Annotated in this window: 48 protein-coding genes and 4 tRNA genes (1 of these 52 running past the window's edge); 17 read left to right on the top strand and 35 right to left on the bottom strand. The window is 58.6% G+C overall.

Translation table 11 applies throughout. The features are described from left to right. The 9 genes from ACYVIS_RS20030 to ACYVIS_RS19990 form a co-directional block, all read right to left on the bottom strand. Positions 1-580, bottom strand: the 5' portion of a protein-coding gene (locus ACYVIS_RS20030; RefSeq protein ID WP_232744456.1) for an NADH-quinone oxidoreductase subunit C. 32 nt of this gene lie to the left of the window's left edge; 580 of the gene's 612 nt are visible here — the first part of the coding sequence; it begins with the start codon at positions 578-580; the stop codon falls past the left edge of the window. 48 nt (positions 581-628) lie between these two features. Next, a complete protein-coding gene (locus tag ACYVIS_RS20025; RefSeq protein WP_132584364.1) occupies positions 629-1,105 on the bottom strand; it encodes a NuoB/complex I 20 kDa subunit family protein in 477 nt (158 codons plus the stop codon). Between the two features lie 68 nt (positions 1,106-1,173). After that, a complete protein-coding gene (locus ACYVIS_RS20020; RefSeq protein WP_232744457.1) occupies positions 1,174-1,533 on the bottom strand; it encodes an NADH-quinone oxidoreductase subunit A in 360 nt (119 codons plus the stop codon). 316 nt (positions 1,534-1,849) lie between these two features. Then, positions 1,850-2,989, bottom strand: a complete 1,140-nt coding sequence (locus ACYVIS_RS20015) for a porin (protein ID WP_460874873.1) — start codon at positions 2,987-2,989, stop codon at positions 1,850-1,852. A gap of 443 nt (positions 2,990-3,432) precedes the next feature. Further along, on the bottom strand, positions 3,433-5,025 hold the full coding sequence (locus ACYVIS_RS20010) for a serine hydrolase (protein ID WP_232744459.1): 1,593 nt from the start codon (positions 5,023-5,025) through the stop codon (positions 3,433-3,435). Positions 5,026-5,377: 352 nt separating this feature from the next. After that, a tRNA-Leu gene (locus ACYVIS_RS20005) sits at positions 5,378-5,462 on the bottom strand. 154 nt (positions 5,463-5,616) lie between these two features. Further along, a complete protein-coding gene (gene secG, locus ACYVIS_RS20000) occupies positions 5,617-6,117 on the bottom strand; it encodes a preprotein translocase subunit SecG (protein WP_232744460.1) in 501 nt (166 codons plus the stop codon). Positions 6,118-6,134: 17 nt separating this feature from the next. Continuing rightward, positions 6,135-6,887 (bottom strand): triose-phosphate isomerase, encoded by a 753-nt coding sequence (gene tpiA / locus ACYVIS_RS19995; protein ID WP_232744461.1) that lies wholly within the window; start codon positions 6,885-6,887, stop codon positions 6,135-6,137. Between the two features lie 197 nt (positions 6,888-7,084). Beyond that, positions 7,085-8,062, bottom strand: coding sequence for an NAD(P)H-quinone oxidoreductase (locus ACYVIS_RS19990; protein WP_232744462.1), 978 nt, complete (start codon positions 8,060-8,062; stop codon positions 7,085-7,087). Positions 8,063-8,296: 234 nt separating this feature from the next. Between ACYVIS_RS19990 and ACYVIS_RS19985 the strand changes: the two genes are divergently transcribed. Further along, positions 8,297-8,386 (top strand) — tRNA-Ser (locus ACYVIS_RS19985). A gap of 13 nt (positions 8,387-8,399) precedes the next feature. Here the strand turns inward: ACYVIS_RS19985 and ACYVIS_RS19980 are convergent. After that, positions 8,400-9,302: a GNAT family N-acetyltransferase gene (locus tag ACYVIS_RS19980; protein ID WP_232744463.1), complete on the bottom strand. Its 903-nt coding sequence runs from the start codon at positions 9,300-9,302 to the stop codon at positions 8,400-8,402. 387 nt (positions 9,303-9,689) lie between these two features. Here ACYVIS_RS19980 and ACYVIS_RS19975 point away from each other — a divergent pair, with 387 nt between their 5' ends. Then, positions 9,690-10,592, top strand: a complete 903-nt coding sequence (locus ACYVIS_RS19975; protein ID WP_232744464.1) for a PCC domain-containing protein — start codon at positions 9,690-9,692, stop codon at positions 10,590-10,592. A 182-nt stretch (positions 10,593-10,774) separates the two neighbouring features. Further along, positions 10,775-10,860, top strand: a tRNA-Leu gene (locus tag ACYVIS_RS19970). A gap of 143 nt (positions 10,861-11,003) precedes the next feature. Here the strand turns inward: ACYVIS_RS19970 and pnp are convergent. Continuing rightward, positions 11,004-13,157 carry a polyribonucleotide nucleotidyltransferase gene (gene pnp, locus ACYVIS_RS19965; RefSeq protein WP_460874872.1) on the bottom strand — a complete coding sequence of 718 codons (2,154 nt, stop codon included), beginning with the start codon at positions 13,155-13,157 and terminating at the stop codon, positions 11,004-11,006. A gap of 91 nt (positions 13,158-13,248) precedes the next feature. Further along, positions 13,249-13,518 (bottom strand): 30S ribosomal protein S15, encoded by a 270-nt coding sequence (rpsO, locus tag ACYVIS_RS19960; RefSeq protein ID WP_232744466.1) that lies wholly within the window; start codon positions 13,516-13,518, stop codon positions 13,249-13,251. Between the two features lie 373 nt (positions 13,519-13,891). Here rpsO and ACYVIS_RS19955 point away from each other — a divergent pair, with 373 nt between their 5' ends. After that, positions 13,892-14,431 (top strand): hypothetical protein, encoded by a 540-nt coding sequence (locus ACYVIS_RS19955; RefSeq protein WP_460874871.1) that lies wholly within the window; start codon positions 13,892-13,894, stop codon positions 14,429-14,431. A gap of 108 nt (positions 14,432-14,539) precedes the next feature. Here ACYVIS_RS19955 and pssA read toward each other — a convergent pair whose 3' ends face one another. The 5 genes from pssA to ACYVIS_RS19930 form a co-directional block, all read right to left on the bottom strand. Beyond that, entirely contained in the window at positions 14,540-15,346 is an 807-nt protein-coding gene (gene pssA, locus ACYVIS_RS19950) for a CDP-diacylglycerol--serine O-phosphatidyltransferase (protein WP_460874870.1), read from the bottom strand. Beyond that, positions 15,339-16,013 (bottom strand): phosphatidylserine decarboxylase, encoded by a 675-nt coding sequence (locus tag ACYVIS_RS19945; protein WP_460874869.1) that lies wholly within the window; start codon positions 16,011-16,013, stop codon positions 15,339-15,341. Before ACYVIS_RS19945 ends, pssA begins: the two co-directional genes overlap by 8 nt. 179 nt (positions 16,014-16,192) lie before the next feature. Continuing rightward, positions 16,193-17,209, bottom strand: a complete 1,017-nt coding sequence (gene ilvC / locus ACYVIS_RS19940) for a ketol-acid reductoisomerase (RefSeq protein WP_460874868.1) — start codon at positions 17,207-17,209, stop codon at positions 16,193-16,195. A 164-nt stretch (positions 17,210-17,373) separates the two neighbouring features. After that, the gene (gene ilvN / locus ACYVIS_RS19935) at positions 17,374-17,865 is read right to left on the bottom strand and encodes an acetolactate synthase small subunit (protein ID WP_232744470.1); all 492 of its coding nucleotides are present in this window, start codon (positions 17,863-17,865) and stop codon (positions 17,374-17,376) included. A 12-nt stretch (positions 17,866-17,877) separates the two neighbouring features. Continuing rightward, positions 17,878-19,599 (bottom strand): acetolactate synthase 3 catalytic subunit, encoded by a 1,722-nt coding sequence (locus ACYVIS_RS19930; RefSeq protein WP_232744471.1) that lies wholly within the window; start codon positions 19,597-19,599, stop codon positions 17,878-17,880. A gap of 478 nt (positions 19,600-20,077) precedes the next feature. Between ACYVIS_RS19930 and ACYVIS_RS19925 the strand changes: the two genes are divergently transcribed. Further along, the gene (locus ACYVIS_RS19925) at positions 20,078-22,294 is read left to right on the top strand and encodes an FUSC family protein (RefSeq protein WP_232744472.1); all 2,217 of its coding nucleotides are present in this window, start codon (positions 20,078-20,080) and stop codon (positions 22,292-22,294) included. A 42-nt stretch (positions 22,295-22,336) separates the two neighbouring features. Here the strand turns inward: ACYVIS_RS19925 and yaaA are convergent, their stop codons facing one another. Then, positions 22,337-23,131, bottom strand: a complete 795-nt coding sequence (gene yaaA / locus ACYVIS_RS19920; RefSeq protein WP_232744640.1) for a peroxide stress protein YaaA — start codon at positions 23,129-23,131, stop codon at positions 22,337-22,339. 189 nt (positions 23,132-23,320) lie between these two features. After that, the gene (locus ACYVIS_RS19915; RefSeq protein WP_232744473.1) at positions 23,321-24,103 is read right to left on the bottom strand and encodes a 3-hydroxybutyrate dehydrogenase; all 783 of its coding nucleotides are present in this window, start codon (positions 24,101-24,103) and stop codon (positions 23,321-23,323) included. A gap of 151 nt (positions 24,104-24,254) precedes the next feature. On the opposite strand from ACYVIS_RS19915, the gene ACYVIS_RS19910 reads away from it, so the two are divergent. The 4 genes from ACYVIS_RS19910 (at position 24,255) to ACYVIS_RS19895 (ending at position 29,396) form a co-directional block, all read left to right on the top strand. Beyond that, positions 24,255-24,344, top strand: a tRNA-Ser gene (locus tag ACYVIS_RS19910). Between the two features lie 440 nt (positions 24,345-24,784). After that, the gene (locus ACYVIS_RS19905) at positions 24,785-26,413 is read left to right on the top strand and encodes a ShlB/FhaC/HecB family hemolysin secretion/activation protein (protein ID WP_460874867.1); all 1,629 of its coding nucleotides are present in this window, start codon (positions 24,785-24,787) and stop codon (positions 26,411-26,413) included. A 62-nt stretch (positions 26,414-26,475) separates the two neighbouring features. Next, the gene (locus ACYVIS_RS19900) at positions 26,476-28,749 is read left to right on the top strand and encodes a two-partner secretion domain-containing protein (protein ID WP_232744475.1); all 2,274 of its coding nucleotides are present in this window, start codon (positions 26,476-26,478) and stop codon (positions 28,747-28,749) included. An 8-nt stretch (positions 28,750-28,757) separates the two neighbouring features. Next, the gene (locus ACYVIS_RS19895; protein WP_232744476.1) at positions 28,758-29,396 is read left to right on the top strand and encodes a hypothetical protein; all 639 of its coding nucleotides are present in this window, start codon (positions 28,758-28,760) and stop codon (positions 29,394-29,396) included. Between the two features lie 53 nt (positions 29,397-29,449). Here the strand turns inward: ACYVIS_RS19895 and ACYVIS_RS19890 are convergent, their stop codons facing one another. The 3 genes from ACYVIS_RS19890 to ACYVIS_RS19880 are packed head-to-tail and all read right to left on the bottom strand — an operon-like array spanning position 29,450 to position 33,432. After that, complete coding sequence (locus tag ACYVIS_RS19890; RefSeq protein WP_232744477.1) at positions 29,450-30,751, bottom strand: ABC transporter ATP-binding protein; 1,302 nt, start codon at positions 30,749-30,751, stop codon at positions 29,450-29,452. A gap of 52 nt (positions 30,752-30,803) precedes the next feature. Then, positions 30,804-32,558 (bottom strand): ABC transporter permease, encoded by a 1,755-nt coding sequence (locus tag ACYVIS_RS19885; protein WP_232744478.1) that lies wholly within the window; start codon positions 32,556-32,558, stop codon positions 30,804-30,806. Between the two features lie 31 nt (positions 32,559-32,589). Further along, the gene (locus ACYVIS_RS19880; protein ID WP_460874866.1) at positions 32,590-33,432 is read right to left on the bottom strand and encodes an undecaprenyl-diphosphate phosphatase; all 843 of its coding nucleotides are present in this window, start codon (positions 33,430-33,432) and stop codon (positions 32,590-32,592) included. A gap of 265 nt (positions 33,433-33,697) precedes the next feature. Between ACYVIS_RS19880 and ACYVIS_RS19875 the strand changes: the two genes are divergently transcribed. After that, a complete protein-coding gene (locus ACYVIS_RS19875) occupies positions 33,698-34,021 on the top strand; it encodes a virulence factor (protein ID WP_232744480.1) in 324 nt (107 codons plus the stop codon). 89 nt (positions 34,022-34,110) lie between these two features. On the opposite strand, the gene serS is transcribed toward ACYVIS_RS19875, so the two are convergent. The 4 genes from serS to ACYVIS_RS19855 all read right to left on the bottom strand — a co-directional run bounded on the left by serS (position 34,111) and on the right by ACYVIS_RS19855 (position 39,952). Further along, positions 34,111-35,466 (bottom strand): serine--tRNA ligase, encoded by a 1,356-nt coding sequence (gene serS, locus ACYVIS_RS19870; RefSeq protein WP_460874865.1) that lies wholly within the window; start codon positions 35,464-35,466, stop codon positions 34,111-34,113. Positions 35,467-35,592: 126 nt separating this feature from the next. Continuing rightward, positions 35,593-36,948, bottom strand: coding sequence for a replication-associated recombination protein A (locus ACYVIS_RS19865; RefSeq protein ID WP_232744482.1), 1,356 nt, complete (start codon positions 36,946-36,948; stop codon positions 35,593-35,595). 33 nt (positions 36,949-36,981) lie between these two features. Next, positions 36,982-37,605, bottom strand: coding sequence for an outer membrane lipoprotein chaperone LolA (gene lolA, locus ACYVIS_RS19860; protein ID WP_232744483.1), 624 nt, complete (start codon positions 37,603-37,605; stop codon positions 36,982-36,984). Beyond that, positions 37,595-39,952 (bottom strand): DNA translocase FtsK, encoded by a 2,358-nt coding sequence (locus tag ACYVIS_RS19855; protein WP_232744484.1) that lies wholly within the window; start codon positions 39,950-39,952, stop codon positions 37,595-37,597. The genes lolA and ACYVIS_RS19855 overlap by 11 nt, the downstream gene beginning before the upstream one ends. Before the next feature lie 44 nt (positions 39,953-39,996). On the opposite strand from ACYVIS_RS19855, the gene trxB reads away from it, so the two are divergent. Then, the gene (trxB, locus tag ACYVIS_RS19850) at positions 39,997-40,956 is read left to right on the top strand and encodes a thioredoxin-disulfide reductase (protein ID WP_232744485.1); all 960 of its coding nucleotides are present in this window, start codon (positions 39,997-39,999) and stop codon (positions 40,954-40,956) included. Continuing rightward, positions 40,943-41,644, top strand: coding sequence for a Smr/MutS family protein (locus tag ACYVIS_RS19845; protein WP_460874864.1), 702 nt, complete (start codon positions 40,943-40,945; stop codon positions 41,642-41,644). The genes trxB and ACYVIS_RS19845 overlap by 14 nt, the downstream gene beginning before the upstream one ends. A gap of 236 nt (positions 41,645-41,880) precedes the next feature. Here the strand turns inward: ACYVIS_RS19845 and ACYVIS_RS19840 are convergent, their stop codons facing one another. The 7 genes from ACYVIS_RS19840 to icd form a co-directional block, all read right to left on the bottom strand. Continuing rightward, a complete protein-coding gene (locus ACYVIS_RS19840) occupies positions 41,881-43,566 on the bottom strand; it encodes an AMP-binding protein (protein WP_232744487.1) in 1,686 nt (561 codons plus the stop codon). 19 nt (positions 43,567-43,585) lie between these two features. Further along, positions 43,586-44,302 (bottom strand): ABC transporter ATP-binding protein, encoded by a 717-nt coding sequence (locus tag ACYVIS_RS19835; RefSeq protein WP_232744488.1) that lies wholly within the window; start codon positions 44,300-44,302, stop codon positions 43,586-43,588. Continuing rightward, entirely contained in the window at positions 44,292-45,044 is a 753-nt protein-coding gene (locus ACYVIS_RS19830) for an ABC transporter ATP-binding protein (RefSeq protein WP_232744489.1), read from the bottom strand. The genes ACYVIS_RS19835 and ACYVIS_RS19830 overlap by 11 nt, the downstream gene beginning before the upstream one ends. Next, positions 45,034-45,957, bottom strand: coding sequence for a branched-chain amino acid ABC transporter permease (locus ACYVIS_RS19825; RefSeq protein ID WP_232744490.1), 924 nt, complete (start codon positions 45,955-45,957; stop codon positions 45,034-45,036). Before ACYVIS_RS19825 ends, ACYVIS_RS19830 begins: the two co-directional genes overlap by 11 nt. Further along, complete coding sequence (locus tag ACYVIS_RS19820; RefSeq protein ID WP_232744491.1) at positions 45,950-46,825, bottom strand: branched-chain amino acid ABC transporter permease; 876 nt, start codon at positions 46,823-46,825, stop codon at positions 45,950-45,952. Before ACYVIS_RS19820 ends, ACYVIS_RS19825 begins: the two co-directional genes overlap by 8 nt. 109 nt (positions 46,826-46,934) lie before the next feature. After that, the gene (locus ACYVIS_RS19815; protein ID WP_232744492.1) at positions 46,935-48,194 is read right to left on the bottom strand and encodes an amino acid ABC transporter substrate-binding protein; all 1,260 of its coding nucleotides are present in this window, start codon (positions 48,192-48,194) and stop codon (positions 46,935-46,937) included. Positions 48,195-48,520: 326 nt separating this feature from the next. Then, the gene (icd, locus tag ACYVIS_RS19810; RefSeq protein ID WP_232744493.1) at positions 48,521-49,777 is read right to left on the bottom strand and encodes an NADP-dependent isocitrate dehydrogenase; all 1,257 of its coding nucleotides are present in this window, start codon (positions 49,775-49,777) and stop codon (positions 48,521-48,523) included. A gap of 449 nt (positions 49,778-50,226) precedes the next feature. On the opposite strand from icd, the gene ACYVIS_RS19805 reads away from it, so the two are divergent. After that, positions 50,227-50,655, top strand: coding sequence for a DUF1841 family protein (locus ACYVIS_RS19805; protein ID WP_232744494.1), 429 nt, complete (start codon positions 50,227-50,229; stop codon positions 50,653-50,655). A 133-nt stretch (positions 50,656-50,788) separates the two neighbouring features. Here the strand turns inward: ACYVIS_RS19805 and ACYVIS_RS19800 are convergent, their stop codons facing one another. Continuing rightward, the gene (locus ACYVIS_RS19800) at positions 50,789-51,151 is read right to left on the bottom strand and encodes a c-type cytochrome (RefSeq protein ID WP_232744495.1); all 363 of its coding nucleotides are present in this window, start codon (positions 51,149-51,151) and stop codon (positions 50,789-50,791) included. A 12-nt stretch (positions 51,152-51,163) separates the two neighbouring features. Then, positions 51,164-51,517 (bottom strand): c-type cytochrome, encoded by a 354-nt coding sequence (locus ACYVIS_RS19795; RefSeq protein WP_232744496.1) that lies wholly within the window; start codon positions 51,515-51,517, stop codon positions 51,164-51,166. 143 nt (positions 51,518-51,660) lie between these two features. Between ACYVIS_RS19795 and ACYVIS_RS19790 the strand changes: the two genes are divergently transcribed. Genes ACYVIS_RS19790 through ACYVIS_RS19775 form a run of 4 tightly spaced genes read left to right on the top strand, consistent with a single transcriptional unit; the run spans position 51,661 to position 57,142 of the window. Then, on the top strand, positions 51,661-52,533 hold the full coding sequence (locus tag ACYVIS_RS19790; protein ID WP_232744497.1) for an AAA family ATPase: 873 nt from the start codon (positions 51,661-51,663) through the stop codon (positions 52,531-52,533). A 25-nt stretch (positions 52,534-52,558) separates the two neighbouring features. After that, positions 52,559-53,179 (top strand): GNAT family N-acetyltransferase, encoded by a 621-nt coding sequence (locus ACYVIS_RS19785; protein WP_232744498.1) that lies wholly within the window; start codon positions 52,559-52,561, stop codon positions 53,177-53,179. Further along, positions 53,169-54,341: a vWA domain-containing protein gene (locus ACYVIS_RS19780; protein WP_232744499.1), complete on the top strand. Its 1,173-nt coding sequence runs from the start codon at positions 53,169-53,171 to the stop codon at positions 54,339-54,341. Before ACYVIS_RS19785 ends, ACYVIS_RS19780 begins: the two co-directional genes overlap by 11 nt. A gap of 50 nt (positions 54,342-54,391) precedes the next feature. Beyond that, entirely contained in the window at positions 54,392-57,142 is a 2,751-nt protein-coding gene (locus ACYVIS_RS19775; RefSeq protein ID WP_232744500.1) for a M16 family metallopeptidase, read from the top strand. Positions 57,143-57,671: the final 529 nt, after the last annotated feature.

Genomic DNA, 57,671 nt, shown 5'->3' with positions numbered 1-57,671 from the left:
CCACCCGCGGCGTGATTTCACGCGGCTCGATGGTGACGGGCTGATACACCACGCGCTGCTGTTCAGGGTCGTAGCGCATTTCAACCGTGCCGGACAGGGGGAAATCCTTGCGGAAAGGATGCCCGATAAAGCCGTAATCGGTCAGGATGCGGCGCAAATCAGGGTGCCCTTCGAACACAATACCGTACAAATCAAACGCTTCGCGCTCGTACCAGTTGAGACAGGGCCAAACCTCGACCAGCGAATCCAGCAGGGGAAATTCGTCGTTCGGCACCCAGGTGCGCACCCGCAGGCGCCAGTTGTGCTCAATGGACAGCAGGTGGATGGTGACGGCGAAGCGCTGCGGATGCCGGCCGGGATCGACAGCAAAAGTGGGTGCCCCCCATGCGGAATAATCGACCCCGCACAGGTCCATGCAGGTTTCGAAATGCAGCGCGGGTGCGTCACGCAAAGTCTTGCACGTGTCTACCCACTGATCGGCGGCGACTTCGAGCGTAAGCTCGTTCAAGGCGCCTTTAAGCGCAATGCCGTCGCCAAACTGGGCCAGCAAATGTGTTTTTAGCGTATCAAGCCGAGTCATAGTTACTTACTAGCTTATGAACGTGAATAAGAGGCTCGCCGAAGCAGCCTAGCGAGCAATCGTATTGGTCAGGCGGATTTTGTTCTGCATTTGCAGCAAGCCATAGACCAGCGCCTCGGCCGTGGGGGGACAGCCCGGCACGTAGACATCGACCGGAACGATACGGTCGCAGCCCCGCACCACCGAATACGAATAATGGTAATAGCCGCCGCCATTGGCGCACGAGCCCATGGACAGAACCCAGCGCGGCTCGGGCATTTGATCGTAGACCTTGCGCAGGGCCGGTGCCATTTTATTGCACAAGGTTCCCGCCACGATCATCAGGTCGGACTGGCGCGGGCTGGGACGAAAAATAATGCCGAACTGGTCCAGGTCGTAGCGCGCCGCGCCGGCGTGCATCATTTCGACCGCGCAACAGGCCAAGCCGAAGGTCATGGGCCATAAGGACCCTGTTTTGGCCCAGTTCAGGAATTTATCTGCGCTGGTGGTGATGAAACCTTCTTTGAGAATGCCGTCGATAGCCATGATTGTTGCCTAATTACTCGTAATCGGTGTGAGGTGCGGCACGCGGCGCCGCCGTCGAACGAAAGACCTTATTCCCAATCGAGGGCGCCTCGTTTCCACTCGTAGATGAAGCCCACCGTCAACACCGCAAGAAACACAATAACGGTCCAGAAACCCACCATGCCTACCGCACCGGAGGCGATCGCCCAGGGAAACAGGAACGCGATTTCCAGATCGAACAAAATGAATAAAATGGCCACCAGGTAATACCGCACATCGAACTTCATGCGCGAATCGCCAAATGCATCGAAACCGCACTCGTAGGGCGAGAGCTTTTGCGCGTCGGGGCGGTGCGGCCCAAGCAGGCGGCCGCCCGATAACAGCGCCATGCCCACCAAGGTTGCAAAGATAATAAACAGCAGTACAGGAAAATACTCTTGCAGATTCATGCAAAGCATCCAATGGCAATATGTAAACTTATAGATTGTAGCATTTTGAGTGTGTCATTCGGCTGAACAAACACGGCTTTGAAACAAATGCGGACATCGATGTTATTTTTTTGCCGCAGCGTCAAAAACGCACCCGCCCTGGCCCGATTGCCGCTACCGCCGCCACACAGGCGGGATCAGTTTTCGATAAAAACAGTACCCAGCAAAAAGCCACCCCGAAGGGTGGCTTTCATGCATGAACCGAAGCCCATGCCAGTTCTGTTGGCAGCCCGATGAGCTGGGCTGCCTCGGTGCATAGACAAGCTATGCCGGCCGATTAGAACTGGTGACGGATACCGACACCAAGAACGGTCGATTTCAGGTCGTCTGCAAATGCAACGTGCCTGGAGTACGAACCGATTGCATACAGGTTGGTGCGCTTGGACAGATTGTAGGTGTAACCCAAGCTGTATGTTTGCATTTTGCTCAGGCTGGTACCGTTCGCCGAGTCGGGAGCGTTGCGAGGATCAGCCATTTGCCAGGATGCCAACACGCGGCCGTTACCAACGGGAGCGCTCAAGCCAACCAAGTACGAATTAACTTTCAGGCCTTGTGCGGCGCCGAGAGTCGGGGTGGCGATGTTGCTGTCGTAGGTTGTGCCTTGGAACCAGCCGTTACGCGTTTGACCGAAAGCCAGGCTAGCCTTGACGATTTCAAAGTCGTAGCTGGCGCCCAAGTTCCACTCGGAAACATTCACGCTGCTGCCGCCGTTGGCGGCAACATTGCTGCCTACGTGCATGTTGTCATACGTAAGGGCAACGCCGATGGGGCCGTTGGCATAACGCAGACCAGTGGTCACGACACGTTTGTTGCTGTCGTTAGGATTAAGACCACCGGCACCAGTGGTGGTGTTCCAGTTTTGAGCACCGTCAGCATTGAACGAATAGCCTACGCCGAACTGGAAGCCAGAGAAGTTCGGGGTTTGGTACAAGACCATGTTGTCCAGACGCAGGGTGTTGGCCGAGCTGAACGACGTACCGACGTTGGCTTGACCGAAACCGTTGTTGAACGGATCAACAATACCAGCCAAGTACTTGGAGGCGATATTGGTTTGACGACCGAAATCCAATTGACCCCAGCTGTCGCCGGCCAGACCGATAGTAGCTTGACGACCGAACAAACGGCCACCTTGAGCGCTCTTACCAGTCGAGCTGTCGAAACCGCTTTCCAATTGGAACACAGCGCGCAGGCCGTCACCCAGGTCTTCGGAACCTTTCAGGCCCCAACGGCTGCCGGACTGAACGCCGTTGATCACGCCGAATTTGCTGGATTTGTAGTCAGCGCCGTCAACAGTGCCTTTGACTTGGTTGTAGCCGATACCTGTGTCGATGATCCCGTAAAGGGTAACCGACGTTTCTGCTTGAGCAACGCCAGCAAAGCCAGCGATTAGAGCAGCAGCGAGCAGAGTCTTTTTCATTTATGAAATCTCCGTAGATTTGAGTAACGAGAGCAGCGATCAATCTTATGTCCTGCCACTCTTTCTAACTCCGCGATGGGAAGTTGGTGCTATTGCATCAAAATTCGGGGCCGCTGGCTATTGTCCTGAGGGCAAAAGCTTAACTTTTCCTGATAATCGTTGGATTCACACAACAAACCCGCTTTTTGACCCTAAAAACATAAGGGTTTACCCTTGTTATTATGTGGCATCCCAGCCACATTTTTTCCCATATCAGCGGGATTTATTTCTATCTAGATTTATTCGAGCTTATCGAAATAAATATTTGTTTCCATTGAGGTTTCCATGGAAGTTTTTAAAGCCAAAAAAGCCGATTTGCCATAACTCGGATTTGCCGTAATGCGACTTACTGGAAGGCGATTTCCCAGGGGAGGCGCTTGCAGCCACCCTCCCCCATTAACGCCCTAGCGCCGCCAGGTGGCCATACCGTTCTGATTCAGATATTCAATGGTGAAACCACGGGCTTTGCCATCTTTCATCAAGAAACGTACGGACGAACGGGAACCTTCCGGCGCGTTTTCACTACGGGGAGCGACGGCGAAGGTATCCCCGTCCCAGTGCGCCATGACGATACGTTCGTGCCTGGGCCCCAGCGTCAGTACTAACTGTTGCTTGTCGATCTTGATGTCCGCCGCACCGAAATAGGCATTCTTATAATGGCCGGTATAGCTCTCCAGCGCCCCCGGAGCCTGAGCTTGGGCCGGGGGCCTCTTGCCGGCCAGATCGCCCACCGGATTGAAAAACGGACGCATCAGGCCGTTGTAGGCGGCATACCAGTCGCGCAGGGGCTCGCCGTATTGCACAATGTCCATGAATTGCATACCTATGCTTTCGGCTGCGCCGACCGGGCTGCCGTTGGTCAGTACCACAATACCGATGTCCGCCGAAGGGATGATCAGGTAGGACGTGGCCGCCCCCAGCAGGAAGGCGCCGGAATGGCTGAAGCTCGTGCGTCCGTTGGCGTTGATGCCGGTATTGAAGCCGTAGCCATAGAATCCGGGCCGGGCATCCAGGCTGTGCGCCGGCGCACTGAAAGAATGCGGGCTCATTGCGGCTCGCAGGGCGTCGGGCGTCGCAAGTTGCCGGCCGTCATGCTGCCCGTTGGCCAGCAGGAACTCGAGCCATTTCGCCAGATCCAGCACGGTGGAGGATACGCCGCCCGCCGGAGACTGTTCATCCGGATTGCGATCGAACAGCGGCTGGAACTTGCCGCCTTCCAGCGCATGCAACACCGCGCGATCGTCGCGTGCAAGGTAATCGGCGTGGCGCGAGCTGGTGGAGGTCATGCCCAGGGGTTTGAACAGCGCTTGCGCGGCCAGGTCTTCCCATTTTTTGCCGGCGGCCACCGCAACGGCTTCGGCGGCGATCGTCGTGCCAAAATTGGCATAGTGATAGGACGCGCGGAACGGATCGAGCGGCAAATGACTGAGCCGCTGGATGATCTGCGTGCGATCATAGCCAAGGTCCTCGAGCTCGTCACCGGCGGCGAAGGGCAGCCCGGTACGGTGCGCCATGAAGTCGCCTATCGTCGCGTGCTTGGCGACATAAGGGTCGCTAAGCTTGAAATCGGGCAGATAACGGGCGACGGGATCATCCCAGGCCACGACCCCTTTACTGACCTCGACGGCGATGACCGAAGCGGTGAGCGATTTGGAGACCGAGGCAATCTGGAACACCGTGCCGGGGTCGACAGGCGTGGGCTTGCCCAACTGGCGGACGCCAAATCCTTGCGCAAAGATAGTCTTGCCGCCGTGCACCACCGCCACTGCCGCACCCGGAACCCCGCTACGCTTCAGAATGCTTGCCACGATTTCAGGGAGCGCGGCAATCGCCTTGTCCAGGCCCTTGTCTGCCATTGCAACGACATCCTGCCCCGGCGTCTTGCCTACGTCGACCAGGGTTTGATGCGCCAGGACAGGTGCCGCCACGGTGAGGGCTACCGTCAGTGCCGACAGGCGCAACATCCTGGCTAGATCCTTGATGGCTGCGACATGCATTAGGAACCCCTTTATTTATAAAATGCGCAGGGGTGCGCGGCGCACCCCTGCTGGTTGATCTAAAAAGCCATAGCTTAGGGTCGGGAGCCCCGTCATTGAGTCGAAAGTATATGTGCAGATGGAATGCCGACGTTAGACCTGGCGTCTCGGAGTCTATTCCTGGAGTCTCAATCAGCGCAACGAGCAAAGGCCAAGACGAAGTGAGCCAGGCACGCGAAGTCAAACGTGCAAGAACGCACAAGACAAACGTCGCAAGGCCGCAGCGCAATAAAAAAACCCGCGCCTTCCTGTGAAGATGCGGGTTGATCGACTTACTAAAGCTACTTATTAGATAAGCTACTTATTAGATATTTGGTGCCGACGGCGAGACTCGAACTCGCACAGCTTTCGCCACTACCCCCTCAAGATAGCGTGTCTACCAATTTCACCACGTCGGCTAATTCTGCTTGCAGGGCGCGATTCCTGGCTTGCGCCCTGTGCAAAGAGCGGTATTCTAGCATGATTTCCGGCTACTTCCCGGACGCACCTGCCGGTGCTTTTCAAGCATGCTTACAAGGCATTGCGGGGCCGATCCCGCCCCTCTTGAGACCCTTACTTGGACTGACCCGCCGGCTTGTCCGAGGAGCTTGCCGGCTTTGCGCCCTCGGCCGCTGCCGGCACCGCCGAAGACGTGCTGGGAACAGTGGGTATGGCGCTGGCGCCCGGCACGGCAGGCGATGTGCCGCCCGCAGCGGGTTTCGCCGCTGGCACGCTGCTGCCCGGAACCGAAGGCACAGCCGAGCCCACAGGAGCCGCCGGAGCGGGAGCCTGCTTGAAGCCTTGCATTACGCCGCCCTCAAGAATCGACGAAGCGGGATGATGGGCAACATAAGCCAGGCCGGCCGTCGATGCAAAGAAGACAATCGCGGCCCATTTGGTAGTGCGCGACAGGAAGTTGGCCGCGCCGGTTGCCCCAAACAGGCTGCCAGCGGAGCCGCCGCCAAATGCGGAGCCCATGTCGGCGCCTTTGCCTTGCTGCAGCAAGACCAGCACGATAATAGCCAGCGACGTAATAACTTGAATCGCCAGAAGAGCGGGTGACAACCATTGCATTTAAAAAACTCCGAAGCCTATGCGGCCGCAATACGTAAAAATTCTTCCGCCACCAGTGACGCGCCGCCCACCAGGGCGCCATCGATATCACTCATGGCAAACAGGCTGGCGGCATTGGATGCCTTGACGCTGCCGCCGTACAAAATAGGGTTCTGCCCCGCCCCTGCCGCGACCAGGCTGGCACGTATGGCCGCATGCACTTCCTGGGCCTGCTCGGGCGTAGCGGTACGGCCGGTTCCTATTGCCCACACGGGTTCGTAAGCCAGTACGATTTTGGCAATGGCCTGGGCGCCCAGCGCCAGCACCGGTGCCAACTGGCGGGCAATGACTGCCTGCGTTTGCCCCGACTGATGCTCAGACAGAGTTTCACCTACGCACACCACGGGCGTCAGGCCGGCCTTGACCGCCGCAGACGCCTTGTCGGCAACCTGCTGATCGGTTTCGCCGTGCAGGGAACGGCGCTCGGAGTGCCCGGCCAGAACCCACCGGCATCCAAAATCGTTCAGCATGACGGCCGATACTTCACCGGTAAATGCACCCTGCGCCTGAGCGCTGAGGTCTTGCGCACCCCAGGAAACAGGGCTGCTTGCCAACGCCACGCTGGTTTGGGCCAAATACGGAAAGGGCACACATACGGCGATTTCGCCCTTGAGGGCAACAGAAGCAACGCCCGCCCGCAAATCGGCCAGCAAAGAGGCGTTTGCCGCCAGGTTGCCGTGCATTTTCCAGTTGCCTATTACAAGGCGCGCTCGAGAAGGTGCTGTAGCCATGTCGTCCAAATACGCGGACAGGCCCCAAGGCCAATCCAAAAAATCGGGTAAACCCGGCATTGTATCCTGCCGCGAACCCAATTGCCTAATCGTTCCATTTTAGCAAGCAGCGGCAGGCTTGGAAACAGCAGGCGCGATACCGTCGCAAAGGAGCGGCCCGGGCTGCCCGCCCCCTCCCCCACGAACGCCCGCGCCACCTATACCGTCAGGATGATCTTGCCGATCTGCTCCCCGGCTTCCATCATGGCGTGCGCATCGCACGCTTTTGCCAAAGGAAACGTGGCGTGCACAATAGGCTTGATTTTCCCGGCTTCCAGCAATGGCCAGACCCGCTGCCTCAAGGATTGCGCAATGGCCGCCTTGAAGGCGACCGGGCGCGGGCGCAGCGTAGAGCCTGTAACGGTCAGGCGCCGGCGCAACACCTGTCCGCAATCGATGGTGGCCTTGTTGCCGCCCAGCAGCGCAATAATCACAATGCGGCCGTCGTCGGCCAGGCAGCCCAGGTTGCGGTTGATGTAGTCGCCCGCCACCATATCCAGCACGACATCGACACCCTTGCCGCCAGTCGCCTTTTTGATTTCCTCGACATAATCCTGGGTACGGTAATTGATGCCCAGGACAGCGCCCAGAGCTTCAACGGCGCGTGCGCGCTGATCGCTGCCCACCGTAGCGTATACCTTATTACCCAGGGCAGTGGCCAATTGAATGGCCGTGGTGCCTATACCGCTGGCTCCGCCATGCACCAACAAGGTTTCGCCGGCCGACAATTGGCCGCGGTCGAAAACATTGCTCCAGACAGTGAAATACGTTTCGGGCAAGCCGGCCGCCTCGATGTCGCTCAATCCCGCGGGAACCGGCAGGCACTGGGCTGCGGGGGCCGTGCAATATTCCGCGTAGCCGCCTCCGGCAATCAGTGCGCACACCTTGTCGCCCAGCTTAAAGCCGCCTGCAGCGGCGTCGCCTCCGGTAATCTCGCCCACGATCTCCAGCCCAGGCAAATCGGACGCGCCCGGCGGCGGCGCATAATTGCCCTTGCGCTGGAACACGTCGGGACGGTTGACTCCGGCAGCGGCAACCTTGATCAGCACCTCACCGGCCTTGGGCTCGGGCACAGGGCGATCAACCAGGACCAAAACCTCGGGCCCCCCTGGATGCGAAATTTCCACGGCTTTCATGACAACTCCTTGTATGCTTGGCAAAAACGGCATTATCGCCTATGCGGCAATAACTTCAGTCCGCGGCCTGGGACTTGCCGGACGAACGATAAAAGCCGGCGATTTCCCATACTTTTTGCGACAAAAACGCCAATTCCGCCCACAAGCGGGTACGCATCGGCTAAACTCACGTCCTTCTGAAAGGTCGGCCTGGCACTCCCAAGCCTCAAGCGCCTTGCGGATGAACATCTCAATGGAAGCGTGCCAGAGCGGTTGAATGGACTGGTCTTGAAAACCAGCGACGGGGCAACCCGTCCGTGAGTTCGAATCTCACCGCTTCCGCCAAGAACATTTATGATCACATAAAGCCCGGATTGCGCGGCAGATATTGCGTCCAGGCGCCATAGCCAGGCGACGCCATCAGCAGCATCGGAACGGTGATGCGCATGCCGCAATCGACCGCAAGGCGCAGTGCGCTGTCGCATGTGCCCGGCACGAACGCCGATATTTTCTCCGAGGGCTTGTCGGCCGCTATTTTCAACGCCGTTGCGAAGGCGCTCGCAAGGACGTCAGCCCGCGTGACCGCGAGGGGCCCGACATGCCCGCTGGGACCAATGTAAGCGTAGCCAACGCACTCGCCGCCGGCGCAGAGCATGACACCTGTGGTCCCCGGGTCATTGAGCAGGTAGCGGTGATGCTTCTCGCGCGCGACGCCCACAGCGCGAACGTCGATCTCGGCAAGCCTTTGCATGTGCTGGTCTGTGTCGTCGATTGCCATGCTGCGCAATGGCAATCCCGGCAAACCGGCCTTCACCCGCTCACGCGCGGCGCCGAAAAAATAAACCGGCATCCTGGGGAAGAAGCCGTGCCGGATGTAGAGGCCCTGCGACACACGGTTGAAGGCAAAAGTAATCAATGCCTTGTGATCCGCTCTTGATTTCCGGGCGTGCTCCAAGCTCAGTTTCAATAGCTCGTTCCCGATGCCGCGACCCTGTTGGGAGGGATCGACGAATAGCTGAGCGAGAAACCAGACATTTCCGCACACCCAACTCCAGGCAAAACCGAGAATGTCGCCGCCGTCCTGCGCGATCCATAGGCCGCCGGGGTCGTCCTTGAGCGAGAACAGCTGAAAGTTGGGCGGGCTCGGAGTCGCCATCGAGCCAAAGCCATGACGCTCGGTAAGGTCGTTGATACTGGCAACAACCAGCGCCTCGGTCGTCGCCAAATCTTGCGCCTGGGCGGGCCTGTAGATGAGTGACATTGGGCAACTCCTTCAGAGGAACCTTTTAGACAGGTCATGGCGCCTTTTGGCGCCGCGCCGCCTGGTCTTTTATGTTATACCCCCACACCCCGTCTCGAAAAACAATCAGTTGCACCAAGAGTGTCGCGTGGACAAACCTCTTTTCCTATGGTCGCCCTGGCGAAAACCCCACCAAACGGCGCGCACCATCCCGGCCGATATTCAAGTTCCATAATATGGACAAAAACAAGGAGCATATTGACAAGAATACACCTTGCTCCCTAAACTGGTTCCAGCAACAATCAAGCGGGTTTAACCGCCAAAAGGTTCATATTATGAACCAACAATCAAACGGACGAGGCATGCAGCACGACACGATTTCAAGGCGGGTAGACCGGGATGCGGCGCATGCGTCATATTGAGCACCCAGGCCCGGTCGCGGCCGAGCGGCTGCAGTGCATAGACGGCAAGGTCGATATCGTGGAACTCGTACTCGGCGCGGGCCAGCCATTGATGGCCGCTGCCACGCAGGCCCTGTCCGCGCTCGGGGCAAGCAGCGCCGTGCTGACGCTTCATGACGGCGCCCTGGATCCTTTCGCCTATGTGCTGCCCGCCATGTCCGACTCGCCCGAACACGCGGTCTATTACAGCAAACGCTACGATGCGCCACCGGGTCAAACGCATATCCAGGCCGGCTGCATAACCTATGGCCTGCGCGATCACGCCCCATGGCTGCATTGCCATGCCCTCTGGAACGAGGCGGACGGGACACAGCGCTGCGGCCATATTCTGCCCGACGACGCTATTCTCTCGACCCCATTGCACGCCACGGCCGCACTGATACGCGGCGTGGATTTTGTCGTGGCGGCCGATGCCGAAACAAATTTTTCGCTGTTCCAGCCGCAGTTGCAGGCGCAGCCACAGGGCTTGCCGGCGCCCGAACCGGAGCTTATGCCCGGTTCGTCGGCAAACGGCGTAAGCGCATTCGTGCTGCGTGTCCGGCCAAACCAGGATTTCTGCACCGCTCTGGAAACCATATGTACGGAGCGCGGCATCCGGCGCGCCATTGTGCGCGGAGGCGTAGGCAGCCTGGTTGGAGCCGCATTCGACGATGGACGCACGGTTGCCCCCATTGCCACCGAAGTATTCATCCAGCGGGGCATAGTCGAACCTGGCGCCGACGGTGCGGCGCAAGCCACTGTCGATGTTGTGATGGTCGACTACACCGGAGCCACCACGCAAGGGCGCCTGCTCCGCGGCGCCAATGCGGTGCTCGTCACCTTCGAACTCGTCGTCGAACCGCTGCCGTAGGGGCAAGCCTTGTGCCCGCTCGTCCAGGCCAAGGCATAAACCTCGGGTGACAACAAGCCTCCCCCCTACGCAAGCGATACATGCCGCTGTAGCGGCCGTCCATCGCAAATCCCCCTGTTATTTGAAATAAAATTTCAAAACCCACAGCAGGAAACAGCAGTTCATGTAACAATCACGTCCGCGCACCCATGGCGGAATTGGTAGACGCAAGAGACTTAAAATCTCTCGATCATTGATCGTGCCGGTTCGATTCCGGCTGGGTGCACCATAAAAAAACGACATCCACGGATGTCGTTTTTCATATTACAAAGCACCGATTGCAGTCAGGCGGGGCCGAAGGCCGCCACCCACTGCAATAACCGCGGCGCCAGATAAGCAATACTGGCGCCACGGCGTATTGCGCCGGCGTAATCAGGCCGCGGTTTCAGGAGCAGCCACCGGACCTTGCGGGCCGCCTTGGGCTTCGATACCGCCAATAGCCTTCATGGACAGACGCAGCCTACCCTTGTCATCGGCTTCGATAACCTTGATACGCACGGTCTGGCCGACTTTCAGCACGTCATTGATATTGGCGATGCGATAGTTGGCGATTTCAGAGATATGCAGCAAGCCGTCGCGACCAGGCAGAACCTGGACAATCGCGCCGAAATCCAGCAGACGCAGCACAGGGCCTTCGTATTCCTGACCGACTTCGACATCGGCAGTCAGTTCCTTGATGCGGCGCTCGGCATCCCTGGCGCGATCGAGATCGGCGCTGGAAATGGTAATGGTGCCGTCGTCGCCGATATCGATTTGCGTGCCGGTTTCTTCGGTCAGCGCACGAATGGTCGCACCGCCCTTGCCGATTACGTCGCGGATTTTCTCGGGATTGATCTTGACCGTCAGCATGCGTGGAGCGAACTCCGACAGCTCGGTGCGCGAACCTTCGAGGGCAGCCTTCATCTTTTCAAGGATATGCAAACGGCCTTCGCGGGCCTGGGCCAGCGCGACCTGCATGATTTCCTTGGTAATACCCTGGATCTTGATATCCATTTGCAGGGCGGTAATGCCTTGCACGGTACCGGCCACTTTGAAGTCCATATCGCCCAGATGATCTTCATCGCCCAGGATATCGGTAAGCACGGCGAATTTGCCGCCGTCCTTGATCAGGCCCATGGCTACGCCGGCCACGTGATCCTTGACGGGAACACCGGCATCCATCATGGCAAGCGAACCGCCGCATACCGACGCCATGGAAGACGAACCATTGGACTCGGTAATTTCGGAAACCAGGCGGATCGTGTACTGGAAGTCGGGAGCGTCGGGCAACAGGGAGATCAGCGAACGCTTGGCCAGGCGGCCGTGGCCGATTTCACGGCGCTTGGGCACACCGAAACGGCCGGTTTCGCCCGTGGCAAACGGAGGCATGTTGTAGTGCATCATGAAACGGTCGCGGGATTCTCCCATGATCGAATCGATGATTTGCTCGTCTTGCTTGGTGCCCAAAGTGGCCACCACCAAAGCTTGTGTTTCACCGCGAGTGAACAAGGCGCTGCCGTGCGCACGAGGCAGCACGCCCAGACGAATGCTGATGGGACGCACGGTACGGGTATCGCGACCGTCGATACGGGCTTCGCCGTTCAGGATCTGGCCGCGCACGATTTTAGCTTCGAGGTCGAACAGGATATTGTCGACTTCAACGCTGTCGGGCTGGGCTTCGCCTTTGGCTGTGGCGTGTTCCAGCAGTTTGGCCTTGACGCTGGCGTATACATCGCGCAACTGGGTAGTGCGGCCTTGTTTGTCGCGCACCTGATAAGCGGCCTGCAGGCCGGCCTGGGCGGCGGCGCTTACGGCGGTAATCAGCGCTTCGTTCTTGGGCGCCGCTTGCCAGTCCCATTCGGGCTTGCCGGCTTCGCCGACCAGATCGTGGATGGCATTGATGACCGTCTGCATTTGTTCGTGGCCATATACGACCCCGCCCAACATGATTTCTTCGGACAATTGTCGTGCTTCGGATTCGACCATGAGCACAGCGGCTTCGGTACCGGCCACCACCAGATTCATCTGCGACTCTTTCAATTGCGAAGTCGTGGGATTGGTGATGTACTGATTGTCGATGTAGCCCACCCGTGCTGCGCCAATGGGGCCATTGAAGGGGATGCCGGAAATTGCCAGCGCGGCCGACGCGCCGATCATGGCGGCGATGTCGGGGTCGATTTCGGGGTTGACCGACAAAGTATGAATGATGACCTGAACGTCGTTGTAGAACCCTTCGGGAAACAGAGGGCGCAAAGGCCGGTCGATCAGGCGTGAAGTGAGGGTCTCTTTTTCGGAAGGCTTGCCTTCGCGTTTGAAAAACCCACCCGGAATGCGGCCGGCGGCATAGGTTTTTTCAATGTAATCGACGGTCAGGGGGAAAAAATCCTGGCCAGACTTGGCTTTTTTTGCCGCAACAACCGTCGCCAGCACGACCGTATCTTCAATGGAAACCAGCACAGCGCCCCCAGCCTGGCGAGCAATCTCGCCTGTTTCAAGCACGACGGTGTGCTGGCCGTACTGAAACGATTTCGTCACTTTATTAAACATTACGGAATATCCTTACAATAAAAAAACCGTGGCCACCGCGAATTGTCATCGCAGCGCCCACGGTTGCATCATGGGGAGCCAGCCCCGAGTATCACTTACGCAGACCGAGCTTTTCGATCAGCGAACGATACGACTCAGGACTGCGGCCTTTGAGGTAATCGAGCAATTTGCGACGGCGGCTGACCATGCGCAGCAGACCACGACGCGAGTGGTGGTCTTTCATGTGAGCCTTGAAGTGGCCAGTCAATTCATTGATGCGGGCCGTAAGCAGCGCCACTTGTACTTCGGGGGAACCCGTATCGCCTTGGGCACGTTGGTATTGTGCAACGATATCGGTTTTTTTGATGTCAGCAACAGACATTATCAAGCCTCTTTAACGAGCGACAGAGCCGAGGTGCCCTGACGTGATGTTTATGAAAATAGGATTGGGCTTCGGCGAAATCCACGGTAACGAAGATACCGCTCCACCGGAAAGCTGTCGCATTATAGCGGATTGGCAAGATGTTTGCGGGGTACGGGGCATCCATGGGCAGTACGGCGTGCCAGGGGCGGCCCCTGAGGAGCGGAATCGCCAAGGAACCCTGGCACTCATCCCGCTGTCTTAGCTCCAGAGACTTTTGAGCTACAGTAATGACTTTCTTCGGCCAAATGTCCTGTCTGGGCTTTTCCGCACCAGCCAGGTTTTCAGCATTGGCTTGGCCTTATGCGCATACATCGCTACTCAGGAGCTCTTCATGGTCTCGAATATTCGTCATGCCACACCGGGCCGCTGGTTGCGTGCCGGCCTGGCTGTTGCCACGCTGGGCGTGCTGGCCGCCTGCTCCAGTATGAGCGACCTCCCCGCCGGCACTCCGCTGGCCCAGATCCAGGCCAAATACGGGCGGCCCAACTTTTCCTGCCCCGAACCCGACGGCGGCCAGCATCTTGTCTGGTCCCAGCAACCCTTTGGGCAGTATGCCTGGGGCGTGCACGTCAATAGCGCGGGCCAGACCGATCAGGTCCAGTCCTTGCTGACCGATGAGCACTTCCAGCTTCTGGGCAAAGGCACCTGGACCCAGCAGCAAGTTCTTTGTGAATTCGGGCCACCCGCGTTAAAAGACAGGGTAGGCCTGCCCTCGTCCGACCAGTTGATCTGGAGCTATCGATACCGCCAGGCCAAATCGTGGAATTCGCTGATGTATGTGTATTTCGGCCACGATGGTTCGCACGTCACACGCTTCCATCCCGGGCCCGACCCCATGTTTGACGACAACGACCGGTCGTCGTTCCGATAAGCACCGAGCGGTAAAGCGAGCGGGATGTATCGCTTGCATACAGGCGGCCCCTGCGGCCGCCTGTGAGGTGCGGCACGGCAGGCTCAGGAGCGCGCGCCCTGCCCTGTTCTACAAGTCGTGCTTGGCCTCGTCGCCCGCCAAACCTTCCGTGTTGAAATGGCGCGATCGGTTTCTTAATTTGCGTGCCCGGCGCCAGCGCCAGAACATGGTTGCCCAGCCGGATAGGCCGTAGATGACGAAAAGCCCGAACAGTACAACAGGGGGATCGCTGGATACGAACACGAATACGGCGACCAGCACCAGAATGACCCAAAAGGGCACGCTGCGCCCCAGCGCGAAGGTTTTCCCGCTGTAGAACGGCGCATTCGATACCATGGCAACGCCGGCGTAAACCGTGAACGCAAAGGCCAGCCACGCGATGGTGCCGTCTCGCAGCAGAAATTTATTATCGACAGCCAGCCAGACAAAGCCGGCCACCAGCGCCGCGGCGGCCGGGCTGGGCAGCCCCTGGAAGAAACGCTTGTCGATCACAGCAATATTTGTATTGAAACGCGCCAGGCGCAACGCGGCACCCACGACATAGATAAACGCCGCCAGCCAACCCCAGCGGCCCAGGTCGTGCAAGGTCCATTCATACATGACCAGGGCGGGCGCAATGCCGAACGAGGCCATGTCCGACAAGGAATCGTATTGCTCGCCAAAAGCCGATTGCGTGTTGGTCAGGCGTGCCACGCGGCCATCCATGCCGTCGAACACCATGGCCGCGAAAATTGCGATGGCGGCGATTTCGAACCGGCCGTTCATGGCCTGGACCACAGCATAGAATCCGGCGAAAAGATTCGCGGTGGTAAACGCGTTGGGCAGCAGGTAGATACTGCGCCTGCGCGTATGTTCGTCGAGAGGGAAATTAGGCATGCGCTTGCTCGCTGGCGGCCGCAGGCAGTTCAGCCAGCACCGTGCTGGTGGCCTGCACCTTGTCGCCTATGGATACCCGCGGGCGCGAACCCAGGGGCAAATAGACATCGACACGCGAGCCGAAACGGATAAAACCGTAGCGTTGCCCGCGATAGAGCTGATCGCCCGGCTTGATGTAGCAAAGTATGCGCTTGGCGATCAGGCCGGCGACCTGTACCGCGGTGACGACATGGCCCTGGCTGGTGCGCAGCACCGTAGCGTTGCGCTCGTTTTGCAGCGATGCCTTGTCGAGCGCGGCATTGAAAAATTGCCCGGCGAAATAATCGACCGACAACACTTCGCCATTGACCGGGGCGCGATTCGAATGAACATTGAACACGTTCATGAACACGCTGATCTTCAGCGCGTCGCGTTGGGCGTAGGGATCTTTGACCTCTTCGACGGAAACAATACGGCCGTCGGCCGGGGACAGCACATAGAGCTCGCCGTCGGGCGCGACACGCGCCGGGTCGCGGAAAAACTGCAGGACAAACAGCGAGATCAGCCACAAGGGCAGCGAGGCCCAGGGCGACCAGAAGGTGACAAGCAGGGAAACAAGCACGACGGCTGCCAGAAAGGGCCAGCCTTCGCGTGCAATGACAGGATGCGGATAAGAAGGTTTATTCATCGTAAGACGAAGAATAACCGAAATGGATCAAGTTTTGCGTAGTCGCGTGCGCTTATGACAAATGCAGGCAGCCACAATGAATCAGGGCGGACACAAGGCCCGCCCCTCACTACAACTACCGCCTCCGCCCCTGGCGGGCGGCCACTGGGGCCGCCCGCGCCGGTCAATTCAAAAGGCGTTTAGTTCTTGGTTTGATCTACCAGCTTGTTCGCCGCGATCCAGGGCATCATGGCGCGCAATTTGCCGCCCACTTGCTCGATTTGCGATTCGGCGTTGATGCGACGGCGCGAAATCAGGGCAGGTGCGCCAGCAGCATTTTCCAGAATGAAATTCTTGGCGTAGGCGCCGGTCTGGATATCGGTCAGGCATTGACGCATGGCCTTTTTGGTTTCTTCCGTAACGATCTTGGGGCCGGTTTCATATTCGCCATACTCGGCATTGTTGGAAATGGAGTAGTTCATATTGGCGATACCGCCTTCGTAGATCAGGTCGACGATCAGCTTGAGCTCGTGCAGACACTCAAAATAAGCCATTTCCGGCGCGTAGCCGGCTTCGACCAGGGTCTCGAAGCCCGCTTTGATCAGCTCGACCGTACCGCCGCACAGCACGGCCTGTTCACCGAACAGATCGGTTTCGGTTTCTTCGCGGAAGTTGGTTTCGATCACGCCGGCACGGCCGCTGCCGATAGCGCAGGCATACGACAGGGCGACATCGCGGGCGGCGCCCGATTTATCCTGATGCACGGCGACCAGCGACGGTACGCCGCCACCCTGGCGATACGTGCCGCGCACGGTGTGGCCCGGCGCTTTGGGGGCAATCATGATGACGTCGATATCATTGCGCGGCACGACCTGGCCGTAATGCACATTGAAGCCGTGGGCGAAAGCCAGAGCGGCGCCGGCCTTGATATTGGCGGCAACGTGATTGCGATAGACTTCGGCGATATTTTCGTCGGGCAACAGCATCATCACCAGATCGGCCCCTTTGACTGCCTGATCCACTTCCTGCACAGCCAGGCCTGCGTTCTCGGCCTTGCTCCAGGAGGCTCCGCCCTTGCGCAGGCCCACCACCACCTTCACGCCCGACTCATGCAGGTTCAGGGCGTGCGCATGCCCTTGGGAACCGTAGCCGATAATAGCGACTTTCTTGCCTTTGATGAGGGAAAGGTCACAATCTTTGTCGTAAAAAACTTTCATTTATAAAACTCCAGGATTTAAGAAAATAGTATTGCTTCAGATTCGGGAAATCGTTGCTGCTTAATGGATTTTGGTGCATCCGGCCCGATTCCGGGCGTCGGCGGTAATGCGGCAATTCAATAGGACGCGGGCTCAAGCGCGATGCGCGTCAGCCCGCCCCTTCTTTACAGTTTAAGGACGCGTTCTCCTCGGCCTATGCCCGATACTCCGGTGCGAACGGTTTCAAGAATCGCGCTGCGGTCCAGCGCTCCGATAAAGGCTTCGATTTTTTCTTGCACACCGGTCAACTCGATGGTGTAGACCTTATCGGTAACGTCGATGATGCGCCCGCGGAAGATATCCGCCATGCGTTTCATTTCTTCGCGCTCTTTGCCTACAGCCCGCACCTTGATCAGCATGAGCTCGCGCTCGATGTGCGGCCCTTCCGACAAATCTACCACCTTGACGACATCGACCAGGCGATTCAAGTGCTTGGTGATCTGCTCGATGATTTCGTCGGAACCGTTGGTGACAATCGTCATGCGCGACAGCGTCGAGTCTTCGGTAGGCGCAACCGTCAGGGTTTCGATGTTGTACCCGCGCGCCGAGAACAGGCCAACCACGCGCGACAGGGCACCGGGCTCATTTTCCAGAAGGATAGAAATTACATGTTTCATTTTTTTCTCTCCTTACAGGTCTTCTGAACCAAGCAGCATATCGGTCAGGCCGCGGCCGGCCTTCACCATGGGCCACACATTTTCAGTCTGGTCGGTAATGAAGTCGAGGAATACCAGCCGCTTCTTGTGCTTGCTGAAGGCTTCGCGTATGGCCGGCTCGACATCGGCGGGCTTGTCGATCTGCAGGCCGACGTGGCCATAGCTTTCGACCAGCTTGACGAAATCGGGCAAGGCATCGACATACGACTCCGAATAGCGCGAGCCATAATCGATCTGCTGCCATTGCCGCACCATGCCAAGATAGCGATTGTTCAGACACAGTATCTTGGGCGTCAGGTGATACTGTTTGCAGGTGGAGAGTTCCTGGATGTTCATTTGAATCGAGGCTTCACCCGTAATGACCGCCACATCGCGGTCGGGATTGGCCATTTGCACGCCCATGGCAAAAGGCAAGCCTACCCCCATCGTTCCCAGGCCTCCCGAATTGATCCAGCGGCGGGGTTGGTCGAAGCGGTAATACTGCGCCGCCCACATTTGGTGCTGGCCCACATCCGAGGTCACGAAGGCATCGCCGCCCGTGACTTCCCACAGCTTCTGAACCACAAACTGCGGCTTGATCAGCGTATCGGAGCCCTCGTATTTAAGACACTCCTTGCCGCGCCAAGTATTGATTTGCTGCCACCACTTGGCCACAGCCGCCTGGTTGGGCGGCGTATCGGCCACCGCTTGCGCATAGAAGCTGTTGAGTTCCTGCAGCACGTCTTTGACATTGCCCACGATGGGAACATCGACGCGCACACGTTTGGAAATCGAAGAAGGATCGATGTCGATATGAATGATCTTGCGCGGATTTTGCGCAAAATGCTTGGGATTGCCGATCACCCGGTCATCGAAGCGGGCTCCCACCGCCAGCAGGACATCACAATGCTGCATGGCCATATTGGCTTCGTAGGTGCCGTGCATCCCCGGCATGCCGACAAACTTGTCGTCGCTGGCCGGGAAAGCCCCCAGGCCCATCAAGGTATTGGTGCAGGGCGCGCCCAGCAAGTCCACCAGCTGGCGCAGTTCGGGAGCCGCATCCGACAGCACCACGCCGCCCCCCGAATAGACCATGGGCCGCTCGGCGGCCAGCAGCATTTGCACCGCTTTTTTGATTTGCCCCTGATGCCCCTTGACCACGGGCGCATAGGAACGCATGTGCACCTCGCCCTTTTTGGGCGTGTACTTGCAGGTGGCCATGCTGATGTCTTTGGGGATATCGACCAGTACCGGACCCGGCCGGCCCGTTTTGGCGATATAAAAAGCGCGGCGCATGGTTTCGGCCAGATCCTTGACATCGCGCACAAGGAAATTGTGTTTGACGCAGGGACGCGTAATGCCCACGGTATCGCATTCCTGGAATGCATCTTCGCCTATGGCGTGGCTAGGCACCTGGCCGCTGATGATTACCAGGGGGATTGAATCCATATAGGCGGTGGCAATGCCGGTCACCGCATTGGTAACGCCCGGACCGCTGGTGACCAGCGCTACTCCGACCTTGTCGGACGAGCGTGAATAAGCATCGGCGGCATGCACGGCGGCCTGCTCGTGACGCACCAGGATGTGCTGGAATTTGTCTTGTTTGTAAATTGCGTCGTAAATGTACAGGACCGCACCACCGGGGTAACCAAATACGTGGTCAACGCCCTCTTCGGCCAGACAATGCACGACGATATCGGCGCCATTGAGTTCCATGTTGTATTCCTTTCGTAACCAGCACTGACATTCCGATTGGCCAGGAAAAGCCTGAGCCGGGCCAGTCGCGGCAACATGATCCGGCGCTTTATGGCTCACAGAGCCACGCCACCCAGACACCTTGCCGTCCCGACACGCACTCGTCGAAACGCAGTACGAGCGTTCTTCATGAACGCGGGAGGTAGAAACGGACGCTTTGGCAACACACGCTTGTGACGCGGCCAACAGCAGGTAATGCAGGCGCAAAAAACCGGGCGGATAGCCCGGGCGACAGAGCCTTTGACGGCCCGCACTGGATAAATGAGCGAGTCGAGGAGAGCTACTTTACCGCGTTGCACCATCAGAATCAACTCGGACCGCAAGCGGGCCCAGCCCGAAACACATTGACATGAATGGGAACCACGCTTCAGGCAAAAGATAAAAAACACAAGCCATTCTCCCTCTATACTTGCTTTGTTCCCACCACAGCACCGTGCTCATGGCGTCACCCGTACCCCAACTGCAGCGTTTTTTCTATAGCCACTATTTTTTTGGCGGGCTGCGGCAATCGATTGGGGTCTTGTTGCCGGCCCTGGTACTGGGCGGAATATTTCAGCTGTATGCGGTGGGTGTCATTGCGGCCATTGGCGCCGCCTGCGTCGCCGTCATCGACCAGCCCGGCGGCCCGCGCAGCAACCGCCGCAACGAAATGCTGGGCGGCATCCTGCTGGTATCCCTGACCGCCGCCGTTACCGGCCTGGCATCACCGTATCCCGTCCTGCTGTGGCTGGTCGTCCCCGCCCTGTGTTTCGGATTTTCGATGCTCACGGTGTTCGGCAAACGAGGCGGCCTGATCGGTTTTGCCTGCCTGCTGATCATGACGCTGACCATGCGCATCCCGCTGGACGAAAGCCAGGTGCTGCTGCACACGCTGTACTCATTCCTGGGCGGGCTGTTTTATTTCAGCTTCAGCTTCCTGATCAGCCGCGTACTATGGTACCGCGAAGAGCAGCAGGGCCTGTCCGTCGCCCTGTTCGCCACGGCCGACTATATGGCGGCCCGCTCACAGTTTTACGACGCCCATGTCGACCTGGACGCCTGCTACCGGCGAATGATCCACTTTCAGTCCATCATGACCGAAAAACACCAGGCGGCGCGCGACCTGGTACTGCGCGAACTGCCCAAGGGGCGCGGGCGCGGTGATCGCCATCGCGTCATGCTGCTGAACATTTTTATCGACATGGTCGATCTGCTGGACAGCCTCGTTGCCACACACACCGACTATGCAACGCTGCGCCGCCGCCTGCCGGACAGCGACGTGCTGCTGTTCGCCCGCGACGCCCTGTACAAGCTTTCGGTCAATGTCGGACGCCTGGCCTTGAATATCGCGCGCAACAAAAGCGCCCGCACACGCAGCAGCGTCAAGGCCGAATTGCGGGCCATCGAATACGAAATCGAACAATACCGGGAAAAGGGGCTGGCCCAGAACGAGCCTGAAGTCTACGCCTTGCTGGTGCAAATACTGCGCCGCCTGCGCAACGCGACGCGCGTGGTGGAGCACATGGCTGCGCGCACCCGCGGTGACGGCAACGATACCTCGAACGAAACCCGCCTGGATAAATCCCTGAGCCGCTTCCTGTCGCGCCAGGAATTGCGGTTCGGCATGCTGACCAGCAACCTGCGCCTGGACTCCTCGCACTTCCGTTATGCCTTGCGCGTGTCGATAGCCACCCTGCTGGCCATGACCGCCACCCTGGTGCTGTCGCTCGTGCTCGACATGGAAGGGGTGAAGGCCGATCTGACCGGGCACAGTTACTGGATCATCCTGACGATCATCATCGTCATGAAACCGGGGTTTGCGCTCACCAGGCAGCGCAATGGCTGGCGTCTTACGGGCACCCTGATAGGCTGCGGCCTGGGTATGATTCTATTCAATGTCACCCAAAACCCCGACATCTATTTCGCCGCACTGGTCATTACCAGCGTCCTGGGCTATTCCCTGATTCAGGTGAACTATATGCTGGCCGCCATCTTCAATACCTTGTTCGTGCTGATGGTGTTCCATTTTCTTACGCCCAGCGCCAATTTCGTGGTGGGCGAACGCCTGGTCGACACGGTCATAGGCTGTGGCCTGGCCCTCTTGTGCAGCTATATCTTTCCCTGGTGGGAATACAGCGTCATGGGGTCGCTATCCAAAGCCGCCAAGGCCGCGAACCAGGAATATCTGAAAACCGGCCTGCAGTATGCCTGCCTGAGCCGAGCGCTACAGCCCAGCGAGGAGACGCAGCCCAGCCAGCCGGACGATCAGGCCTCTCTGGAAGCGCAGAGACACGAAGCGGAAGTCGCCTGGCGCCTGGCCCGGAAAAATGTGCACATTGCCTTCAGCAACTTCGCGGCGGCCTTCTACCGCATGATGGACGAACCCGCCAAGCGCCAGAAGAATGTACCGGAATTGAATCACCTGCTTATTCAGAACCACGTGCTGGCATCGCAAATCAGCGCCGCCATCCCCATTCTGGCAAAACTTCAAACCGTACCCGAAGGCATACAAAAATCGCTCGATGCGATCGAGGCCCTGTTGCAAGACCAGGATGCCACCCCACCGATCTCCATCGAAACCGAAGGCGAATTGGCTACCCTGGCCTACCCCTTGCGGCAAATGGTCAAGGCCGCCCAATTGATCCGCCAGGAAATGCACGGCCTGGGTCCGGCGTAAATACCCGCCTTGGAATGTCAAGGCAGCCTCATAAAACCAATCTCAGGCACGGCGCCTGAATACCAGGCGGACCGGACTCGATTCTTTTGCCGCGTAAGCATAACCTTCGCTGGCAAATTTCTGCAGCGCAGCGGGTTTTGTAATTTTGTGCTCGATGACGTAACGAGCCATCAAGCCACGTGCGCGCTTGGCATGGAAACTGATGACTTTCCAGGCATCGTTTTTATAATCCTGAAAAACGCACTGTACGACAGTGGCCTTCAAGACTTTCAGGTCGATCGATTTGAAATATTCTTCCGAAGCCAGGTTCAACAGCACCGCCGCCTTGCCCTGCGCTGCTTCCGCATCCTGCTGTGCCACAAGGCGCTTGTTCAGGTACTCGGCAATCGAAGCGCCCCAATAGCTGTACAAAGTAGTGCCCTTGTCGGTCGGCAAGCGCGTGCCCATTTCAAGGCGATAAGGCCGCATCAAGTCCAGCGGGCGCAGCACCCCGTACAGGCCGCTCAAGATCGCCACATGCTCTTGCGCCCATTCGAGCTGCGCATCCGACAGCGTCGCCGCCTGCAGGCCCTCGTAGACATCGCCATTGAACGCCAGCACAGCCTGGCGGGAATTGGCACGCGTGAAACGCGGTTCCCAACTGGCATAGCGATCGACATTAAGCTGCGCCAGCGAATCGCTCAGGCTCATCAGCCCGGCTATTTCGTGCGCCGGTTTTGTTTTCAACACATCGATCAATGCCGATGCCTGCTTCACGAACAAAGGCTTGGTATGCAGCGTCGTACGCACCGTTGAATCGTAGTCCAGCTTCTTGGCCGGAGATAAAACCAGCAACATATAAGTCTTCAACCCTTTATGTTTGAAAATCGTCGATGGGAGATTGAACAGCATGGGTGCCGCCATTCGTATGGCTGCCGGCACCCTCATTCGTACGCGTGATGTTGTGGCGCCCCGTTCGTAGGGGCGCCCCGTGTGGGCACCCGCAATGTTCCGGCCTGCCGAGCGGGGTGGCCACAAGAGCTCCCCCTACTGGGCGGTCCAGCCGCCATCGAGCGACAGGGTTGTGCCGGTCATTTGTTCCGCCGCGTCGGAAGCCAGGAATACAGCCGCGCCGCCCAACTGCTTGGGCGTGACAAACTGCAATGAAGGCTGCTTTTCAGCCAGCAGTTTTTTGGCGGCCGCTTCGACGTCGATACCTTCTTTTTGCGCCAGGGCGTCGATCTGCTTCTCGACCAGGGGCGTGCGTACCCACCCGGGACAAATGGCATTGCAGGTCACGCCATTGCCGGCATTTTCCAGAGCCGTCACCTTGGTGAGGCCAACCACCCCGTGCTTGGCGGCCACATAGGCCGATTTGTTCGCGGAAGCAACCAGGCCATGCGCCGAGGCAATATTGATAATGCGCCCCCAACCCTGCTTTTTCATATGAGGCAAGGCAGCCGCCGTGCCGTGGAACACCGCCGACAGATTCAGGGCAATAATCGCATCCCAGCGCTCGACCGGAAAATCCTCGATCAAGTCGGTGTGCTGGATACCGGCGTTATTTACCAGGATATCAATACCGCCCAGGGCCTGCACCGCCTTGTTGATGAAGTCTCGCGTATCGGCCGCCTTCGACAAATCGGCATTGATGTAGTAGGCCTTCACATTGAACTCGAGCTCAAGACCGACACGTTCTTTTTCGATTGCCGCGGCGTCGCCGAAGCCATTGATCACCACATTCGCGCCGTTGGACGCCAGCTCGCGCGCAATAGCCAGGCCAATACCACTTGTAGAACCGGTAATGACCGCATGTTTACCTGTAAGCATATCGTTCCTTTTTTCCTGAGTATTATCTAAAACTTGTTCATTACTGCCGCATCAGTGTAACGCCCCGGGCATGCCAATCGCCTGCCCCGGGGCTTTGTGCAGGTTTTCAATTTCCTTGCTAGAATAGCGGACTCGCTAAATCGACGCGCACGGACAGGTGGCAGAGTGGTCGAATGCGCCGGACTCGAAATCCGGTGTACGTTTAGGCGTACCGTGAGTTCGAATCTCACCCTGTCCGCCAGAACACTAATAGAATCAATTTTCACTTGTGGCAGCAGACCGCTAAAGACCAACACGGTACCGCAATAGGAGTCTGCTCGTGATCGCCCCCAGCCTGGCTTTTGGATGCGCCAGCCTCACCCGATAGATCTGCCCCATTTACGGCACCTCATAAGTCGTATAATGGTTACCTCTCCAATCCGCCGAAAACCGGCACGAACACCGATTTTGCCCCGAATTGCATGGCTCAACTGAGGAAAGCAGGTCTAATGTGTGCTACCGCACAGACCGCCCTAGTTACTTAAACTAGCATCGGTTTTACGTGAGCGTTCGATGTATCAATGAATATCGAGGATTTGTTTACACCTAACAAACATGTAACTAATGTTTTCATATAACAACATCTTGTAAAAAGTGAATACTATGTTACGTAATAAACTACTGCCGCTGGCGATCCTGGTCTTGGGTCAAAGCGCTTTTGCTGCAGATCTTCCCAGCGCGGGTAGCCAAATCCAGCAAATTCCTCCGTCTCCTACCCCGGAAAAAGTGGCGCCCGAGATCCAAATAAAGCAAAAAAAAGCCTCGGCCGTTGTGGTGCCCGACACCGTAAAAATTCTCGTCAATCGTTTGCGCGTCACCGGCGCCACTGTCTATACCGAGGCGAACCTGGTGGCGCTGACGGGTTTCAAGCCCGCAAGCCAGTTGACGCTCACCGAGCTTCGCGCGATGACGGCGAAGATCACGGATTGGTATCACAAAAATGGTTACTTCGTTGCCCGTGCCTACTTGCCCGCGCAGGACATCAAGGGCGGGGTGGTGACAATCGCGGTGGCCGAAGGCCGGTACGGAAAGGTCATATTGCGTAATCATACGAATCTCTCGGATAGTCTCGCCCTTAGCCAGCTAAGCGGCATCAACACCGGAGACACGATCGCGATCGACCCGCTCGATAGCCGCCTTTTGCTGCTCTCCGATATACCCGGCGTGATTACCACGTCCACCCTGACGCCCAGCGCTTCGCCGGGAGCCTCCGACCTAATCGTTGACGTCGCTCCCGGTCGGCGCATAACGGGAAGTATTGATGCGGACAATGCGGGCAACCGCTATACCGGCGAGTATCGTCTTGGCGCAACCGTCAACTTCAATGATCTGTTAGGCCGCGGGGACGTCGCCAGCGTGCGTGCCGTGACTTCGGGCCGTGGCATGAATTATGGCCGTGCCTCTTACCAAATGCAATTTGGCAAGGCCACTGTCGGAGTCGCCTACAGTCGTCTGGGTTACAGGCTGGGTAAAGAATTTGCGGATCTTGACGCCCACGGTACTGCGGAAGTCGCCAGCATATATGGCAGCTATCCCCTGATACGATCCCGCAACAACAATCTGTATGCCCAACTTGCCTATGAGGACAGAACCTTTAAAGACAGGCAAGACGCAACCGGATCCGCCACCGACAAGAAGGCGCACGTGCTGATGGCCAGTCTGTACGGCGATTACCGCGACAATTTCGGCGGCGGCGGATTGAATCGTTATTCGCTTACCTGGTCCTTCGGAGATCTGAACATACAGACTCCAGAAGTTCGGGCTTACGATAACCAATACGCACGTAGCAACGGCTCCTACAATAAAATTGGGTTTAGCGCCTCGCGGCTGCAGCATATAACCGATTCAGTCTCGCTTTACGCGGGAATCCGAGGGCAATGGGCCTCGAAGAATCTGGACATATCAGAGAAGATGGAGTTGGGCGGCATGTACGGCGTGCGGGCCTATCCGGAAGGTGAAGCCTTTGGCGATCAGGGCTACATATTGAATCTGGAAGCTAGATGGCGACTGCCGAAATTAGCGCCCCAGATGCCCGGACAGGTCCAGTTGATAGGCTTCGTCGACACCGGCACGGTGATGACCAACAAGAGTAACTGGACGAGTGGCTCCAATCGCCGAACGCTAAGCGGTGCGGGCGTAGGAATCAATTGGGCTGTCGTCAACAACTTTTCAGTGACTGCCTACTACGCCCACAAGCTGGGCAACGCGCAAGCACAATCGGCGCCAGACAAATCGGGCAGATTCTGGATACAGATGGTGAAATATTTCTGAGAATAGAAAACGGAAACGATCACCCGCTTCACGAGCTTTTGAGAATAATAGAGAGTAGCAAAATGAACTGTATCCATCGACCGGCCGTGAACCAGAGAACCTGGTATCGCGCAACTACGCGAAAAGCGCTGACAATTTCACTGCTGATGTCATTCTGTGTCACTGTCCACGCACTCCCGACGGGGGGCGTCGTAACGGCGGGCAACGCCAGCATCAGCAGCAGCCCGACCAGCACAACCATTACGCAATCGACACCGAATGCGGTGATCAACTGGCAAGGCTTCAATGTTGGGCCGGCGCAGGCCGTGCAGTTCGTGCAGCCCGGCAGCGGCTCGGTGACGCTTAACCGCGTAGTAGGCCCGGACCCTTCCAGTATTCTCGGGAGCATCACCGCCAACGGCAAAGTATTTCTGGTCAATCCCAATGGCATTCTGTTTGGCTCGGGAGCATCTATCAATGTCGGCGGGTTGGTTGCCTCCACCCTAAACATCTCCGATAGCGATTTCATGAAGGGCTCCTACAAATTTACTGGAGCCGGCAATGGCGCTCTGAACAATGACGGGTCGATTAACGCAGACGCAGGCTATGTCGCGCTGTTGGGCCGTAATGTCAGCAACAATGGCGTTATTTCAGCCCGGCTGGGAACAATTGCGCTTGCCGCCGGCACGGCTGTCACACTGGACATCAGTGGTGACAAACTGCTTAACGTGAACGTCGACCAGGGCGCAATCAATGCGCTGGTTCAAAACGGCGGCCTCATCAAGGCTGACGGCGGGCGGGTGCTCATGACTACCCAGACAGCCGAGGGCTTGTTCACAACGGCGGTCAACAACAGCGGCGTGATCGAGGCGCAGACTATTCAGAACCACAGTGGCACGATCACGCTGCTTGGGGATATGCAAAACGGTGTCACCAACGTGGGGGGCACGCTGGATGCCAGCGCGCCCAATGGCGGCAATGGCGGTTTTATTGAAACATCCGCAGCTCATGTAAAGATTGCGGGCAACGCGAATATCACTACTGCCGCACCCTCCGGACTGACAGGCACCTGGCTGATCGACCCGCAGGACTTCAATATTGCTGCGACGGGCGGCGATATTTCAGGCGCGACGCTTTCCAACCTGCTGGTCACTAACAGCGTCATCATCAGTACGAACACGGGATCGACTGCTGCGGTAGCCGGAACCCCCCCGGTGACCAGTCTGTATGCAGCAACAGCTGGAAATGGAGATATCTTCGTCAATGACGCAGTCAGCTGGACCGCATCCTCCAGCCCAACGACCTTGACATTGAATGCCGCGCGTGATGTGAACGTGAACCGCGCGGTCACTGCCGTCAACGGTAATTTCGTGGTCTGCTGCGGACGCGATGTCAATGTGAAAGCAGCGATTACGACGACCAATGGAAGCGTCCTGTTAAGCGCTGGGCGCAATGCAAACATCGACGCGGCCATGACAACGACCGATGGCAACATCATGATTTGCGCGGCGCAGGACGTAAACGTGAGTGGGGCCATCACATTGACCAGAGGCAGCAGCATCCCCAGTCAAAGTCTGGGACTGCCTCTTGGTCTGGTGCTAAACAGCGGTTACGGCGGCACAGGACCGGGGTCGGCGGGCGGCACGGTCACCTTCGCTTCCGGCACTCCTCCCGTCGCAGTGACAGGACCGAACGCACCGGTCACTATTTATTACAATCCGGTGTCATACACATCGCCGACGGACTATTCCACCCACTTCACGTTAACCAACGGCGCCACATTGACTCAAAAAATGTTGGTATTCCCAGATGGTGCCGATCGCGCCTACGACGGAACGACCACAGCGACCTTTTCATCATTGAAGGGGAATCCCGCCGGCGTGACCCTGATTCAGGGCCCAGGCAGCACGGCCACATTCGATACCGCGTCCGTAGGAACGGATAAGACAATCACGTTTAACGGCTATAGCCTTGGCGGTGTGAATGCAGGCAATTTCGCTCTGGCAATTTCTTGTTGTTCACCCCAATTGGGGAGAACAACTGCCAACATCACAGCCGGCACAGTTCCACCCGGCAGTACCGTTCTGCCCAATGGTAGTACCGTTCTGCCCAGCGGTATTGTTGTTCTACCGGGCGGTGTCGTTGTCCTGCCCAGTGGTCAACCTGTCTCGCCTGGGGAGATGCTGGGTGTGATCCCGGTCATTGCGCCACTTTCAACGCTGCCGTTCAGGCCATCGGTGTTGCCCACTGTCACGCTGACCGAAACGCCTCCCCAGCTACTCACTCTGGTGCAGACTCCAGAGCATCCGAGCATCTATGTGCCTCTCTACCCTAAACGCAGGCGGTACCTTAATTGAGACGCACAATGACGGCAACAGTGGCCAAAGGAGTTTGCTTTGGACTCCTGGCCATGTGCCTGAGCTTGCCGCAAGCATTCGCAGCGGGCGTTCAGAACCAGACCGAGAGCGAGTCCCCAGAAGCCAAACATCTGGCAAACTGGGTCATCGACTCGGGCGACAACGGCAAAATGCCGTTTGTGATTGTCGACAAAAAAAACGCCAGAGTACTGGTGTTTAATGCCCAGGGCCAACTGCGCGGCTCGGCGCCGGCGCTGCTTGGACTCGCGCGCGGTGACGATATCGTCCCCGGAATTGGCAATCAAAAATTGTCTACCATTCGCCCCGATGAGCGCATTACGCCGTCAGGCCGCTTTGTGGCGGGGCTGGGGCACATTCTCAGTGGACAGGAAGTTCTCTGGGTCGATTACGATGCCGGAATCGCCATACATCGTGTGGTAACAAGCAATGTCAAGGAACACCGCGCACAACGCCTGGCAAGCCCGACGGTGTTGGATAAACGTATTTCGTATGGCTGTATAAACGTTCCCGTCACGTTCTATGAAAACATAGTCAGCCCCACGTTTCGCAAAACCAACGGCGTTGTGTATATACTGCCGGAAACTCGGTCCGGCGAGGCCGCTTTTTTTGCGCAATACGGTCATTAACTTATAGCGCTGGCACACATGTATCAGTCGGTTGCAGTGCACCACCCCGGGTATCAGGACCCGATATCTTCCAGACTGAAGGTTTCGGCCTGGTCGTCATAAGAAAAAATTTCGGCATACCGCCCCCAGTTGATGACCGCATCCAGAGTCTCTTGCGCCGCGCTGTCGGAGAGGAAATCTTCGAGTTCCTGTTCGAAACGCACGCGGGGCGCGCGATGCCCGGGCCGCTCGTTGAGCACATGGCGGATGCGCGCCGCCATCGGCACCGAGCGCACCAGATGATCGGCGAACATCAGCTTGCGTTCCTGGGTGCCGTAATCGGCAAAGACCTTGCCTGCCTGGGTCAGCAAGATATCGCCTTCCTGCACATCCGCAAAACCCAAGTGCTGCAGCATTTCGGCAACCGGGAAAAGGTCGTCGACCTCCAGATGCAAAGTGCGTGCAATCTCCGGCAAATCGGCCTTGCCGTTATAGGGCGCCATCGCCAGGGTTTCGATCAGGCCGGCCATCAGATTGGTTGAAACCTGCGGCAACCACGTGCCCAGCTCCAGTTCTTTGCGGGTTCCTTCGGCGCTTACCCGCGCCGTCATGCGAGCGTAGATATCGTCGACCAGACGGCGAAATGCCGGATCGAGCCGATTGCGCGGATGCACGAACGGTACCTGTATTTCGGCAATCACGCGGCCGGGATTGGACGACAGGACCAGGATCCGGTCGCACATGAACACCGCCTCTTCGATGTTGTGGGTAACGATCAGCACCGATTTGATCTTTAACTGCTTTTCGTTCCAAAGATCGAGCAAATCGGTGCGCAGGGTTTCGGCGGTCAGCACGTCGAGCGCCGAAAAGGGCTCATCCATCAGCAACAGGGTTGGGTCGACCACCAGCGCACGGGCAAAACCGACACGCTGGCGCATTCCGCCCGACAACTCGCGTGGATAGGCGTTTTCGAACCCGTCCAGCCCGATCAGGTCAATGGCGGCGAGCGAGCGCTCGCGGCGCTCGCGCGGATTGACGCCAAGCGCCTCCAGACCGGCCTCGACGTTTTGCAGCACAGTCAGCCACGGAAACAGCGCAAAGGTCTGGAATACCATCGCCACGCCTTCGGCCGGGCCGTTCAGCGGCTCTCCCCTGTAAGTGACGGCGCCGCCACTGGGCTTGATCAGACCCGCGATAATGCGCAACAAGGTCGATTTTCCGGAACCCGAACGGCCCAGCAGCCCAACGATCTCGCCGCTCTTGAGGGTCAGGTTCACATCGTCGAGCACCAGCAGCTCATCTTGCGACTTGTTAAAGCCGCGCCGCACATGCTCGACACGCAATATTTCGTTCGCAAGGGCTTCTGGATTTTGCATGAGATGTTTCAGTAATTGCCAAAGAAAAACAAGCTGCCGGGCATCTGGCGGCCTAATCCATGCGCAGCCGCGAATCCGCGTAAGCATACAGAGGCCGCCACAACAGGCGGTTGAACAAGGTCACGAACAGCGACATGACGGCAATGCCGAGAATGATTTTTGGAAAATCCCCGGCGGCCGTGGTTTGAGCGATATACGCACCCAAGCCGTGCGCGACGACCTTGTCGTTGCCCCAGGATACGAACTCCGAAACGATACTGGCATTCCAGGCTCCACCCGAAGCGGTAATGGCGCCTGTAATATAGTACGGAAAGATCCCCGGCAGAATGATTTTCTTCCACCATTGCCAGCCGCGAATCCGGAAATTGGCGGCGGCCTCTTTGAAATCGTTCGGGAAGGCGGTGGCGCCGGCAATGACATTGAACAGGATGTACCACTGCGTGCCAAGCACGATCAGGGGCGAGAGCCAGATATCGGGATTCAGGTGGAACCTGACAATCAGCACGACAAACACCGGGAACAGCAGATTGGCGGGAAAGGCCGCCAGGAACTGCGCAATAGGCTGGACCTTTGCGGCCAGTGCCGGCCGCAAGCCTATCATTACCCCCAAAGGCACCCAGACCACCGAAGCCACGGCAATCAGCGCCAGCACGCGCAGCAGCGTCACCAGGCCCAGCACGAAAACATGCCCTACTTCCGCCAGCCCCACGCCGGTTCGCACATAGGCGATGACACGGAACACAACATATACCGTTATCAGCAGGACCAGAATCGTCCAGACTGCGTCTATTGTTTTCGACGGCTTGCGCTCTGTCCGCATGACACCGGCCTTGCCATCGGCCGGGTGCGAGAACACGCGCACGGGAATGCGCGCCAGCGTGGCCAGCACCCAAGCCATAGGCCTGAGCAACTGGGTAATCAGGCGGGTGCGCCGGATCAGGTCGAGCAGCCACGACTTGGGCGCATTCGCCGACATGGTGTTTTCCATGCGAAACTTGTCGGCCCATGCCACCAGCGGACGAAACAGCAACTGGTCGTAAGCGAGGATGACCAGCGACATGACCAGGATCACATAGCCGACTGCGCCCAGATTACGCTGATCGATGGCTGCCGCCAGATAAGAGCCGATACCCGGCAGCGTGATGGTGCGGCTGCCCACGGTGATCGCTTCCGACGCAACCACGAAAAACCAGCCGCCCGACATGGACATCATCATGTTCCAGATCAGGCCCGGCAGGGAAAACGGCACCTCGAGCTTCCAGAAGCGCTGCCAGCCGGTCAGATGGAAACTGCGCGACACTTCCTGTAAATCGCGCGGCACGGTGCGCAGCGACTGATAGAAGCTGAACGTCATGTTCCATGCCTGGCTGGTGAAAATCGCGAAGATCGCGGCGCATTCCGCCCCTGCCACCCGATCCGGAAACAAGGCGATAAAAAAGGTCACGGTGAAGGAAATATAGCCGAGCACCGGCACCGACTGCAGAATATCCAGAATCGGCACCAGGACTTTCTCGGCGCGCCGGCTCTTGGCGGCCAGCGTGCCGTAGATTAGCGTAAACACCAGCGAGGCAACCATCGCCGCGAGCATGCGCAAGGTGGTGCGCAGCGCATACTCGGGCAGCATCGAAGGCGACAGCGAAATCGCCTGGGTTTTAAGCACCGAGATCGGCGCCATGGTCTGGTGATAACCGACTGCCGCCATGGCAATCAGGCAGATAATCAGCGGAAAAGCAATGAAATCCCAGCGATTGGGCAAAAGCCGCCACGCAGAGGCGTTAAATGATGGGCCAAGAATATTCAAACGCATGAAATGGCTCCGGCATGGGTATCGGCGCGGGTCAGCCCACCCAAAGCACAACCAGCGAGGCCACTATGCAATACACGCCGAAGATATGCCAGCGTCCCTGTTCCAGCCAGCGCGAGAGCCAACGCAATGCCGCCAGCCCGGCCAGAAAACTCAGCGCCATACCGATCAGGCTCGGGCCGAACAAGTGAAACAGCTCTCCCGAATGCGCCGGCACAGCGGCGGCCTGGGCCTTGTAAAGCCTGAGAACCTCCCTGGCGATGACAGGCGGAGTCAGAACCACGGCCAGCGCGAAGCTGAACTCTTCCGCCCGGCGCCGGGATATCCCCTGGGCAAGCCCTGTCGAAATGGTCGCGCCCGAACGTGAAAACCCTCTGAACGGCAGGCACAGGCCCTGCACGGCACCGATCCACAATGCGCTGCGCACCGACAAATCCTTGTCGCCCTGGCGCAGGCGCGACGACACAATGATCAGCACGCCGGCCGCAGCCAGCGCGACGGCCATCAGCCTGGAGTTGCCAAACAGATGTTCGATTTCGAAACCGGGCGCATTGCCGGCCACGACATGCTTGATTATTTCCATCAACGCCAGGCCCACCACGCCTGTAATGGCCGTTGCAATCACCACATAGGCCGCGTTGGAACGAAACGCCTGCGCCGAGCTGAAATAGCTTGCGCACCACGATTTCCAGAAATAAACAATGACCGCAAACATGGTGCCGGTGTGCAACATGACCAGCAGAAGCGTCATGTCCGGCGCGGTGGGGTCCAGCCCCATCAGTTTTTCGGCCACGATCACATGGGCGGAACTGGAAATCGGCAGAAGCTCCGCCGCCCCTTGCACAATAGCGAGAATCAGGATTTGGAGAAGATCCATACTAGGCCTTGACGTAGCGGTAAGGTGAATTTCGAGCGATTATCTCACGGGATTGTGACAAGGCGTGCGACACTTGGCCGGCCAAGTCGCCGAGGCCGATTCGCCCATTTTCGCGCCACAAAAACAACAGATGCAAACAAATGTAAAAATCTTGGCCTAAAAGCTCTAAAAGTTGCTTTTTGATGCGCTTTGGAGAGGGCAACTTACGTTTGCATGGGAAAATTCACCGACAATGACTACATCAAGTTAAACAAGCGGGGCTTTTATGAAACGACTCTTATTGGCGGGTATTGCAGCAGTAGCGTTGCTCGGCTCAAGCGCCGCCATGGCTCGCGTCGATGTCGGGATTTCCATCGGTATTCCCGGAATCGTGTATGGCGAACCCTATTATCCGCCAGTCGCCTATGTGGCTCCGCCGCCGGTGGTGGTCGTGCCCCGGTACGCACCGGTACCCGTGTATGGCCCGCGCTACTATCGCGACGGCTTTATTGAATATCGAGGCTGGCGCGGCGATCGCGGCTGGCATGGCGATCGCGGTCGTGGGCGTGGCCACTGGAAACACCATCGCGGGCACGGCGATCGGGATTAACCGATCCGGACACCGCAAGGGTTTCTTGTGGAAACCCTTAATAAGGGCACCCTTTGCGGGTGCCCTTTCATCGTCTGTTCACCCCCCTTTCAGGCAGCCTGCAGGCGAACCAGCCCTCCCATATAAGGCCGCAACACATCGGGGATGACAACGCTGCCGTCTTCCTGCTGGTAGTTTTCAAGCACAGCCACCAAGGCGCGCCCGACAGCCAGGCCAGAACCGTTCAGTGTGTGCAGGTATTCGGGCTTGCCTTTTTCAGGACGGTAGCGAGCCTGCATGCGCCGCGCCTGGAAAGCTTCGCAGTTGGATACCGAGGAAATTTCGCGCCAGGTATTTTGCGCCGGCAGCCAAACCTCGAGATCGTAGGTCTTGGTCGAGCCGAATCCCATATCGCCGCCGCACAGCAAGACGACCCGGTACGGGACTCCAAGCTTTTGCAGGACCGCCTCCGCGTGTCCAACCATGTGCTCGAGCGTATCGTAGGAACTGTCGGGATGCACGATCTGCACCATCTCGACCTTGTCGAACTGATGCTGGCGTATCATGCCGCGCATATCGCGGCCACCGCTGCCCGCCTCGGAGCGAAAGCATGGCGTATGCGCGGTAAGCCTGATCGGCAAATCCTGCAAAGGCACGATCGTGTCGCGCACGGAGCCGGTCAGAGTGATCTCGGATGTGGATATGAGGTACAGATCTTCGCCCGCCACCACATTGCCCTGCTCGTCGCGATTCGGTTCCTCGTCCTGCCCACCCTTGGTGACCCAGAACATATCTTCCTTGAATTTGGGCAGTTGGCCGGTGCCGAACAGGGTCGAGCTATTGACGATATAAGGCGTGTAGCACTCGGTATAGCCGTGCTCGGTGGTCTGCAGATCGAGCATGAACTGCGCCAGGGCGCGATGCAGGCGCGCGATCTGGCCGCGCAGCATCATGAACCGGGCTCCCGACAGTTTGCGCGCGGTATCGAAATCCAGGCCTATGGGTTCGCCCAGGCTGACATGATCTTTGGGCTCGAATGCCAAAGGTTGGGGATTGCCTTGTGCATCGGCGCGGCTGCCCGGAGGAAGCCAGCGGCGCACTTCGACGTTATCGTCGCTGGAGGCACCCGCCGGAACACTGGCATGCGGCAGGTTCGGCAGGGTCATGAGCCATTCATTCAACTCGTGCTGCACATTGGCCAGGTCGAATTCCAATTCTTTGAGGCGCGCCGGTATGGCCTGCGATTCGGCCATTTCCCGGCTGGCATCTTCACCTTTGGATTTCAACTGGCCGATCAGTTTGGACACCGCATTGCGCCGCGCCTGCAAGGTTTCGGTTTCGATCTGGACCGCCTTGCGGCGGGCCTCGAGCCGGTTGAAACGCTCGGTGTCGAACTGCATGCCGCGCAACGCCAGCCGATCGACTACCGTGGCCATGTCTTTGCGCAACTGATTGGGGTCTAACATAATTGATTCAAACTATAAAAGTGTGTCGAGGTAAATAGGAGCGAGGGCATCATTATATTGAACGCCCCGGGCAATAGACGATTCGGGTGTGCAAGCGGCGATTCCGGGTGCCCGCCAGGGACGCTCCTACGCTTTTTTATCCGCCGCATCGTCCAGCGCTTTGAGAAACGCGAGTTTTTCGGCAATTTTACCTTCCAATCCACGATCGGTCGGGCGATAGAACGTCGCTTTCAGGCCATCCGGAAAATACTGTTCGCCTGCCGCGTAACCGTGCGGTTCGTCGTGCGCATAACGGTAGGCCTGGCCGTGGCCCAACTGCTTCATGAGCTTTGTGGGCGCATTGCGCAAGTGCATGGGAACCGGCGCGCTGCCCTGCTCCTGGGCGTAGCTGCGCGCGGCCTTGTACGCGTTGTACAGGGCATTGGATTTTGCCGCACAGGCCAGGTACACCACGGCCTGCGCCAAAGCCAGCTCGCCCTCGGGAGAGCCCAGCCGTTCGTAGATATCGGCGCCATTCAAGGCAATTTCGGTCGCCCGCGGATCAGCCAGGCCTATATCTTCGACAGCCATCCGGACAATGCGCCGCGACAAATAGCGCGGATCGGCTCCACCGTCGAGCATGCGGGTAAACCAATAAAGCGCCGCATCCGGATCGGAGCCGCGCACGGATTTATGCAAAGCGCTGATCTGATCGTAAAACGCATCGCCGCCCTTGTCGAAACGGCGCAGATTCTGCGACAGGGATGTTTCCAGCCATTCCGAGTCGATCAACTGCCGCCCGGCGTTGCGAGCCGATTCCGCCACGACTTCAACGGCATTGATGAGGCGGCGCGCGTCGCCATCGGCCCAGCCGGCCAATTGGGCCTGCGCGTCTGGGTCGAAGAGCAATTCAGCTGATCCGGCATCGGTTCCGGGCTGGCCTGCGTTGAGCACCGCCATGGCGCGCTCGAGCAGCGTCAGGAGCTCGCCCGGGCTCAAGGATTCCAGCACATACACCCGCGCCCGCGACAGCAAGGCCGAATTCATTTCAAAGGACGGGTTCTCGGTCGTCGCGCCAATAAAAGTGAACAGGCCGCTTTCGACGTAAGGCAGGAAAGCATCTTGTTGCGCCTTGTTGAAGCGATGCACCTCATCGACGAACAATATGGTGCGCCGACCCTGGCCTTGCGCCACTTGCGCGGCCACCACCGCCTCGCGTATGTCCTTGACGCCGCCCAGCACCGCGGAAATCGCCAGGAACTGCGCCTCGAACCCGGCCGCCATGAGCCGCGCCAACGTGGTTTTCCCTACCCCTGGCGGCCCCCAGAAAATCATGGAGTGAGGCCGTCCCGACTGAAAGGCCACGCGCAAAGGCTTGCCCGGTCCAAGCAGATGGGCCTGGCCCACCACGTCGTCCAATGTCCTGGGGCGCAAGCGTTCCGCCAGAGGCGCATTGGCTTCGAGCACGGCAGGCGTATTGAACAGATCCGGGGTATTGGCCATAAACGGGATCAGGCCGGCTGCGACGCCCGGCCATTACATCTTGACAACGTCGGTGCCTTTCGGTGGAACAAACTGGAACTCGCCGGACGGCAGCTTGGGATTGGAAACAATGTGGCTCAAGTCGATGCGCGTAGTCTGGCCGAATGAGTCCATAAGTTCCAGGCGAGCCGGCAGATTGTCTTTAAAGCCGATATCGACATAGGCAAAGCCGGCGTCGGCCTTGCGCGGCTTGGCCCGCAACCATTCCAGCCCGTTTTTGTCGGGCAAGGTGCTCATGGTAAAAGCTTCGTCGAGGGCACCCGAGCCAAACAGAATGGCAGCCGGCGAGGCGCCAATGGCCTTGTCGACAGTACGCTCGGTAACCTGGCTGAGATCGGGATCGTACTGATAAACCGTAGTGCCGTCCGAAACGATCAGTTGCGCGTAGGGCTTGGTGACCTGCCACTTGAAATGCCCCGGGCGCTGGAACGAAAACCGGCCCGACTGCGCGGGCTTGGCCTGTTGCCCCTGCGCCCCCGAGGTACTTTGGGTGAACTCACCCGTGGCCGAAGCCACTTTGGCCACGAACTGCCGCAACTGGGCCGGCGCATCGGCCGACCAGGCCAACACAGGACTGGCCGCCAATACCAAAGCGGCGAAGAAATGTTTACTCTGCATTTGAACCTTCTCCGGCCGGAACCAGGATCTCGCGATTACCGTTGGACTGCATGGCGGACACCAGGCCGGACTGCTCCATTTGCTCGAGCAGGCGCGCCGCCCGGTTATAGCCTATGCGCAAATGACGCTGCACCGACGAAATGGACGCCCGCCGGTTCTTGAGAATGACCTCGACCGCCTGATCGTACAGAGGGTCTGACTCGGCGTCGGCAAAGCCCGTAACGCCGCCCACGCCATCGCCGGTTTCGCCTTCGAGCGCCCCTTCGAGCAGGCCCTCGACATAATTGGGCTCGCCCTGTTCTTTCAGCGAATCGACCACCCGATGCACTTCGTCGTCGCCGACGAATGCGCCATGCACCCGCGTGGGCAGCCCCGAACCGGGCGGCATGTACAGCATATCGCCCTGGCCCAGCAGGGCTTCGGCGCCCATCTGATCAAGTATGGTGCGCGAGTCGATTTTGGACGACACCTGGAAGGCTATCCGCGTAGGGATATTGGCCTTGATCAGGCCGGTGATGACGTCGACGCTGGGGCGCTGCGTCGCCAGAATAAGATGGATTCCAGCCGCCCGGGCTTTTTGCGCCAGGCGGGCGATGAGCTCTTCGATTTTCTTGCCCACGACCATCATCAAGTCGGCCAGCTCGTCGATGACCACGACTATCGTTGGCAGGGTGGACAGTGGCTCGGGCGCATCGGGGGTGAGCGAAAACGGATTGGGGATGGGTTCTTCGCGCTTGATGGCATCGCGTATCTTGCTGTTGTAGCCCGCCAGGTTGCGCACCCCCATCTTGCTCATGAGCTTGTAGCGTTTCTCCATTTCGCCCACACACCAGTTCAGCGCGTTGGCGGCATGCCGCATATCGGTGACGACCGGTGCCAGCAAATGCGGAATCCCCTCGTAAATGCTCATTTCGAGCATTTTTGGATCGATGAGGATCAGGCGTGTCTGTGTTGCGTCGGCCTTGTAGAGCAAAGACAGGATCATGGCGTTGATCCCGACCGACTTGCCCGAGCCGGTGGTACCCGCCACCAGCAAGTGCGGCATTTTGGCCAGATCGGCCACGACCGGATTGCCGGCAATATCCTTGCCCAGGGCCATGGTCAGTACGGACGGATTGCTGTGATAGGTTTGCGAACCGATGATTTCAGAGAGCCTGACTATTTGGCGCCGCGGATTGGGCAACTCGAGCCCCATCAGGTTCTTGCCCGGTATGGTCTCGACCACACGAATGCTGACCAGGCTGAGCGCCCGCGCCAGATCTTTGGCCAGGTTGACGATTTGGCTGCCTTTGACGCCGGTAGCCGGCTCGATCTCGTAGCGGGTAATTACCGGGCCGGCCTGGGCGGCCACCACCACGACCTTGACACCGAAATCGGAAAGCTTCTTCTCGATGAGGCGCGAGGTGAACTCGATGGTTTCGGGCGCCACGGTCTCGGGCTGCTCGACCGGCGGATCCAGCAAGCTGATGGCCGGCAAATCGCCCGACGCCCCCGATTCGATAGGCGCGACAAACAGGGTTTTCTGCTTTTCCTTTTCCACCCGGGTGGACTTGGGTATGCTGGTAATGGCCGGCTCGATGCGTACGGGCTGCTCGTGCACCAGTTGCTCGTGCTTGGCCTCGACCAGCTCGTTGCGCTCGGCGCTTTTTGCCTCGCCGACCTTGCGGTCTTCGCGCGCCGCCTTCAATTCAAATACACGCCGCACCGATCTTTCGATGGCAAAACCCACACGTTCGGCCAGATGCAGCCAGGAAAAGCCAAAAAACAGGCTGGCCCCTACCGCCATCATGACCAGCAGCAACAAGGTGCAACCCGTGGTCCCCACCGACAGGGACAGGGCGTGAGCCAGCAGCTTGCCAAGTTCGCCGCCGGCGCCGCTGGGCAAGTGCGCGCCAAAATTCTTCAGCCGCAGCGCTTCGGTTCCCATGGAGCCAATGAAAAGCAGGAAAAACCCGATACCGATTTCCCAGTGAACCCTGGGCAGGACTTCGATATTGGCTTTGGGCAGCAACATGCTGGTCAGGCGATAAAACCCGACGATGACGCGCTGCAGCAACAAAACGACCCACAGCCAGGCCGAATAGCCAAACAGGAACAGCAGCAGATCGGAGACATACGCCCCCAAGGTGCCGCCGCGGTTCAGCGTCGCGCCGGTATGCAGGGAATGCGACCAGGCCGGATCGGTGGCATGCCAAGTTGCCAGGACCAGGCCAAGCCACGCCGCCAGGGCGGCAAATACAATCCAGCGCGCCTCTCGGAGCAAGCCGGAGACCCGGGTTTGCAGAAGCGAAGGACCATTGCGCACGTTGCGCGAAGAGCGGGGAGATGTTGCAGGTATTCTAGCCATAGACTCATTATAATTGCCTGTTCACTTTTTTCGGATTTTCTGTGATGACCACTCCCAAACACGCCAAGGTTCTCATTCTGGGCTCGGGCCCGGCCGGCTATAGCGCCGCGGTATATGCGGCTCGCGCCAACCTTGCCCCCGTACTTGTAACAGGCTTGGAACAAGGGGGACAGCTCATGACAACCACCGACGTCGACAACTGGCCAGCCGATGTGCAGGGCGTGCAGGGCCCGGACCTGATGCAGCGCTTCCAGGCGCATGCCGAGCGCTTCAATACCGAGATGGTATTCGATCACATCGCCAGCGTCGACCTGTCCAGGCGCCCTTTCACGCTGACGGGCGATACAGGAGCCCCTTATACCTGCGACGCGCTCATCATCGCCACCGGCGCCTCGGCCCAATACCTGGGCTTGCCCTCGGAACAGGAATTCATGGGGCGCGGCGTGTCCGGTTGCGCCACTTGCGATGGTTTTTTCTATAAAAATCAAGATGTTATTGTTGTAGGCGGCGGCAATACCGCCGTCGAAGAAGCGCTTTATTTATCGAATATCTGCCGCACCGTCACCCTGGTGCATCGCCGCGACAAATTCCGTGCCGAACCCATACTCATCGACAAAATGATGGAAAAAGTCAATAACGGAAATATGCGGCTCAAACTGTTTTGCGAGCTTGAAGAGGTGCTGGGCGACCAGTCCGGCGTGACCGGCGCCCGCGTGCGCAACAATCAGTCCGGAACCACCGAAGACCTTGCCGTTACCGGCGCCTTCATCGCCATCGGCCACCGACCCAATACGGATATCTTCGCCGGCCAGCTCGACATGGAAAATGGCTATATCGTCACCCAGAGCGGCCTCAAAGGCCTGGCCACCATGACCTCCGTACCGGGCGTTTTTGCCGCGGGCGACGTGCAGGATCACGTGTACCGCCAGGCGATTACCAGTGCCGGCACGGGCTGCATGGCCGCACTCGACGCGCAGCGGTGGCTGGAGAATGCGGGAGCATAAAGGCGGCCTGGGTGAGCTGAAGCGCCTGCGGCAGGAAGCCGCAGCACCCAAGCCGGCAATTCGACCCACGGCCCCTGCCAGCACGCCCAAGGGCGCACGCGAGGTCCGCAAGGCTATGCAAACGCAGCCCTCTTCGCTGGATATCGACGACAAGGCCCTGTTTTTGCGGGCCGTCAAAGGGGTCGAACGACTGCGCGACCCGCGGCGCGCTGTCCTGCCGCCCATGCCGACCGCGCCCTCGCATCAGTTGCAGCAGCGCCGCGAGGCCGCAACCGGCCCGACGCAAAAGCCTTTGGCGCAAACCTCCGATCATTTTGCGCCGGCCGGCCTGATTGAAAGCGAGCCGGGTTTCGTGCGCAACCCCGGCAGCGCCGACCTGCTCAAAGGCCTGAAGCGAGGCAAATGGCCCATAGGCGCCACGCTGGATCTGCACGGCGCCACCCTGGACGAGGCGCGCACGCGCCTGGACCAGTTTCTGCAATCGTGCCTCGCGCATCATATCCGTTGCGTCTGCGTCGTACATGGCAAAGGTTATGGCTCCAAAAACGGCACGCCGGTGCTCAAGCAGACCATCAGGCGCTGGCTGACCCAGCTTGATTGCGTCCAGGCCTACGCTGAATGCCGGGAACAGGATGGCGGCGCCGGCGCCGTGCAGGTGTTGCTGCGCCCCGGCCCGGCAACGAACTAAACCATCGGTGCCTGTTCGTCGCGGCGGGGCCTTCGGCCCCCGTCGGGTTTGGAGCCGCATCAATGACAAAAGCCGACAGCTGAGCTGTCGGCTTTTGTGCATTTATATTTTTTATGGGACCTGCTTTTTTATGTACCGTTTTATCGGTTTGCCCATGCAGGGCTTTGTCTCCTCACCTGCATGAACCGAATTGTGCACGAAGTTTTAACTCGTAACACTTAGGGAATACACTTGGTTTAAGCGGTTTCTTGGCCACCCAAGCCCAAGTCGGCAATCATTTTCTTGCGAATCTCGAATTTTTGCACTTTGCCGGTCACGGTCAGAGGAAACTCGTCGACGAAGCGCACATATCGAGGCACTTTGTAGTGGGCAATCCTGCCGACGCAAAATTCCCGGATCTCCTCTTCCGTCGCCGCCTGGCCCGGCTTAAGGGTAATCCAGGCGCACAGCTCTTCGCCGAACTTCAAATCCGGCACGCCCACCACGGAAACATCCTTGACCGCGGGATGCTTGTACAAAAACTCTTCGATCTCACGCGGATAGATGTTTTCGCCGCCGCGGATCACCATGTCTTTCAGGCGGCCAACCACGTTTCCATATCCGCGTTCGTCCATGACGATCAAATCGCCCGTATGCATCCAGCCTTCGGCATCGATGGCTTCGGCGGTTTTTTCGGGATCCTGCCAGTACCCCAGCATCACCGAGTAGCCTTTGGTGCAAAGCTCGCCCGGCACGCCTCGATCGACCGTGGCGCCCGAGGCGTCAATCACCTTGCACTGCAGATGCGGCTGGACGCGGCCTATCGTCGATACCCGGCTCTGCAGATCGTCGTCGGCCGCGGTTTGGAAACTGACCGGGCTGGTCTCGGTCATGCCATAGGCAATCGTGACATCGCGCATATGCATGCTCTCGATCACCTGGTTCATGACATCAACCGGACACGGCGACCCGGCCATGCAGCCACCGCGCAGGCTGGACAGATCGAAATTCCGGAACTCGGGATGCGAGAGCTCGGCGATAAACATCGTGGGCACGCCGTACAGCCCTGTGCAGCGCTCCGCCGCGACCGCCTGCAGTACGGACAGAGGATCAAAGGCATCGGATGGGTAAACCATGGTGGCGCCATGCGTCAGGCAACCCAGATTGCCCATGACCATGCCAAAGCAATGATAAAGCGGCACGGGGATGCAGAGCCGATCGCCCTGCCTCAGGCCCACGCACTCGCCCACGAAGAACCCATTGTTAAGAATGTTGTGATGCGACAGCGTGGCCCCCTTCGGCAGGCCGGTCGTTCCGCTGGTGAACTGGATATTGATGGCATCGTGACACGACAATGCTCGGCCTATCCGCGCCGCCTCGGTGCGCAAGCCGTCGGTTCCCAGTTTTCCGATCTCGTCGAACCGCCGCCACCCGGGCCGCGGCTCGCCGCCGATCTTGATCAGATGCCTGAGATGCGGTGCCGCCGGCGCTTGAAGCGGTTCCGGTGATTTGCAAAGCTCAGGCACCAGGCCTTCCACCATGGCCACGTAATCGCTGCTTTTAAAACGCTCGGCGGCCACCAGCGCGCTTATCTGCACCTTGTTGAGCGTGTATTCGAGTTCCGATGAACGATAAGCCGGGTTGATATTGACAAGTATCATGCCCACCTTGGCGGTGGCGAACTGGATCAGGGCCCATTCGGCCTTGTTGGGCGACCAGATTCCAACCCGGTCGCCGGGTACAAGCCCCAGGGCCAGCAGGCCGGCAGCGATCCGATCCGCCTGCTCGTCAAGCTGGGCGTATGTCAGGCGAATACCCTGATGCACGGAAACCAGCGCCTCTTGATCGGGCCACGAGCGCGCCGCCTGCTCCAGCGCCTGGCCGATGGTTTCGGTACGCAACGCAGGCTCTGTGGCGCCTGCCGCCTGGCTAAGTGTGATCATGGCAATACCTCTCTTGGACTCAGCTCCTGGTCAAGCCGAAGTAGGCGCGTTCCAGCGCCGCGTCGGCATGCAATTCGCTCACGGTTCCTTCAAAGCCTATCCGGCCGCCTTCAAGCGTGTAGACACGATCGGCCAGATCCAGGAATTTGACATTCTGCTCGGCGATCAGCAGCGCCAACCCCATATCGCGGAACTGGCCCAGAACATGAATGACCTCTTTGACAAATACGGGCGACAGGCCCGAGGACGGCTCATCCATGACCAGCAGCTTGGGCTTGCCGGCCAGGGCCTTGGCGACGCCCAGGATCTTGCGCTGCCCGCCCGACAGGCTGCCGCCCAGCGCGCGGCGCTTTTGCTGAAGGATGGGAAACCGCTGATAAAGATCGTCGATATGCTGCTTGAATTCGGCGGCGGGAAGAAACTGACCACCAATATGCAGATTATCCTGAACGCTCAAATCGGGGAAGCAGCCGGTTTCCGACATATAGGCAATGCCGGCACGAACCCGTTTATCGGTGCGATCGTGAGAAATCGTGCGATTCTCGAACACGATTTCTCCCTGCCAGCTCGGGATCAATCCCATGATCGTCTTGATGAGCGTAGTCTTTCCCGCGCCGTTGGGCCCCATCAGCACAACGGTTTCTTTTGCATGCACAGTCAGCCCCGCACCCCACAAGGCTTGCACCTTTCCGTAGCCGGCGTCCAGCCCGGAGGCCCGCAGCAGATCAGTGCTCATCGGGCGCTCCCAAAAAGACTTCCACGACTTGCGCATTGCCCACAGCCTGCGACAAGGTTCCCGAGAAAATATCCTTGCCGGCGCTGAGTACGATAAGCCGGTCGGTCACTTGGTCCACAAAGTCCATGAGGTGTTCGACGACCAGCAAGGCAACGCCCGAGCGCGCCACCTCGCGCAGGCGTTCGGCCACATGCGCAAGCTCACTGGGATTTAAGCCGGCGCCCAGTTCGTCGACGCACAGCAACTTGGGCCGGGTCGCCAGGGCGCGCGCAAGATCGAGCATTTTCTGCTGCGCGCTGGTCAATTCGCCCGCCATGCGGCCGGCATGCCGATCGAGTTCGAGAAACTGCATCAAGGGTTCCATGTCGCTCAAATCTTTATCGTTGCGGCCGTACGTCATGGCGACTTCGATGTTCTGGCGCACCGTCAGCGACTTGAACGGTTTGGGGATCTGGAAGCTGCGATTGATCCCCAGATGCACCAGACGGTGCGCGGCCAGGCCGCCGATTGAACGCCCCTGATACTGAATCGACCCGCCATCGGGCCGGTACAAGCCGGTGATCACATTGATGCAGGTGGTTTTACCCGATCCGTTCGGGCCCACCAGACCAAGCACCTCTCCGGGCATGACGTTGAAGCTGACCCCTTCGAGCGCCTGAAATCCGCCAAACCGCTTGGCCAGGCCGTTGACCGTAAGCAAGGGCACCGAGGCCGGCGAAACAGCGAGCGGCTTAAACAACATGAATCCCCCAACGGCGCAACAGCGACGCCAGCCCGTTGGGCAAGAACAGCACCAGGGCCATGATCAGCACACCATAAATCAGTTGGAAATACTGCGGTGTCGAAATCCCGATAAAGTTGTACAGGCCGTAAAGCAGCACCACACCCAGTATCGGCCCCATTACCGTGGCCACGCCGCCGAACAAGGCGAAAACAATGGCGAAAATACTGAAATCGGGGCTGAAAACATTGTCGGGATAAAACACCGATACATACCAGGCAAAATTGGCGCCGATCAGGCCGGCGATCAGCGCCGAGAGCAGCCAGGCGACGATACGCGCCCGCACTACGTTTATCCCGGCAGCGGCAGCGCTGATCGGATCGTCTTTAATGGCTTGCAGGGCCAGTCCGAAGCGCGAATAGCGCAAGTACAGCACACAAGCCACCGCAAACGCCATGATGACAATGGCCGTGGCATAGCTGAAGGCGGGATCGAAGATGCCCGACAAGGAGACCCCGTAAGGCCCTTTGGTGATCGATTCGAGATCCGGGTTGGAAACGATTTCGGAAATCGCCAGCGCCGCCGCCAAATTGGCAATGGCAAAATACGGCCCCGACAAGCGCAGCAAAGGAGTCAGCACCAGCCCGAACAATACCGAAGCCGCCGCTCCGGCTCCCAGCGCCAGCAACGGCGTTGCATGCAGATGCATAATGGCAAGCGCAAAGCCATAAGCCCCTGCACCGAAGAATCCGACATACCCGAAAGGCAGATAGCCCGTGAAGCCGTAGATGATATTGACGCCCTGCGCCAGGGTCAGGAACACAATGAAATTGAACAGCAGCAACTGATTCGAATAGGCGTACGGCATGAGCGCGGCCGCCGCAATCAAGGGAATCAATACCAGCAGCGAATGCCGCAGCGGTTTCTTATGCATGACGCACCTTCCGGCCCAGCAAGCCGCTGGGCCGCACCAGCAAAATGGCAATCAATAACAAGTAAGGCAACAGGCCGGCCCATGAACTGAAATAGGTTTGCATGAGCATCAGCGACACTCCGTAGATCAGGCCTCCCAGGACCGTGCCCAGCGGGCTGCCCAGGGAGCCCACGATAATGACGGTAAACGACTGTATCGTCAGATTCACGCCGCTGGCCGGCGTGACACTGCCCAGCATGAACGGCGCGAAGCAGCCCGCCACGGCCGCCAGCCCCAGGCCTATGCCAAAGGCCAGCGCCGACACCCGGCCCACATTGATGCCAGTGGCCAGCGCTTCGTCGCGATGAACCATGACGGCACGGGTCAGTCGCCCGATACGCGTGCGATACAGATACAGGAACACCAGCAGCACGGCCACCGCACTGGCGATGGCGCTGACAACCCAGGCCGACGGAAATGTCTGCCCCAATACCTCTACCGGATGCCGGCCCAGGGCGCGGCCTGGAATGGAGCGTTCGGTGGGTCCGAACGCAATGGTGGTCAACGACTCGATGACCTGCGAAAACCCGAAAAACAAGATGATGGACAGCATTTCGGGATCGGACGAACGCAGCAGCCGCGGCACCAGCGCGTAATACAGGGGAAAGCCGATGATGATGAAAGCGACCAGGCACAGGACCGCGGCAATCACAGGATTGACGGCATAGGCGCCATACAGGCCGAATGCCGAAAGCGCCCCCAGCATGACGAAGTCGCCATGAGCCAGGTTGACGATACGCATCACACCGAAGATCAGGTTCAACCCCAGCCCGACCAGGCTGAAGTAAAGACCGAACAGCAGGCCGGCCAGGATCGAATATTCAAGCATGTCGCAAAGGGCTCGCTATGAAAAGCAACACGATACGAAGGCAGCGCGCTTCATGCATGCCCAGCCGGAGAAAACCAGCCCGGAAAGGCATGCATGCCACGGCAACACGTCAATTGGACGGTGCCGGATAGACGGCCTTGGCAGTCGCCACATCGGGGGGATAGACCACCGCGAATTTCAGGCCCTTCTTGCCGTCAGGAACCAGTTGGCCCAGCGGAGTGATTTCGCCGATCTGCGCGCCGTTCTTGTCCACGGCAAAGGTGCCATCGATCGTCTTGAGCTTGCCCGACAGGCTGAACACGGCCTTGCGCAATGCCAGTTGATCCATGCTCTCGGTCACGGCCAGTGCGTTCTGGATGACCAGACCTGTTGTGTAGCCTGCCACGGCATTGAATCCAAAGGCGACTTTGTTGTCGGTATACATCTTGTTCCATGCATCGCGGAACTGCGGCAGCGACATGCCGGATTCCGCATGGTATTCGACGACCGACGAGGGCGTATAGGTATAGACGTAGCTCAGGCCATCGATGCCCACCGTCTTTTCCATATGCTCGGTTTCCAGCCCGGGGTAGATGGCGAACAGCCATTTGAACTGGGTTCCGGAATCGTGCAGATTGCGCAGGAAGGCGATATCGTTGCCGGGGTAGCCCATTTCAATGACCGCATCGGGTTTGGCCAGGCGGATATTGTTGATCAGCACCGTATAGTTCGTGGTGTTGGTGGGTACGCCCTTGTCGTAGACCAGTTCAACAGGCGCTCCCGACTTCTTGATGAAATCGCGCACCGCGTTGGCCTGCGTGCCGGTGAAATCGTTGGTCGCATATAACAATGCAATCCGCTTGATACCGAGCTTCGGCCCTTCCTTGGTCAGGAAATCGGCAATGTACTTGGGCCATATGGTCGACACGGGATCGGACATCAGCGCAATGTACGGATTATCGTCGGTGAAGAAAGTGCCGCCCGTGCCGGTTTGATCGAACAACAGTTTCTTGTGTTCGCGTGCAATCGGCACCGCCACCGAGGTCAGCACCGAACCGCTGTCGGACACCAGAAGGTCGACCTTGTCTTGCGTAATCAATTGATTGTAGAGCGTGGCCGCCGTGGCGGTATTGCTTTGATCGTCGTACGAAACCAGCTTGATGGGAATCCGCTTGCCGTAAGGCTTGACCATGACCCCGCCTTGCGCGTTTTCCTGAGAAACCCAGAGCTGCAAGCCGCGGTAAACAGGCATCGATATGGCCGCATACGGCCCCGACGAAGCATAAAGCGTTCCGATCTTGATTTCTGACGGCGCCGAGGCCGCACTGGCCAGCGCGGTAAATGCCAGCAGGGATCCCGCCAGCACCGATGAAATAGCTTTGCGTAACATAATCACAGGTCTCCTTTTTTATAAGGACAATGGCCTGGGTTACTGCGGCGCATTGCCCGGCAATCGATTATTCATGTTGCCATCCGCGCCGGCAAAAACTGCGCGGCCGCGGTTCAGTATCAATCAGTAACTCTGCTTATCTTATACCTGAACTCTTACGCCGCTCTGAATACCGCCGATGACTCCTCCCACGAACAGGCACATCGCCGGGAAGGCCCGGATCCTGTCGATCCTGCATGAAAAACCCCCGTCATTCGCAAGGACTGACGGGGGTTCGGATCTGGCCGTCTTGCACGCTTGCGCGCCAAGCCGGCTGGTTCGAAAAACTACATATTGTCGATCATGACCTGGCCAAAGCCCGAGCACGAAACCTGCGTGGCGCCTTCGAGCAGGCGGGCAAAATCATACGTGACCTTTTTCGACAGAATCGATTTTTCCATGCTGGAAATAATCAGGTCGGCCGCTTCGGTCCAGCCCATGTGACGCAGCATCATTTCGGCCGACAGGATTTCGGAACCTGGATTGACGTAATCCTTGCCTGCGTATTTGGGAGCCGTGCCGTGAGTGGCTTCAAACATGGCCACCGAGTCGGACAGATTGGCGCCCGGAGCAATGCCGATACCGCCGACTTGAGCTGCCAAGGCGTCGGACACGTAATCACCGTTGAGGTTCAGCGTGGCGATCACTTCGTACTCGGCGGGGCGCAACAGGATCTGCTGCAGGAACGCATCGGCAATCACGTCCTTGACCGTAATTTCGCGCCCTGTTTTCGGGTTCTTGAATTTGCACCATGGGCCGCCGTCGATAGGCTGCGCACCAAACTCTTTCTGCGCCAGCTCGTAGCCCCAGTCACGGAAGCCACCTTCGGTGAACTTCATGATATTGCCCTTGTGCACCAAGGTGACCGAAGAGCGGTCGTTGTCGATGGCGTACTGCATGGCCTTGCGCACCAGGCGCTGCGTGCCTTCGCGCGATACCGGCTTGATGCCGATGCCCGAGGTATCGGGGAAGCGGATCTTTTTCACACCCAGTTCGTTTTGCAGGAAGGCGATAAGCTTCTTGGCGTTGACGCTTTCCGCTTCGAACTCGATGCCGGCGTAAATGTCTTCCGAGTTTTCGCGGAAAATGACCATATTGGTTTTTTCCGGTTCTTTCACAGGCGACGGAACACCCTTGAAATACTGGATCGGGCGCAAGCAGACATACAAGTCCAGTTGCTGGCGCAGGGCAACGTTCAAGGAACGGATGCCGCCGCCAACCGGCGTTGTGAGCGGGCCCTTGATGGACACCACATAGTCTTTCACAGCCTCCAGCGTTTCTTCAGGCAGCCAGACATCCGGGCCGTAGATTTTGGTGGATTTTTCACCGGCATACACTTCCATCCAGTGAATCTTGCGTTTGCCGCCATAGGCCTTTGCAACGGCGGCATCAACCACTTTGAGCATGACCGGCGTAATATCGGCGCCTGTACCGTCGCCCTCGATAAAAGGCAAAATGGGCTCGTCAGGAACGTTGAGCGAAAAATCGGCATTGACCGTAATTTTTTGGCCCGCTGCGGGGACCTTGATGTGCTGATAGGACATGAATACTCCAATGGCTCCGGTAGGAGAAAATTCGGTAAAAACGAAGCTGCCGCGATAAAACACCGTTTTGCAGGCACAGCCACAGATATAAAGTGCAAGCTCCGACAAAACGCAAACACGCATCCATCTGGAAACCCAGATTAACGGCAGGTATGGAGTTGCGCCCGATCATCGAGCTCAGTCTTATATAAGAGTAGTTTAGCCTAATTAAGCCAGAATTTTAGCTTTTCTCGCAAAACTTGCTGAACGAGCTATTGGCGTGTCTGAAATCGCGCGCCCCCAGCAGCAGAATTACAGCGCCCGCATACCCAGAAACTGCGGATCAAAAACGCGCCGGCCGCAGCATGAATGCCACGGCGCAGGCGCGCGCCGAAATTGCTGGCCGGCCCTTGCGCCGAAAAGCACGCGTGGGCGGTTAAAATGGATTTTTTATCGGTTCAGAGCGTTTCATGTTCAACCCTTCACGCGACCAGGTACGGCTGTTTTTTACCGAGGCCTGGCGCAAGCACCGCGCCGCCGAAGTGCTTACCCCGCTCGAAGCCATGGCCATAGACTGGATGCGGCAGCACCCCGAATACCATAAAGACCTTGAAAGTCCCGAGGCTGTCGAGGCCGACTACGCCGTAGAGCAAGGCAAGACGAATCCGTTCCTGCACTTATCCATGCACTTGGCCATTTCCGAACAATTGTCGATCGACCAGCCTCCCGGCATCAAGGCCGTGCACCAACAACTGCTGGCCACGCACGACGCGCACGAGGCGGCGCACCAAATCATGGAATGCCTGGGCCAAGTCGTCTGGGAAGCGCAGCGCCTGGGTACGCCGTTCAGCAGCGACACCTACCTTGAACTCATCAAGCAGCGGGCCACGCGCAAATAGTATGTACAGGGGTGGCCCTTGTGGCCGCCCTTAATTAATGCGCCACCCCGAAAGGGCGGACACGAGGCCCGCCCCTACAGGGCGCATGGTGGCGTAGGGGCGACCCTTGTGGTCGCCCGGGGGATAAGCCGTCTTATTGCTGGACCGACAGGGGCGAAGGCTGGCGGGCGAGCCAGGCGGTGATGTTGTCGATATCGGCATCGGTCAACTGTGCCACCATGGCGCCCATGATGGCGTTCTTGCGCAAGTTTGCCGAAGCAGGCGCGCCGCTTTGGCCGCGCTTGTAGGCATGCAAGGCATGGCTGAGGTAATCGGCATGCTGGCCGGCCAAAATCGGATAGGCCGGGCTGGTCGGGCTTTTAGCGTCCGCTCCGTGGCACGATGCACAGTTGAATTTTTTAAACGCGGCCTGGCCGGCGACCAAGTCGGCTGCCTGCGCCATAGAACCGGCTGCCAGCAGAAAAGCGCCCACCAAGGCGATAGTCATTTTTTTCATGTGGGCCCCCGATTATTTAAAGCTGGAATAATGAGCTGCGAGATCAGCCATGTCTTGAGGCGACAAGCTCTTGGCAATGGCCTCCATGGTTGGGAACGTCCGGGCACCGCTGGCGTACTCCTTGAGCGCGGCAACGATATACTCCGCACTCTGGCCCGCGATCATGGGGACGTGATAGACCTCGGGGAAAGATGCCTTGTAGTCAGGGATACCATGGCAGCCCATGCACATAGAGGTTTTTTCGAGGGCGGCCTTTGCGTTGCCGACAGGCGCAGCGTCAGCGGCCTGGGCCTGGCCCGCGATCGCACAGGAAGCCATTACGGCTAGCGCAGACAGAGTGCGCGTCATAGAAATTCGCAACTTCATGATAGCTCTTGATTTTGGCAGTAAATAAAAATCGACCGATGAAACACTGATCGATAAACCGTTGGATTGTACGATAATTGTAAGACCCTATCTAGAAATCGCTGTTTACGTTGTAATACTGCATACGAATACGGACTCAAATAATGACCTCGACCGCTTCCGCCTTTCCCTCCGAGCGCTTCACCGGCACCGAACGTTATGTGGCGACCGACGACCTGAAACTCGCCGTCAACGCCGCCCTGGCCCTGCAGCGCCCCCTGCTCATCAAGGGAGAGCCGGGAACCGGCAAAACCATGTTGGCCGAAGAAGTCGCCGCCGCGCTGAACCGCCCTCTGCTGCAATGGCACATCAAATCGACCACCAAGGCCCACCAGGGCCTGTACGAGTACGATGCCGTATCGCGGCTGCGCGACTCGCAACTGGGCGACGAGAAAGTACGCGACATCAGCCACTACATCGTCAAGGGAGTGCTATGGCGCGCGTTCGAAGCCGACGAGCCGGTGGTCGTGCTGATCGACGAAATCGACAAGGCCGACATCGAATTTCCCAACGATCTGCTGCGCGAACTCGACCGCATGGAATTCCATGTCTACGAAACCAGGCAAACCATACAGGCCCGGCACCGTCCTCTTATCATCATCACCTCGAACAACGAAAAAGACCTGCCCGACGCTTTCCTGCGACGCTGCTTTTTCCACTACATCAGCTTCCCCGACCGGGACACCATGCGCAGCATCGTGGCTGTGCACTACCCCAGCATCAAACAAGACGTCCTGGGCGCCGCGCTCAATACATTCTTCGCCTTGCGCGACGCGCCCGGCCTGAAAAAAAAGCCGTCGACGTCCGAATTCCTGGACTGGCTGCGCCTGCTCATGAACGAATCCATCAGCGCCGAAGAGCTCGGCAGCACAGCCGGCGACTTGCCCCTTATGGCGGGCGCCCTGCTGAAAAACGAACAAGACCTTTCACTACTGCAACGCCTGGCAGCCATGACCCGTGCGGGCCAACGCCGCTAGCCAGCCCTTTACCGCGAGTCTGCCCATGAACCAGCATCAAGGATTTCGTCACACCCCAACTCCCACAACCCTGCAAGGATACGGCGTTCGCCTCATACCTCTTGAAGCGGCCCACGCGCCGGAGCTGGAACGGGCCGCCGCCGACGGCGAGCTGTGGCAGCTGCGCGTCACCTCGGTGCCCGAGCCCGGCGCGGCCCTGGCGTATGTCGAAACCGCGCTGCGCGGCCGGCAGGACGGCCATATGCTGCCCTTTGCCGTCGTCGAAGAAAGCAGCGGAAAGGTCATAGGCAGCACCCGTTACCACGACATCGTGCCGGCTGTTGCCCGGCTCGAAATCGGCTATACCTGGTATGCCCGCAGTTGGCAGAAGACCCATGTCAATACCGCCTGCAAGCTGTTGCTGCTGCGGCACGCGTTCGTTGCCCTGGGAGCGCAAATCGTGGGCTGGCGCACCGACAACTTCAATCATGCGTCGCAACGAGCCATCGAACGTCTCGGAGCCCATAAAGACGGCGTACTGCGCCATCACGCCTTGCGCCGGGACGGCACGGTGCGCGATACCGTGATGTACAGCGTGCTGGCGGGCGAATGGCCGGAAATCGAAAAACACCTCGAATACCAGTTCGCCCGGCACCATGCTGACTGACTTCTTTTACCATCTGCGCGCTCACAAGCTGCCGGTGTCGGTCCAGGAATACCTGACGCTGCTGGACGTACTGCGCAGCAATGTCATGGAGCCCACGCTCGACGATTTCTATCATCTGGCGCGCATGACCCTGGTCAAAGACGAAACCCTCTTCGACCGCTACGACCTGGCCTTTGCCAGCTTCTACAGGCAGGTCGAAGCGGCCTTTCCGGCCGACAAGGAAATTCCCCTCGACTGGCTGATCAAGCAATTCCAGAAACATCTCAGCCCCGAAGACAAGGCCGCCATCGAAAAGCATGGCTGGGACAAGCTCATGGAGCTTTTCAAGGAAAGGCTCGAAGAGCAGAAAGAACGGCATGCCGGCGGCAATAAATGGATAGGCACCGGCGGTTCGTCCGCATTCGGCCATGGCGGCTATCATCCCGAAGGCATACGCATGGGAGGCCCTTCGGCAGGCAACCGAACCGCCGTCAAGGTTTGGGAAAAACGCGAGTTCCGCGATTACGACGACCAGCAGGAACTAGGCACCCGCAACTTCAAAATGGCCTTGCGGCGCCTGCGCCATTTCGCCCGCGAAGGCGCGGAGCTCGAACTCGACCTCGACCACACGATACTCAGCACGGCAAAAAACGCCGGCTTTCTCGATCTGCAAATGGTTCCCGAACGGCACAATACCGTCAAGGTACTGATGCTGCTCGACGTCGGCGGCAGCATGGACGACCACATCGCCCGCGTCGAAGAATTGTTTTCGGCGGCGCGCAGCGAATTCCAGCACCTGGAGGTGTACTACTTCCACAACTGCCCTTACGAATCCCTGTGGCAAAACAACCGCCGGCGCTACAGCGAACGCGTCGATACCTTCGATATCCTGCGCAAATACAACGATGACTGGCGTCTGATCATCGTAGGCGATGCCACCATGAGTCCCTACGAAATTCTCCAGCCTGGCGGCTCGGTCGAGTACAACAACAAGGAAACCGGCGCCGCATGGCTGCAACGCCTGCTCGATAACTGGCCAAAATCGGTGTGGCTCAACCCCGAGCCCGAAGGCTACTGGCAGTACCGGCAATCCATCGCCATAATCAAGAACATCGTGCACGATCGCATGTACGGGGTGACTGTGGGCGGACTGGAGCGAGCCATGCAGTACCTGTCGAAGTAAACGACCGCCCCGCTCCTCTACAATGCGTCCTGCCCATACGGATAAACACCATGAATTCAACCGCCTCCAAAGTTCTCAGATACCTGAGCACCCTGTTCCTGAGCAGTCTCGTGGCCGCCCCCGCCGGCGCCCTTGCTCTGCCCGACGGCATCACGCTGGGGTCTTCCGTAGAGGGAACCACCGAATACACCCTGAGCAACGGCCTGCGCGTTTTGCTCTCGCCCGACGATTCCAAGCCGACCACCACTGTAAACATGACCTACCTGGTCGGATCCCGCAACGAAAATTATGGCCAGACCGGTATGGCGCACCTGCTGGAACACATGATGTTCCGCGGCACGCCGACCCTGCATAACGCCCTGGCCGAATTCTCCAAGCGGGGCCTGCAGGCCAATGGCTCGACCACCAGCGACCGCACCAACTACTACGCCAGCTTTGCCGCCAATCCGGACACCCTGTCCTGGTTCCTGGGCTGGCAAGCCGATGCCATGGTGAATTCGCTGATCGCCAAAAGCGATCTGGACTCGGAAATGACGGTGGTGCGCAATGAAATGGAGCGAGGCGAGAACAGCCCATTCCAGGTGCTGATGCAAAAAATGCAGGCTACCGCCTATCAATGGCACAACTATGGCCACAACACCATAGGCGCCCGCTCGGATGTTGAAAACGTCGACGTGGGGCAACTGAAGGCTTTCTATAAAGAGTATTACCAGCCCGATAATGCGGTCCTGATCGTATCCGGTAAATTCGATCCCGCCGCCACGCTGCATACCATTGCGCAGGCTTTCGATAAAATTCCCAAACCCACTCGTCACCTGCCCGCCGAGTATACGGTCGAACCGGTTCAGGACGGCGAGCGCGAGGTCGTCCTGCGCCGCCATGGCGGCAGCCCCCTGATAGCGGCGCTGTTCCATATTCCCGAAGCGGCGAGCCCCGACTACATACCTGTCGATCTGGGCGTAGCCATCATCGGCGACACGCCGTCGGGCCGGCTTTATCACGCTTTGGTCGACAGCAAGTTGAGCGCCAGCGTTTTCGGATTCACGGCCGGCCTGCGGCAACCGGGCTACGCCTTTTTCGGCGCCCAACTGGAACCCGGCATGGACCAGACGCGCGCCCTGCAAACACTCAACGACACGCTGGCATCCTTGCCCAAACAGCCCTTTACCCAGGCTGAGCTCGACCGCATCAAGAGCAAATGGCTCACCGACTGGCAGCAAACCTACGCCGACCCTCAAAGCATGGCCGGCGCCCTGTCCGAAGCGGTCGCCGACGGCGACTGGCGTTTGTTCTTCTTGCAGCGCGACCGAGCCGAAAAGGCCACGCTATCTCAAGTTCAACAGGCAACACAGGCTTATCTGGTACGCAGCAATCGCACCAACGGTTTGTACATACCCACCGACAAGCCGCTGCGCGCCCCCGCGCCCGGATCTGTCGACCTGGCAGCCCTGCTCAATGGCTACAAAGGCAAGGAGGCGCCAAAAGCGGCGGCGGCCTTCAATCCCAGCCCGGCCAATATCGATGCCAGCACCCAGCGCACGCCCTTGGTGCTGCCCAATGGCACAGTCAAGCTGGCCCTCTTGCCCAAGCCGACACGAGGCGATCGCGTCGAAGCCCGGCTGCTGATTCAATTCGGCAATGTCGACGCTCTCAAGGGTCAGCGCACCGTTGCCAAGGCCGTCGCGGCCCTGCTGAATCGCGGCACGGATAAATTATCGCGCCAGGCGATCCAGGACAAGTTCGATGCCCTTCAAGCCAACGTCGATTTCGAAGGCTCGGCGGGAACGCTGGCGGTAAGCATGTCGACTACGCAGCAGCATCTCCCGGCCCTGATCGATCTCGTCATCGATATCGTGCGCAATGCCAACTTCCCGGCCAAGGAACTTGCCGAGTACCAGCTGGAATTGACGACCAGTATCAAAAATGCAATGTCCGAACCGGGTGCGCTGGCGTCGCGAGCCCTGGCGCGGCATACAGACCCCTACCCCAGCGACGACATACGCTATACACCAACCTTTGCCGAAGCTCTCGACCATATTGCGGCCCTGAAACAACAGGATCTTCTTGATTTCCATCAAAAATTCTATGGAGCGGGCCAGATCGAATTCGCAGCGGTCGGCGCATTCGATCCCGATGCCGTGAAGGCCTCTCTTGGCAAAGGCCTGGATGGCTGGAAGAAAGCTCCCGCCTATACCCGTATTCCCGACCCGTATCATGCGGTGGCACCGCAAGACTTCAAGATCGATACGCCGGACAAGGCCAATGCCTTTTATCTCGCCGACCTGCCGATCAAGCTCCAGGATACCGACCCCGACTTTCCTGCTTTGTATGTGGCGAATTATCTCCTGGGTGGATCGGAAACGTCGCGCCTATGGAATCGAATTCGTGTGAAAGAGGGGCTATCCTACGATGTGCGCAGTAGCCTGAATGCGTCCTCGTATGAGCCGTCCGGCGACTGGTCGATCTATGCGATACAGGCTCCGCAAAACAGCCATCGCCTGCAGACGGCTGTCCAGGAAGAGCTGGCGCGCGCGCTGCGCGATGGCTTCAGCGCCGACGAAGTGCGGGAAGGCATCGCGGCTTTGCTAAGCTACCGGAAACTGGCCCGTGCGCAAGACAATGTCCTGGCCGGCGCCTGGATCAACTATATGCAGCAGGGGCGCACTTTCGCCTGGTCGGAAAAGATCGACCAGGCGCTTTCCGCTCTGACCGCGGAAAAGGTCAATGCGGCTTTGCGTGCTGCATTGAAGCCTGGTGATTTCAGCATCGCCATTGCGGGCGACGAGAAAAAAATGAAGTAGGGATTCCTCTTGTGGGCGGCCGACAGGGCTGCACCTGCTGGTGCATTTTTGGTTCGAGTGTTTACCGCGCTGAATGCGTTTCGGTCGATTTTTTTGCGCCGTTCAGGTTTGGTTATTACTTTGGACGGTAGTTCTATAAAGACGCCGCAGGGTGGGCGGTGCTGTGCAGTCCGGCACGTCCAGCGGTCGTGGCGCTGCGCGCCCCGACTGCCCGGGTCTGCCTCGTCCAGGCGGGCGTCGGGCGAACTCGCCCGGCCTCGCGAGGCCGGGCTCAGACAGCGCCCGCCGAAAGCCCCCGCCTTCCCTTCGTCAGCACCCGGCGCTGGACTACCGCCGGACTGCACAGCACCGCCCACCCTGCGGCTTACGTTGAGGAAATGCCTCGAGGTATACATTGGGGAAGCCGCGTTTAGCCAATCACAGGCTACGTTGAGGCGGTGGGTGCTTTTAGTACACCCAGTCGTCAATCCAGGTAGATGTGGCGACGTGATGGAGGCATGAGTGCGGGCACGTTAACGGTTCTATGGGT

The organism is Paralcaligenes ginsengisoli, assembly GCF_054781135.1.
Note: the sequence above shows the minus strand (reverse complement) of the source record. Positions and strands in the feature narration are given on the sequence as shown.

Coding starts and splice junctions, on each gene's coding strand:
- ACYVIS_RS20025 (WP_132584364.1), bottom strand. CDS start 1,105: ATGGCTATCGACGGCATTCTCAAAGAAGGTTTCATCACCACCAGCGCA.
- ACYVIS_RS20020 (WP_232744457.1), bottom strand. CDS start 1,533: ATGAATCTGCAAGAGTATTTTCCTGTACTGCTGTTTATTATCTTTGCA.
- ACYVIS_RS20015 (WP_460874873.1), bottom strand. CDS start 2,989: ATGAAAAAGACTCTGCTCGCTGCTGCTCTAATCGCTGGCTTTGCTGGC.
- ACYVIS_RS20010 (WP_232744459.1), bottom strand. CDS start 5,025: ATGCATGTCGCAGCCATCAAGGATCTAGCCAGGATGTTGCGCCTGTCG.
- secG (WP_232744460.1), bottom strand. CDS start 6,117: ATGCAATGGTTGTCACCCGCTCTTCTGGCGATTCAAGTTATTACGTCG.
- tpiA (WP_232744461.1), bottom strand. CDS start 6,887: ATGGCTACAGCACCTTCTCGAGCGCGCCTTGTAATAGGCAACTGGAAA.
- ACYVIS_RS19990 (WP_232744462.1), bottom strand. CDS start 8,062: ATGAAAGCCGTGGAAATTTCGCATCCAGGGGGGCCCGAGGTTTTGGTC.
- ACYVIS_RS19980 (WP_232744463.1), bottom strand. CDS start 9,302: ATGTCACTCATCTACAGGCCCGCCCAGGCGCAAGATTTGGCGACGACC.
- ACYVIS_RS19975 (WP_232744464.1), top strand. CDS start 9,690: ATGCGTCATATTGAGCACCCAGGCCCGGTCGCGGCCGAGCGGCTGCAG.
- pnp (WP_460874872.1), bottom strand. CDS start 13,157: ATGTTTAATAAAGTGACGAAATCGTTTCAGTACGGCCAGCACACCGTC.
- rpsO (WP_232744466.1), bottom strand. CDS start 13,518: ATGTCTGTTGCTGACATCAAAAAAACCGATATCGTTGCACAATACCAA.
- ACYVIS_RS19955 (WP_460874871.1), top strand. CDS start 13,892: ATGGTCTCGAATATTCGTCATGCCACACCGGGCCGCTGGTTGCGTGCC.
- pssA (WP_460874870.1), bottom strand. CDS start 15,346: ATGCCTAATTTCCCTCTCGACGAACATACGCGCAGGCGCAGTATCTAC.
- ACYVIS_RS19945 (WP_460874869.1), bottom strand. CDS start 16,013: ATGAATAAACCTTCTTATCCGCATCCTGTCATTGCACGCGAAGGCTGG.
- ilvC (WP_460874868.1), bottom strand. CDS start 17,209: ATGAAAGTTTTTTACGACAAAGATTGTGACCTTTCCCTCATCAAAGGC.
- ilvN (WP_232744470.1), bottom strand. CDS start 17,865: ATGAAACATGTAATTTCTATCCTTCTGGAAAATGAGCCCGGTGCCCTG.
- ACYVIS_RS19930 (WP_232744471.1), bottom strand. CDS start 19,599: ATGGAACTCAATGGCGCCGATATCGTCGTGCATTGTCTGGCCGAAGAG.
- ACYVIS_RS19925 (WP_232744472.1), top strand. CDS start 20,078: ATGGCGTCACCCGTACCCCAACTGCAGCGTTTTTTCTATAGCCACTAT.
- yaaA (WP_232744640.1), bottom strand. CDS start 23,131: ATGTTGCTGGTTTTATCTCCGGCCAAGAAGCTGGACTACGATTCAACG.
- ACYVIS_RS19915 (WP_232744473.1), bottom strand. CDS start 24,103: ATGCTTACAGGTAAACATGCGGTCATTACCGGTTCTACAAGTGGTATT.
- ACYVIS_RS19900 (WP_232744475.1), top strand. CDS start 26,476: ATGAACTGTATCCATCGACCGGCCGTGAACCAGAGAACCTGGTATCGC.
- ACYVIS_RS19895 (WP_232744476.1), top strand. CDS start 28,758: ATGACGGCAACAGTGGCCAAAGGAGTTTGCTTTGGACTCCTGGCCATG.
- ACYVIS_RS19890 (WP_232744477.1), bottom strand. CDS start 30,751: ATGCAAAATCCAGAAGCCCTTGCGAACGAAATATTGCGTGTCGAGCAT.
- ACYVIS_RS19885 (WP_232744478.1), bottom strand. CDS start 32,558: ATGCGTTTGAATATTCTTGGCCCATCATTTAACGCCTCTGCGTGGCGG.
- ACYVIS_RS19880 (WP_460874866.1), bottom strand. CDS start 33,432: ATGGATCTTCTCCAAATCCTGATTCTCGCTATTGTGCAAGGGGCGGCG.
- ACYVIS_RS19875 (WP_232744480.1), top strand. CDS start 33,698: ATGAAACGACTCTTATTGGCGGGTATTGCAGCAGTAGCGTTGCTCGGC.
- serS (WP_460874865.1), bottom strand. CDS start 35,466: ATGTTAGACCCCAATCAGTTGCGCAAAGACATGGCCACGGTAGTCGAT.
- ACYVIS_RS19865 (WP_232744482.1), bottom strand. CDS start 36,948: ATGGCCAATACCCCGGATCTGTTCAATACGCCTGCCGTGCTCGAAGCC.
- lolA (WP_232744483.1), bottom strand. CDS start 37,605: ATGCAGAGTAAACATTTCTTCGCCGCTTTGGTATTGGCGGCCAGTCCT.
- ACYVIS_RS19855 (WP_232744484.1), bottom strand. CDS start 39,952: ATGGCTAGAATACCTGCAACATCTCCCCGCTCTTCGCGCAACGTGCGC.
- trxB (WP_232744485.1), top strand. CDS start 39,997: ATGACCACTCCCAAACACGCCAAGGTTCTCATTCTGGGCTCGGGCCCG.
- ACYVIS_RS19845 (WP_460874864.1), top strand. CDS start 40,943: ATGCGGGAGCATAAAGGCGGCCTGGGTGAGCTGAAGCGCCTGCGGCAG.
- ACYVIS_RS19840 (WP_232744487.1), bottom strand. CDS start 43,566: ATGATCACACTTAGCCAGGCGGCAGGCGCCACAGAGCCTGCGTTGCGT.
- ACYVIS_RS19835 (WP_232744488.1), bottom strand. CDS start 44,302: ATGAGCACTGATCTGCTGCGGGCCTCCGGGCTGGACGCCGGCTACGGA.
- ACYVIS_RS19830 (WP_232744489.1), bottom strand. CDS start 45,044: ATGTTGTTTAAGCCGCTCGCTGTTTCGCCGGCCTCGGTGCCCTTGCTT.
- ACYVIS_RS19825 (WP_232744490.1), bottom strand. CDS start 45,957: ATGCATAAGAAACCGCTGCGGCATTCGCTGCTGGTATTGATTCCCTTG.
- ACYVIS_RS19820 (WP_232744491.1), bottom strand. CDS start 46,825: ATGCTTGAATATTCGATCCTGGCCGGCCTGCTGTTCGGTCTTTACTTC.
- ACYVIS_RS19815 (WP_232744492.1), bottom strand. CDS start 48,194: ATGTTACGCAAAGCTATTTCATCGGTGCTGGCGGGATCCCTGCTGGCA.
- icd (WP_232744493.1), bottom strand. CDS start 49,777: ATGTCCTATCAGCACATCAAGGTCCCCGCAGCGGGCCAAAAAATTACG.
- ACYVIS_RS19805 (WP_232744494.1), top strand. CDS start 50,227: ATGTTCAACCCTTCACGCGACCAGGTACGGCTGTTTTTTACCGAGGCC.
- ACYVIS_RS19800 (WP_232744495.1), bottom strand. CDS start 51,151: ATGAAAAAAATGACTATCGCCTTGGTGGGCGCTTTTCTGCTGGCAGCC.
- ACYVIS_RS19795 (WP_232744496.1), bottom strand. CDS start 51,517: ATGAAGTTGCGAATTTCTATGACGCGCACTCTGTCTGCGCTAGCCGTA.
- ACYVIS_RS19790 (WP_232744497.1), top strand. CDS start 51,661: ATGACCTCGACCGCTTCCGCCTTTCCCTCCGAGCGCTTCACCGGCACC.
- ACYVIS_RS19785 (WP_232744498.1), top strand. CDS start 52,559: ATGAACCAGCATCAAGGATTTCGTCACACCCCAACTCCCACAACCCTG.
- ACYVIS_RS19780 (WP_232744499.1), top strand. CDS start 53,169: ATGCTGACTGACTTCTTTTACCATCTGCGCGCTCACAAGCTGCCGGTG.
- ACYVIS_RS19775 (WP_232744500.1), top strand. CDS start 54,392: ATGAATTCAACCGCCTCCAAAGTTCTCAGATACCTGAGCACCCTGTTC.